Source organism: Kitasatospora sp. NPDC004669 (assembly GCF_040609455.1).
GTDB lineage: Bacteria > Actinomycetota > Actinomycetes > Streptomycetales > Streptomycetaceae > Kitasatospora.
On record NZ_JBEXKB010000001.1, the window covers coordinates 136,766 to 193,720 of the forward strand.

Genomic DNA, 56,955 nt, shown 5'->3' on the forward strand with positions numbered 1-56,955 from the left:
GCCGCGACCCAGGCCGCGAGCTGCGCGTTGACGGCCTGGGTGAGGGCGGGCAGGGAGTCGGCGAGGGCGGGGAGCTCCTCGGTGGCGTCCACCGTGAAGCCCTTCTTCTTCAGCGACTTGCCGAGCCGGTAGGTGTCCGTGCTGGCCTGGGTGTCCATCACCGAGCTGTCCATCGCCAGGCTGTCGAAGTCGGGGTTTCCGAAGGCGTCCGAGCGGCCCGGGTCCTTGCGCCAGCGCGGGGCGAGTGCGGCGTTCAGGGCGAGGGCGAGCAGGTGGCAGCCGCTGTGCGAGGCGCTCAGGGCGGCCCGGCGCTCGGCGTCGACGGCGAGGACGGCGGTGCGGCCCGTGATGTCCCCGGGGTCGGTGTCCAGGACGTGCAGGACCAGCCAGGACCACTCCTCGTCCCCGCGCTTGACCGGGATCTCGGCGCCGACCAGTGGCGCGCCGCCGTCCGGGCCGACCGCGCCGGTGAGGCAGTCCACCACGGCCAGCTCGGCGCCGTCGACGGTCAGGGTTCCGTGGTCGGCCGGCTGGTCGGGCCAGGTGTGGTCGAGCGGGTGGAACGGGGTCGCCCCGGTCACCACGGCGTACCGGCCGTCGGCGAGCGGGTGCACCGCGAGCACCGGGGACTCTCCGGTCACCGCCCCGGCCGGGAAGCTGACGTGGGTGGTGGGGAGGGTCATGGCTGGCTCCGGTGGTGGTGGACGAACGAGGGCGGGCGGGCCCGAACCTTCCGGCCGGACCCGCCCACCATTCTGCCTGTCGCCCCTCAGCCCAGGGTCGGCAGCTTGATCAGCACCAGCAGCGCGATCAGCTGCACCGCGGCGGCGGCCGCCGCCTTGCCCCACGGCAGGTCGTGCACCCGCCGGACCATGGTGGTCAGCAGGTACGCGCAGAACATCCAGGTGGCCCAGCCGACGACCTGGACCACCGCGCTGCCGGAGGGCAGCACCAGGTCGAGCAGCAGCCGGGGCCCGTCGGTCAGCCAGCCGATCAGCGCGGCCAGGCCGACCGTCGACTTCCACGGGCCGTCGCCGCCGAGCTGGCGGGCCAGCGCGTAGGTGACCGCACCGAAGATCCCGCCGACCAGGGTGAAGCCGACGGCGGCGGCGAGCAGGCCGGTCAGCGCCACGGAGAAGGTCGAGTTGACGATGTCGTCGTGGGTCAGCCCGATGCCGAGCACCGCGAGCGCGCCGTACAGCATCGAGACGGTGAGGGCGGGCAGCCAGACCTGGTGGTCGCGGGTGCGGTCGAAGATCGCGGTCGGGCTGCTGAAGATGCCGGTGATCAGCTCGCGCCACTGCGGCCGGGGGCCTGAGACGTGCGGCCCGGACTGGCCGCCGGCCCGGTAGACGGCGACGTTGTCCTGGCCGTACGGGGGCTGCGGCTCCTGGCCGTACGGCGGCTGCTGCCCGTAGCCGTCGTCGTAGTGGCCCGGCCCCTGGCCGTACCAGCCCTGGTCCTGGCCCTGGTAGGGCTCCTGGCCGTACGGCGGCTGCCGCCCGTACGGGTCGCCGACCGGGAAGGCGCGGGTGCTGCCCGGCCGGTCCGCCGCGTACGGGTCGTAGCCGTCGCCGGCCGTGCTCCCGGGGCTGCCGGGGCCGCCGGCCGGACCGCCGGGGCCACCGGCCGCCGTCGGGTGCGGGGCCGTGAAGTACTCCGGCCCGTCCGGCGGCCCGTACCCCCCGGGCGCCGTCGGCGGCGGCGGGGGCGACCATCCGCCGTGCGGGCGGTCGGCGCCCTGACCGCTGTCGTATCGATTACCAGCCACGCTCTGAAGGTACCCGTCCGGCCCAACGCGCGTCGGCCCCGGACGGAGCCGGGGCCGGTTTGCAGCGAGCCTGAGACGAACGGGTCCGAAACGCCCCCCAGATGTCGCTACCGCTGGGCGGTGACCGACGGCCCGTGCACCGCGGCGGCCGCGCTGGTGCCGGCCGGGCAGCCGCCCGGGCCGGCCGTGGTGCGCACGGCGCCGACCGGCAGCAGGGTGCCGCAGGCGATCCGGATGCCACTGGGCAGCTCGTTGTCGGACTCCACGATCGCGCCGTCGCCGATCACCGCGCCGTCCAGCGCCGAGCGGTCGCCGACGGTGGCGAAGGCGCCCACGATCGAGTCCTTGACCAGGGTGTCCGGGCCGATCACGGCGCCGGGCAGGATCACGCTGCCCTCCACGATCGCACCGGCCTCGATCACCGCGTCCTCGGAGACCACGGTGCCGCCGCTGAGCACCGCGCCCGGGTGGACGGTGGCGCCGGGCAGCAGCAGGGCGTCGCCGGTCGGGCCGGGGACGGCCGGGGAGTCGACCTTGCCGAGCACCAGGTCGGCCGAGCCGCGGACGAAGGCCGCCGGGGTGCCGAGATCCAGCCAGTACGAGGTGTCGACGACACCGCGCAGCAGCGCGCCGCCGGCCAGCAGCTCGGGGAAGGTCTCGCGCTCGACGGACACTTCCCGGCCGGCCGGGATGCGGTCGATGACGGACCGGGTGAAGACGTAGCAGCCGGCGTTGATCTGGTCGGTGACGATCTGCTCCGGCGTCTCCGGCTTCTCCAGGAACTCCAGCACCCGCCCGTTCCCGTCGGTCGGGACGAGGCCGAAGGCCCGCGGGTCCTCGACCCGGGTGAGGTGCAGGGTGACGTCGGCCCCCGCGGCCACGTGGCCGTCGCGCAGGGCCGCGATGTCGAGCCCGGAGAGGATGTCGCCGTTGAAGACCAGGACCGGCTCGTCCGGACCGCAGGTCAGCCCGGAGGCGGCGTTGCGGATGGCCCCGCCGGTGCCCAGCGGCTCGCGCTCGGTCAGGTAGACCAGCTCGATGCCGTACGGGGTCCCGTCCTGGAAGTGGTCCTCGAACACCTCGGCCAGGTACGAGGTGGCCAGCACCACGCGGGTGACCCCGGCGGCGGCCGCGCGGGCGAGCTGGTGCGCGATGAACGGGACGCCCGCGACGGGCAGCATCGGCTTGGGGGTGTGGGTGGTCAGCGGACGCAGTCGCGTGCCCTTACCACCGACGAGCATGATCGCCTCGGTCATGGTCTGCGCTGTTCCCCTTGTGGTCTCTGCGGCCCGGCCCGGCGGGCCGGTACCTCCGTCGGTGTTCTGTCCCCGTCCGGAACGGGTCGACCGGCCGCGCGGCCGGTCCGGCGCCTACTGTATTTCCTTCCGACCGAATGCCCGTCCGGCGGCCGTGCGATTGACGTCACCCTCCGTCCGCCCGCCGTATCCCCGGCCGTCGGCCCGGGCGCCAAAAGCCCGGCCCGGCGGGCGCGTTGACTGCGTCCACCGGGCCGGGCAGTTGTAGCAGAACTGTCGAACAGCGGTCGCTACGCGTCCACCGTCGCAGGCGCCTCGGTCTCGGTCGGCGGGGTCGCCTTCACCGAGTCGAGCAGCAGCTGGGCCACGTCGACCACCTTCAGGTGCTCCTTGGCCGCGCCCTCGTTCTTCTTGCCGTTGACCGAGTCGGAGAGCATCACCAGGCAGAACGGGCAGGCGGTGGAGACGATGTCCGGGTTGAGCGACAGCGCCTCGTCCACGCGCTCGGTGTTGATCCGCTTGCCGATGCGCTCCTCCATCCACATCCGGGCGCCGCCGGCGCCGCAGCAGAAGCCGCGCTCCTTGTGGCGGTGCATCTCCTGCTGGCGCAGACCGGGGACCTTGTCCATGATCTCGCGCGGCGGGCTGTAGACCTTGTTGTGGCGGCCCAGGTAGCAGGGGTCGTGGTAGGTGATCAGGCCCTCGACCGGGTTGACCGGGACGAGCTTGCCCTCATCGATCAGGTGCTGCAGCAGCTGGGTGTGGTGGATCACCTCGAAGTGTCCGCCGAGCTGCGGGTACTCGTTGGCGATGGTGTTGAAGCAGTGCGGGCAGGTGGCCACGATCCGCTTGGTCGGGGCGTCCTCCAGCGCGGCGTTCAGCGTCTCCACGTTCTGCGCGCCGAGCATCTGGAACAGGAACTCGTTGCCCAGGCGGCGCGGGGAGTCACCGGTGCAGGTCTCCTCCTTGCCGAGGATCGCGAACTTCACGCCCGCGGTGTGCAGCAGCTCGGCGAAGGCCTTGGTGGTCTTCTTCGCGCGGTCCTCCAGGGCACCGGCGCAGCCGACCCAGTAGAGGTACTCGACCTCGGCGGGGTCGATGTCCTCGCCGATCACCGGCACCTCGATGCCGGTCTCCTTCTTGAGCTCCTTGACCCAGTCCAGGCGGGCCTTGGTGGCCATGCCCCACGGGTTGCCCTTGTTCTCCAGGTTCTTGAGCATCGTCCCGGCCTCGGTCGGGAAGTTGCTCTCGATCATCACCTGGTAGCGGCGCATGTCGACGATGTGGTCGATGTGCTCGATGTCCACCGGGCACTGCTCGACGCAGGCGCCGCAGGTGGTGCAGGACCACAGCACGTCCGGGTCGATGACGCCGTTCTCCTCGGCGGTGCCGATCAGCGGGCGCTCGCCCTCGGCGAGGGCCGCCGCCGGGACGTCCTTCAGCTGCTCGGCGGTGGCCTTCTCGGTGCCCTCCATGTCCTTGCCGCCACCGGCCAGCAGGTACGGCGCCTTGCCGAAGGCGTGGTCCCGCAGGCTCATGATCAGCAGCTTCGGGGAGAGCGGCTTGCCGGTGTTCCAGGCCGGGCACTGCGACTGGCAGCGACCGCACTCGGTGCAGGTGGAGAAGTCGAGGATGCCCTTCCAGGAGAAGTGCTCGACCTGGGAGACGCCGAAGACGGCGTCGTCGGCCGGGTCCTCGAAGTCGATCGGCTGGCCGCCCGAGGTCATCGGCTGCAGCGCGCCCAGCGCGACGGCACCGTCGGCGTTGCGCTTGAACCAGATGTTCGGGAAGCCCAGGAAGCGGTGCCAGGCCACACCCATGTCGGTGTTCAGCGAGACCGTGATCATCCAGATGAAGGAGACGGAGATCTTGATCGTCGCGACCAGCCAGAGCAGGTTGTGCAGGGTGCCGACGCTCAGTCCGGAGAACAGCTTCACCAGCGGGTACGAGACCACGTAGTCGACCGAGTAGTGGTCGGCCCCCAGCTGGGCGCCCTCCAGGCCGCGCAGGGTCAGGATGGCCGCGCCGATGACCAGGATGACCGCCTCGACGAAGTACGCGAAGCCCATGTTGGAACCCGCGAAGCGGGACTTGCGGCCCGCCTTGTTCGGCAGGCTCAGCTGGCGGATCACGGTCAGCACCGCGATGCCGAGGAAGGTCACGAAGCCGAGCAGTTCCTGGAACACCAGGTACGGCGTCCAGTCGCCGACGACCGGGACCTCGAAGTCCGGGTCGAAGAGCTGACCGAACGCGCCGACCAGGGTGAGGATCAACGCGTAGAAGCCGACCGCGACAGCCCAGTGGGCGATGCCGACGACGCCCCACTTGTTCATCCGGGTGTGCCCGAGGAACTCACGGATCAGGGTCACCGTGCGGGCCACCGGGTCGTTGATCCGCGCGCCCTTCGGTACGGGCTGGCCGAGCCGGACGAACCGGTAGATCTGCGCGATGGCACGAGCGAACAGCGCCACGCCGACCACGGTCGTGCCCAGTGAGATGACGATCGCTGCTAGCTGCATCCGGCTTCTCCGTACTCCAGGGCGGTGAAGGTATACGTCGGTCAAGTGTACTCGTGGGTAACTTAACCACCCACCGGCCGGACCTTACCGCCCGTTAGCGCCGATTCAGAAGGTGCTCAAGGTATGGCGGCAGTCACGTAAGGCCATACTCATCCATTCGGAGCAAAACAGCAGAGGGGAATCGCCGCCGCAGCAAAGTTGAGCCAGGACGGCTCAAGGCTGTTGACTCGTTCGTGAGCCTCATGCATGCTTGAGCCCGTAAAGCTCAACTCTTCCGTGGAGGTATCTACGATGGCACGCGCGGTCGGCATCGACCTCGGCACGACGAACTCGGTCGTCAGCGTTCTCGAGGGTGGCGAGCCCACCGTCATCACGAACGCCGAGGGCGCCCGGACCACGCCGTCCGTCGTCGCCTTCGCCAAGAACGGCGAGGTCCTGGTCGGCGAGGTGGCCAAGCGCCAGGCGGTCACCAACGTCGACCGCACCATCCGCTCGGTCAAGCGCCACATGGGCACCGGGTGGAAGACCAACCTGGACGGCAAGGACTTCAACCCGCAGCAGATCAGCGCCTTCATCCTGCAGAAGCTGAAGCGGGACGCCGAGGCGTACCTGGGCGAGACCGTCACCGACGCCGTCATCACCGTCCCGGCGTACTTCTCGGACTCCGAGCGCCAGGCCACCAAGGAGGCCGGTGAGATCGCGGGCCTGAACGTCCTGCGCATCGTCAACGAGCCGACCGCGGCCGCCCTCGCGTACGGCCTCGACAAGGACGACCAGACCATCCTGGTCTTCGACCTCGGCGGCGGCACCTTCGACGTCTCCCTGCTGGAGATCGGCGACGGGGTCGTCGAGGTGAAGGCCACCAACGGTGACAACCACCTCGGTGGTGACGACTGGGACCAGAAGGTCGTCGACCACCTGGTCAAGACCTTCCAGAGCGGCCACGGCGTCGACCTGTCCAAGGACAAGATGGCCCTGCAGCGTCTGCGCGAGGCCGCCGAGAAGGCCAAGATCGAGCTGTCCTCGTCCTCCGAGACCTCGATCAACCTGCCCTACATCACGGCCTCCGCCGAGGGCCCGCTGCACCTGGACGAGAAGCTCACCCGCGCCCAGTTCCAGCAGCTGACCTCCGACCTGCTGGAGCGCTGCAAGATCCCGTTCCACAACGTGATCAAGGACGCCGGCATCTCGCTCTCCGAGATCGACCACGTCGTCCTGGTCGGTGGCTCGACCCGTATGCCGGCCGTCGCCGAGCTGGTCCGCGAGCTGACCGGCGGCAAGGACGCCAACAAGGGCGTCAACCCGGACGAGGTCGTCGCCATCGGTGCCTCGCTCCAGGCCGGTGTCCTCAAGGGCGAGGTCAAGGACGTCCTGCTGCTGGACGTCACCCCGCTGTCCCTCGGCATCGAGACCAAGGGCGGCATCATGACCAAGCTGATCGAGCGCAACACCACGATCCCGACCAAGCGCTCCGAGATCTTCACCACGGCCGAGGACAACCAGCCGTCCGTGCAGATCCAGGTCTACCAGGGCGAGCGCGAGATCGCCGCGTACAACAAGAAGCTCGGCATGTTCGAGCTGACCGGCCTGCCGCCGGCGCCGCGCGGCCTGCCGCAGATCGAGGTCACCTTCGACATCGACGCCAACGGCATCATGCACGTCGCCGCCAAGGACCTCGGCACCGGCAAGGAGCAGAAGATGACCGTCACCGGCGGCTCCTCGCTGCCGAAGGACGAGGTCGACCGCATGCGCCGCGAGGCCGAGCAGTACGCCGAGGACGACCACAAGCGCCGCGAGGCCGTCGAGACCCGCAACTCCGCCGAGCAGCTCGTCTACTCGACCGAGAAGTTCATCGCCGACAACGCCGACAAGCTGCCGGCCGACGTCAAGACCGAGGTCGAGACCGCCATCGGCGAGCTCAAGGAGGCCCTGAAGGGCGAGGACATCGCGAAGATCCGCGAGGCCTCGGAGAAGGTCTCCACCACCGCCCAGAAGCTCGGCCAGGCGCTGTACGCCAACGCCGACGCCGCCGGTGCCGGTGCCGCCGCGGCCGGCGAGTCCGCCCAGGCCAAGGAAGACGACGTCGTCGACGCCGAGATCGTGGACGACGAGAAGCCCAAGGGCGGTGCGTCGGCATGACGGACAAGCCGCAGGGCGGCAAGCCCGGCGACGACTCCGCCGCCGAGGAGGCCGTGATCAAGGCTGCCGAGGAAGCCGCGGCGGCCGGCGCCGGCGAGGGCTCCGAGGAGCTCGCCACGGCCAAGCGCGAGCTGGCCGAGCGCACCGCGGACCTGCAGCGCCTGCAGGCCGAGTACCAGAACTACCGCAAGCGGGTCGAGCGCGACCGGCTGACCGTCCGCGAGATCGCGGTCTCCAACATCCTGGAGTCCCTGATCCCGGTCCTGGACGACATCGGCCGCGCCCGCGAGCACGGCGAGGTGACGGGCGGCTTCAAGTCCGTCGCCGAGTCCCTGGAGACGGTCGTCGCCAAGCTGGGCCTGCAGCAGTTCGGCAAGGAGGGCGAGCCCTTCGACCCGACCCAGCACGAGGCGCTGATGCACAGCTACTCCTCGGACGTCACCGAGGACACCTGTGTGCAGATCCTCCAGCCCGGCTACCGCATCGGCGAGCGGATCATCCGCCCGGCGATGGTCGCCGTGGCGGAGCCCCAGCCGGGCAGCCAGACGGCGTCCGCCCCGGACGCCGACGCGAAGTCCGCCGACGCGGACAAGTCCGACGGTGGCTCGGACAGCTGACAACCTGTGACAGCTGACAACCAGTGCGCTGCGGAGTCGTACGCCGGCCAGTACGGCGGCCGGCTCCGCAGCGCGCTGTCAGCAGTGGGCTCTGCGGGCCTCGCTGTTGACAGCGCAGTGACGATGGACATCGGGAGGTGGCGGAGGCCGTGAGCGAGCGCAGCGAGCGAACCGTTAAGAGGTGCGCGTGCCGCGAATCGGCTGCCGAGCGAAGCGAGGTGGGCGCATGAGCGGCAAGGACTTCGTCGAGAAGGACTACTACAAGGTCCTCGGCGTGCCCAAGGACGCCACCGCCACCGAGATCAAGAAGACCTACCGCAAGCTGGCGCGCGAGTTCCACCCGGACGCGAACAAGGGCGACGCCAAGGCCGAGGAGCGCTTCAAGGACATCTCCGAGGCGTACGACGTCCTCTCCGACGAGAAGCGCCGCAAGGAGTACGACGAGGCCCGCACCCTCTTCGCCAACGGCGGCTTCCGCACCGGCGGCACCGGCACCGGCAGCTACAGCTTCGACTTCGGCGACCTCTTCAGCGGCAACCAGGGCAGCGGCGGCGGCGGGCTCGGCGACGTCTTCGGCGGCCTGTTCAACCGCACCGGCACCCGGCAGGCCCAGCCCCGGCGCGGCGCCGACGTCGAGACCGAGGTGACGCTCTCCTTCGAGGAGGCGGTCGACGGCGCGACCGTCCCGCTGCGGATGACCAGCCAGGCCCCCTGCCGCGTCTGCAACGGCACCGGCGCCAAGTCCGGCACCACCCCGCGGGTCTGCCCGACCTGCGTCGGCGCCGGCACGGTCAGCCGCGGCCAGGGCGCCTTCGCGCTCTCCGAGCCGTGCAAGGACTGCCGCGGCCGGGGCATGATCGTCGACGACCCCTGCACCGACTGCCACGGCAGCGGCCGGGCCAGCTCCGCCCGCACCATGCAGGTCCGCATCCCGGCCGGCGTCCAGGGCGACCAGCGGATCCGGCTCAAGGGCAAGGGCGCCCAGGGCGAGCGCGGCGGCCAGCCCGGCGACCTCTACGTCACCGTGCACGTCGACCCGCACCCGGTCTTCGGGCGCAAGGGCGACAACCTGACCGTCACCGTCCCGGTCACCTTCCCCGAGGCGGCCCTCGGCGCCACCATCGAGGTGCCCACCCTCGGCGGCCCCGCCGTCAAGCTCAAGCTGCCCCCGGGCAGCGCCAACGGTCTGACCATGCGCGCCCGCGGCAAGGGCGCCACCCGCAAGGACGGCACCCGCGGCGACCTCCTCGTCACCGTCGAGGTCGTGGTGCCTCAGCACGTCACCGGCGACGCGCTGAACGCTCTGGAGCAGTACCGCGAGGCCACCGTCTCCGACGACCCGCGAGCCGCCCTCTTCCGGGCGGCGGAGGGAGCGTGACGACCAGATGTCCCCGAACCCGATGACCCCCGACAGCCCGATCGGCCCCGGCATCGGCGAAGGCCTGCCGGGCGACGGCCGCCGCCGTACGACCCGTCGCACCGCCTCGGCCCCGCCGCAGTACGTGCTCACCGAGGAAACCCCGGTGTACGTCATCTCGGTCGCCGCCGAGCTGTCCGGCCTGCACCCGCAGACCCTGCGCCAGTACGACCGCCTCGGCCTGGTCTGCCCCGACCGCACCGCCGGCCGCGGCCGCCGCTACTCCGCCCGCGACATCCAGCAGCTGCGGGAGGTCCAGCGGCTCTCCCAGGACGAGGGCATCAACCTGGCCGGCATCAAGCGGATCATCGAGCTGGAGAACCAGGTCACCGCCCTCCAGGCCCGCATCACCGAGCTGGTCGACTCCCTGGAAGGCGCTGCCACCGCCCTCCAGCAGCGCGAGGCGGCCGTCCACGCCTCCTACCGCCGCGACCTCGTCCCGTACCAGCCCCCCACTCCCCAGTCCAGCGCCCTCGTCGTCTGGCGCCCCAAGCGCTGACCTGGGGCACTGCTCACCTCGCCAGCCGCCGGCTCCCTCCTGTTCGGGGGGTGCCGGCGGCTCGGTGTTGGTGAGAGAGTGCTGATTTCAGGGACCTGACGAGCACCTGGACGGACTTGATTTGAGCCGAGCATCGGATCGCGGTCTCCGATTAAGATCCCTGGGCAGCGGACTTCAGTCGCGTTGACTACTTGTCCGGTCGACGACAAGGAGCCGAAAGTGAGTGATCGAGAACACCTGGTGAACCACCAAGGTCGATCGCCAATCCTGTCTCCCGGCGCCCGCACGCTGTACCTCAAAGCCTTGGCAGGAGACGGCCGACTCGTCAGGAGTACCTGCACTCAGGACGAGAACGAGGCACTCCAGGAGTTGCTGGATCTCGGGCTTCTGATTTCGGACAATGACGAGCCCGGGTCATTGTTCGCGACCGACCCTGAAAAACTTGCCGCCAGCCTGAGCTCGACCTGGCAACGCCAGGCTCTCGACCTCCTGGCGCGCGCGGTTTCAATTCCAGCTGAATTGACAGATCTGGCCGAGGCGTTCCACATGCCCGACCAGACCGGCGGACCCATTGAATACGTCCAGGGCAGGGCACTGATTAATCAGCGGCTGCAACAGGCCGCAGCAAGTGACATAACCGAGGCTCTCGCCATGCAGCCCGGGGGGCCACGACCCTCCGAAATGCTGACTTCGTTCCTGAAGCGGGATCTCGACATCATTCGCACCGGCGCGTCGATGCGGACGATCTACAACGCAAGCACCCGCTATCACCAGCCCACCAGGGACTATGTGGCCACGCTCGCCAAGGAAGGGTGGCAGTTCCGAACCCTGGACGAGCCGTACAACCGGCTGCTGATCTTCGACCGGCGACTCGCGGTGATCCCGGTCGCCGGAGACAACCTGGCCGCCTTCATCCATGATTCGGCGGTGATCGACTATCTCGCCCAAGAAGTCTTCGAACGAAACTGGAGCAGAGCCCTGGATTTCGAAGGCGACCGCACCATTCCACATCAGGTCGTCTCACAGCTCCGGCAGACCATCGTCGACCTGTTGCTCTCCGGAACGAATCACCGCGTCATCGCGCGACGGCTCGGGATCAGCGAACGGACCCTGGCCAGGCATATCGCGGAAATGCGCGAGGAGTACAACGTCGACTCGCTCTTCCAGCTCGGCTACGTCCTCGGGCATGCGGCGAGAGGGGGCAGCGGGGGGCACTGACATCGCACCCCGGGGCCCCTCGGCGACCGGGAGACCCCGATGGCCGAAGGCGGGTGCAGGACGCCCATCGGCCACGTCGGCATTACGGGCATGGACGACAACCGGGATGCGCGAGATGGCATGTCAATGCCAATGGCCCCCTCGCCCCGCCCGGAAGGTTCGATGCCCAGGCCTCCCGCCGGCCGGGCAATCCGGCATACCGGGCGCGCGGCTTACCAGTGGAGGTCGTCAGCCACTGCCTGAGCTCCGACAACGACGGTCGCACGGTCGTGCGCGTTCTCGGTCGGTCCATAACCCCCGACAGCGGCCGCGACAGCCACGAGAGAAACGCCCACCACTGCGGACAGCACAGCCTTACGGACAAGTCGGCGCATACGGGACATGGACCTACCCTCTTCCTCTGAAGTCCGCAAGCTGGACCAATAGCACGAGCGTTCACATGATGCCGCATAGCGCGTTCCAGTGTCACCTGCCGACCAACAGACCGGGCGTCATCTCTCTGCCAGGCATCCAGATGCCAGGGCGGATCGCTGGACGAGGCCATCGCCACTGATAGACGATCAGTTCGCTCCCGATGGTCCAACCGCAGCCAGAAGACTTGCCGCTGTACCGTCAATTCCTGCTCTGCTTAACCGTCGGATTCCTTGAAGCAGCAACTAAACGCGCCTACCGGCACCGCTTCCCTACCCGGTCGGCCTTCCCCCGGAGTCGACATGACCGAGCCCTACCTGCGTCACCACGACAGCCAGGCCCCTGAGGGTCGGCGTGCACGTGTGTTCCTGGCCGCGCCGCTGATGCGGCTGACCGGCCCGGCGGACAGCGTGGTGACCCTCGCCAGCCGGACGCGGCTGACGACGCTCCGCACCACCCTGCTCCGCAGCGGTGCCGCCGTGTACAGCGCGCACCACAGCGACGCCTGGACCGTCGCCGGCCGCGCCCCCGAGCCCCGGGTGCCGTCCGACTTCCGCGCCCTGCAGTCCGCGGACCTGGTCTTCGCCTACGTCGGTGCCCCGCTCTCGGCCGGAGTGAGCCTGGAGCTGGGCTGGGCGTCGGCCCTGCGGAAGCCGATCGTCCTGCTCGTCGACGAGGCCATCACCCACAACCCGCTGATCGCCACCATCGAGCAGGTCGCCCCCGTCCTGCCGCTGGTCTTCGACGACACCTGGTCGCAGGAGGCGCTCAACCACACGGTGGAGACCGCCCTGGACTGGGCCGGCATGGCGCTCTCCCTCCGCGAGGGCTTCTGGACCGCGCCCGGCGAGCAGTTCAACGTCCCCCGACAGCAGTCCTCCGTCCCGGGCTACTGGCCGACCGGCGCCGCCACCGGCTGAGCAGAGCGCACCCCCCGGACTCCCCTCCGGGCTCTTGCTTCCGCCGATCCAGTTGGAACGGCGTCTCCGTGTCGTGCAACTCACGCAGCGGGTGATGTGACCGGCCACGGTCCACTCGCTCGGCCCCATGTGGCCGGTGATCACCCGCTGCGTGAGCCCCCGGGCGGGCAGATCGAGGTCAGGCATCGCAGGCTCCCCTCATCTGCCAGCCGAGTTGGAAGAGCGTCTCGGCGTCGTACCGCTCGCGCAGGCGGGCGATGTGACCGGCCACCGTGCGCTCGCTCAGGCCCAGGCGGGTGGCGATCGCTCGCTGGGTGAGGCCCTGGGCGAGCAGGCGGCCCACTTGCTCGTACGGAGCGGAGTCGGTGGAACCGGCGGCCAGAGCGGCCCAGTTGACTCCCTCGGCGAGTTGCCAGAAGCGGTCGAAGACTTCGGCCAGGAAGGCGACCGTGGCCGGGTCCTCCACGAACGCCGCGGCGGCGAGGTCCGCCGAGGCCGGGATGACGGCCACCGTGCGGCCGAAGATCATCATCTTGGTGAGCGCGAACGGTGCGACCCGGATGTGGCAGCCCATGTCCGTCAGGCGGGCCGCCAGCCTCACGGTCGGACCGTCGAGACGGGCCGCGGCCTCGTAGATGGTGCGGAGAGAACCGCCTGCCTCCAGGATTCGGCGGTCGTAGTCCACGATGTCGTCAGCGGCGTCCATGGGACGCGCTCCGCCCGGCTGGAGGGACAGCACCTCGTGGCACAACTCTTCGGAGATTTGGGAGATGTGGTGCCGAATGTTCTCGGCGCCCTCGACGATCCGAGTGGTTCCGGTGCGATCGTGGCGCCGGGGGGCGGTGTCGTAGGCGTCGATGAGGTCACCGAACAGATCGGGAAGTTGCTCGGCCTGCATCAGCAGGCGGGTACCGGCCGCACGGAGGTCGGCGCCGACCCGGGCGGTCACCGAGCGCGGGTTGATCGCGCTGAGTGAGCCGTCCGAGATGTAGGGCTTCAGCAGACCCAGGTCCAGCAGCCTCTGCACGGTCGCCGCGCCCTGCTCCGGGATGTCGGCGATCCGGATCCGGCCGCCTTCCCGGAGGATCGTGCGGTAGAGCTCGCGGGCGGCTTCGTCCGGTAGGACGAGGCTGTGGTCCGTCATGGCTGTTCTCCCCTCATCTGCCAGCCGAGCTGGAAGAGCGTCTCGACGCCGTGGACTTCACGCAGGCGGGCGAGGTGGGCGGCGACGGTGCGTTCGCTGAGGCCGAGGCGGGTGGCGACGGCGCGCTGGGTGAGGCCACGGGCGAGGAGCCGGCCGATGCGGACGGTGGTGGGGTGCGGGGAGTCGAGGTGGCGGTCGGCGGGGGTGGCGCGGGCCCAGTCGCGTTCGAAGGCGCCGATCAGGAAGGTGAGGGCGGCCGGGTCGCTGATGACGGCGGCGCGGCTGCGGTCCTCGGCGGCGGGGACGACGGCGACGGCGCGGTCGAAGACCAGCACCTGCTCGTACGGTTCGGCGAGCACCCGGACCTGGGCGCCGTACCGGGCGCGGAGGTCGATCTGATGGCGTATCGCGCGGTCGGTGAGGGTGACGGGCTGGTAGAGGATGCGCATCGAGCAGCCGCGGCGGAGCAGGGAGAGGTCCTGGGCGAGGGCCGTTTCGAGGCCTTCGAGGGGGCGCGGGCCGGGTTGGGCGACGAGGACCTCCTTCGTGCACTCGGAGATGAGTTCGAAGACGCGGTGGCGGATGTCGATCTCGGTGTCGAACTGCACGGGCTGCGGTCCGAATCGGCCCGGGCCGTCCGGCCGTCGGACCGCCTCGTAGGCGTGGGTGAGCGGCCCGAGGGTGTGCGGGAGCCGTTCGGCGTTCAGGAGCAGGCGGGTGGCGCGGGTGCGGAGTTCGACGCCGAGGCGGTCGCCGAGGGCGCGCGGGTTGGTGGCGGTGTATCCGGTGGCGGTGGGGGTGAGGAGACCTCGGGCGACGAGGGCGGCGACGGTGGGGCGGTCCGCGGGGGCGAGCTCCTCGGGACGCAGGCGCCCGCCACCGCGGACGGCGGCCAGGTAGAGGGCGCGCTCGGCCGGTCCGGGCTCGTCAGTCATCGCGGGAGCCTCTCATCAGCCACCCGAGCTGGAAGAGGGTCTGGGCGCCGTAGCGGTCGCGCAGCCGGGAGATGTGGGCGGCGACGGTGCGTTCGCTGAGGCCGAGGCGGGTGGCGACGGCGCGCTGGGTGAGGCCGCGGGCGAGGAGCCGGCCGACCCGGTCGGGAATGGTGCGGGTGGGGCCCTGGCCGAGGCAGGCGGCGGCCTCGGTGGTGTCGGCGCGGGCCCAGTCGCGTTCGAAGGCGCCGATCAGGAAGGTGAGGGCGGCCGGGTCGCTGATGAAGGCGGCGGTGCTGTTGTCGTCGTTGGCGGCGATGACGGCGACGCTGCGGTCGAAGACGATCAGCCGCTGGAAGGGCTCGTCGAGGACCCGGATCTGCGAGCCGTACCGGGTGACCTCCTCGGCGTAGGCGAGCGCGGGCGGGTCGGCGAGGGCGACCGGCTGGTAGATGGTGCGCAGCGAGCAGCCGCGCTGGAGGAGTTGGACGTCCTGGGCGAGGGCGACCTGAAGGGTGTCGGCGGGCCGGTGGCCGGGCTGGGCGGTGAGCACCTCGGAGCGGCAGTCGGAGACCAGCTGGGAGATCCGCTGGCGGATGTGGACGTGGCCCTCGACGTAGACCGCGCCGCCGGAGCGGCCTGAGGGGCGGGGCATCGCGTCGTAGGCGCGGGTGAGGGTGTCCAGGGCGCCCGGGAGGCTCTCCGCGCGGACCAGCAGGCGGGTCGCCTCGCTGCGCAGTTCGGCGCCGACGCGGTCGCTGACCGAGCGGGGGCTGACGGCGGTGTAGCAGCGGTCCATCCGGTTGGCCATCACCAGGCCGATGTCGAGGAGCTGCCGGAGCGCGTTGCGGTCGGTGTCGCCGATGTCGGCGCAGGGGATGCGGCCGCCCTCGGCGATGATCGCCAGGTACAGCTGTCGGGCCGCCTCGTCGGGCTGCTCGCCCACGGGTACCGCGTGGTGCGGCGTGACCGCCGGTTCCGCCGTCACGTCGCACTCTCCCTGCCGGACGCGTCTCCCCTGGTGTCGCCCCCGCCCGTACGCGCGAGCCGTGGGGTGTGCGGTACCGGTTGCCGGGCGTGCTCACGGTACCGGTCGGACGGCGGGCCCCCGGGCCCGGGTGCCGTCGCACACCGGGTGTCCGGGGGCCGCCATCGGCACGCCAATGCCAAGGCGCTTCCGTCGAGGCGGAGCAGCAACGCCTCGACGGATCCGGATCCGGAGTCCATCACCACACATGGACCCCGACCGGCGCTCTTCCCCCCCCGTTCCACAGGTGCGGGACGCGCACCCGTGGTCAGTACTGAAGAGCAAGTCGCCACCATCGGGCTGCGGTTGCCCGGACGACTTGGCGTGCCTCCACCCTCACAGCGTGACGCCCCGTCGACAAGTGCCGTCGGAGTTCAGGTTCACGCAATTGCAGCTACCTGCATCCCGGCACGGGTCCGGCCCCCCGGGCGGCGGGCGGGATTCCGGTAAAGGCCGAGGCCAGCGGGGGGTGCGGGCGGCGGGCGCCGATGCAGGGCGTTGGCTGTCCACGGTCACTCCGCAGGTGCGCGTTCCTGCAACGGCGGCGTGCTCCTGAGCCGAGGGACGTCCGAGCCGGGGCTCCGGCCGGGGGGGGCTTACCCCGACCGGAGCCCCGGCCAGGTCAGCGCGCCAGCAGGCGACCGCGCGCCAGCCCCGCGGCGGTGCCCCCGGCCGCCAGCACCCAGGCGACGGCCAGCAGCAGGTAGAGCCCGGCGGCCAGCGCGGTGAACCCGCCGAAGCCGGTGTGCCGGGCGAGCGCGGAGGCGCCGGTGACGCAGGTGCCGATCGGGAAGGTGTAGGCCCACCAGGTCATCGCGAACGGCATCCCGGCCCGGCGGGCGCGCAGGTTGGCGGTGAGGGCGACGGCCAGCCAGAGCATCGCGACGCCGATCACCGCGACACCGTACAGCTCGGCGAGCGGCAGCATCACGGGGGCCAGCGCGGGCAGCACCGGGCGGGCGGCGTCGGCGAGCTGGTGGATCGCGGTGACGGACTGGCCGAGCGGCCCGAGCACCAGGAACAGCGAGGGGGTGAGCGCCAGGGCGGGCAGCTTGCTGTGGAACAGCCCGGTGAACACCACCGGCAGCAGCACCAGGGTGGCCAGCAGGCCGACCCCGAACAGCGCCCAGCAGCCGTACAGCAGGGTCTGCTGCGGCAGTCCGGCCGGCAGGTGCGGGACGAGGGCCGGGCCGCAGGCGGAGGCGACCACCGGGGCGACCACCGGCAGCAGCCAGGTCGGGTTGGCCTCCAGGGCGGACACCCGGTGCCTGGTGATCATCAGGTACGGGATGCCGCCCGCGACGGCCAGCGCGTACAGGGTGCCGACGCCCCACAGCACGGCGTCCAGGGCGACCGCCGGGCCGGTGCCGATGACCCTGGAGCCGAGCAGCAGGGTGCCGAGTCCGACCGCCAGCAGCGCCATCGGCGGGCAGCCGTAGAAGACGGCGGTGGCCGGGTTGTCCAGCAGCTGGGCGCGGGCCGCCTCGCGGTGCCGGGCGAGGTGGACCAGCCGGGCCGCGGCCAGCACCAGCAGGGCGGCCAGTCCGAATGCCCACATCACCTCGCCGAAGCCGATCAGCCCGGGCACCGGTACGGGCAGGGCGGCGGCGCCGTTGGCGATGATCGCCGTCCCCATCACGGCGGCGTACCAGTTGGGGCCGAGCTGGGCGAGGTCGAACCGGGAGAGCCGGGAACGGGAGGCGGGGCGGGAGAGCGGGCGGACATCGGCCAAGGTGGACATGGTTCCACCCTGGCCCGGCGGCCCGACCGCCGGTAGCGCCACGGGCTCTATGAGGGCATAGCCTGAACCTATGGCCCTCTCCCCGCACGTCCCCGAACTGGGCGCCCTGGAACTGCTGCTCGCGGTGGCCCGCCTGGGCAGTGTCGGCCGGGCGGCGGCCGAGCTGGGCGTCAGCCAGCCGACCGCCAGCGCCCGGATCAAGGGCATGGAGCGGCAGATCGGCGTCCCGCTGCTGGAGCGCTCGCCCCGGGGCAGCCGGCCGACCGAGGCGGGCCGGCTGGTGGTCGAGTGGGCCCGGCAGGTGGTGGAGGCGGCGCAGGCACTGGACGCCGGGATCGACGCGCTGCGCGAGCGGCGGGACGCCAAGCTGCGGGTGGTGGCCAGCTTGACCGTCGCCGAGTACCTGATGCCGGGCTGGCTGCTGGGACTGGCCGAGGCCAGTCCGGGGACGGCGGTGACACTGCGGACGGCGAACTCCGCGGAGGTGGCCGGGCACGTGCTGGCCGGGGATGCCGACCTGGGCTTCGTCGAGGGCCCGTCCACCCCGCCCGGGCTGGCCGGCGTGGTGGTGGCGGCGGACCGGCTGGTGGTCGTGGTGGCGCCCGGCCACCCCTGGGCGCGCCGCCGCACCCCGCTGACCGCGACCGAGTTGGCGGGCACCCCGCTGGTGCTGCGCGAGCCCGGCTCGGGCACCCGGGAGGTGCTGGAGATGGCGCTGGCGCCGTACGGGGGCGCCGCGCAGCCCCGACTGGAGCTGGCCTCCTCCACCGCGCTGAAGGCGGCGGCGATGACCGGGGCGGGGCCGGTCTGCCTGAGCGAGCTGGCGGTGGTGGAGGAACTGGCCACCCGGCGGCTGGTCGAGGTGCCACTGGCGGAGGAGCTGGACCTGCGGCGGCCGCTGCGCGCGGTGTGGCCGGCCGGGCAGCGGCCGAGCGGGCCGGCCCGGGAGCTGCTGGGGCTGACCCGGCAGGCGGTCGGTCAGACCCCGAGGAGGAACCAGGCCGCGAGGAGGAACCAGGCCGCCGGGAGAAGAAGTTCAGCGACGTAAAGTTGAGCGGAATAGACTCAAGTTAGTGCATGCTGTACGTAGCAGCAGTGAAGGACGACGAGGGAGGATCCCCCAGCAGTGGACGCGAGCAAGTTCACCACCAAGACGCAGGACGCCCTGTCCGCCGCGATCCGGCAGGCAGGCACGGCCGGCAACCCGGACGTCAGGCCGGTGCACATCCTGATCGCCCTGCTGGAGCAGCCCGAGGGCATCGCCCGGCCCCTGCTGGAGGCGGTCGGGGCGAACGCCGCCCGGGTCGATGCCGAGGCGCGCCGCCAGCTGACCGCGCTGCCCAGCGCGATGGGCTCGACGGTCGCCGCCCCGCAGCTCGCCCGGGACACCCTCGCCGTGCTGACCGAGGCCGGCAAGCGCGCGGACGACCTGGACGACCAGTACGTCTCCACCGAGCACCTGATGGTCGGTCTGGCGGCCGAGGGCGGGCCGGTGGCCGAGCTGCTGGTGCAGCAGGGCGCGACGCCCAAGGCGCTGCTCGCCGCCTTCAAGGACGTCCGGGGCAGCGGCCGGGTCACCTCGCCGGACCCGGAGGGCACCTACAAGGCACTGGAGAAGTACGGCACCGACCTCACCCAGGCCGCCCGGGACGGCAAGCTCGACCCGGTGATCGGCCGTGACCACGAGATCCGCCGGGTGGTCCAGGTGCTCTCCCGCCGGACCAAGAACAACCCGGTGCTGATCGGCGAGCCCGGCGTCGGCAAGACCGCCGTGGTCGAGGGCCTGGCCCAGCGCATCGTGGCCGGCGACGTGCCGGAGTCGCTGCGCGGCAAGCGGCTGGTCGCGCTGGACCTCAGCGCGATGGTGGCCGGCGCCAAGTTCCGCGGCGAGTTCGAGGAGCGGCTGAAGGCCGTCCTGAACGACATCAAGGCCTCCGACGGCCAGGTCGTCACCTTCATCGACGAGCTGCACACCATGGTCGGCGCGGGCGCCGGCGGCGACTCCGCGATGGACGCGGGCAACATGCTCAAGCCGATGCTGGCCCGCGGCGAGCTGCGGATGGTCGGCGCCACCACGCTGGACGAGTACCGCGAGCGGATCGAGAAGGATCCGGCCCTGGAGCGCCGCTTCCAGCAGGTGCTGGTCGGCGAGCCCAGCGTGGAGGACTCGATCGCCATCCTGCGCGGCCTCAAGGGTCGGTACGAGGCGCACCACAAGGTGCAGATCTCGGACGCCGCGCTGGTCGCCGCCGCCACCCTGTCCAACCGCTACATCACCTCCCGCTTCCTGCCCGACAAGGCGATCGACCTGGTCGACGAGGCGGCCTCCCGGCTGCGGATGGAGATCGACTCATCCCCGGTCGAGATCGACGAACTCCAGCGCGCCGTCGACCGGTTGCGGATGGAGGAGCTGGCCCTGGAGAAGGAGTCGGACCCGGCCTCGGTCGATCGGCTGGCCCGGCTTCGGCGCGATCTCGCCGACAAGAACGAGCAGTTGAGCGTACTGACGGCGCGATGGGAGCAGGAGAAGAAGAGCCTCAACCGGGTCGGCGAGCTCAAGGAGCGACTGGACGACCTGCACGGCGCGCTCGAACGGGCCCAGCGCGACGGGGACTTCGAGCGGGCGTCCAAGCTGATGTACGCCGAGATCCCGGCCGCCGAGAAGGAGCTCACCGACGCCCAGGAGCGCGCCGCGACCGCGAACGACGAGACCGGGCCCGCCTCGGCCTCGATGGTCAAGGAGGAGGTCGGCCCGGACGACGTGGCCGATGTGGTCGCCTCCTGGACGGGCATCCCGGCCGGCCGCCTGATGGAGGGCGAGAGCGCCAAACTCCTGCGCATGGAGGAGGAGTTGGGTCGTCGCCTGATCGGCCAGGCGGAGGCCGTGCAGGCGGTCTCGGACGCGGTGCGCCGCACCCGCTCGGGCATCGCCGACCCGGACCGCCCGACCGGCTCCTTCCTGTTCCTCGGCCCGACCGGTGTCGGCAAGACCGAACTCGCCAAGGCCCTGGCCGACTTCCTGTTCGACGACGATCGGGCGATGGTCCGCATCGACATGAGCGAGTACGGCGAGAAGCACTCGGTCTCCCGCCTGGTCGGCGCCCCGCCCGGGTACGTCGGCTACGAGGAGGGCGGCCAGCTCACCGAGGCGGTCCGCCGCCGCCCGTACAGCGTGGTGCTGCTGGACGAGGTGGAGAAGGCCCACCCGGAGGTCTTCGACGTACTGCTCCAGGTGCTGGACGACGGCCGGCTCACCGACGGCCAGGGCCGCACGGTGGACTTCCGCAACGCGATCCTGATCCTCACCTCCAACCTGGGCTCGCAGTACCTGGTCGACCCGGCCACCCCCGAGGACAAGAAGAAGGCCCTGGTGCAGGACTGCGTCCGGGCCGCGTTCAAGCCGGAGTTCCTCAACCGGCTGGACGACATCGTGGTCTTCGACCCGCTGGGCACCGACGAGCTCAGCCGGATCGTCGACCTCCAGGTGGCCCGCCTCGGCGAGCGACTGCGCGAGCGGCGGCTCACCCTGGACGTCTCCGAGGCCGCCCGCGACTGGCTGGCGCTCACCGGGTACGACCCGGCGTACGGCGCCCGCCCGCTGCGCCGGCTGGTGCAGTCCGCGATCGGCGACCAGCTTGCCCGGGCGATCCTGTCCGGCCAGGTGCACGACGGGGACACCGTCCTGGTCGAGCGGGACGAGGAAAGCGACCGGCTCACCGTCCGCGGTCGGGGCCCGCTGGAGAAGTAGGCCCGAAGGCCGGTTCGGGCCGCTCCCCGTGCTCAGGCGCGGGGAGCGGCCCGAACCGCTACCGCCGCTCCTCGGCCGCGCCCCGCCGCTGGCGCCGCGCGCGGTCCCGCCAGGTGCGCGCCAGCCGGTGCAGCTCGGCGCCCCGCGACTCCGGCAGGTTCCACGTCTGGGTGAGCAGCCGCAGCGTGGAGACCCGCGGACAGGACACCCCCCGCTCCAGGTCGCGGATCGACCGCACGCTCAGCCCCGACGCCTCCCCCAACTGCTCCTGTGTCATCCCCCGCTCCAGCCGGATGCTCCGCAGCAGCGTCCCCAGCGAGGCACCCTCCCCGGTCACCGTACGCTCCATCCCCGCTTCCCCCCTTCAGCTCAAATCACCTCAACTCGCCCACCTCATAGGGCCGTTGCCAAGGGCGAGTTCCGTCGCACGCTAACCGCATCCGACCGGCACGGCAGGCGAACCCGGGCGCCGGGCGCGTGACTTGGCTCACGCGCGCGCCCGGCGCGCCGCCCCGCCGCCGACCGCCGGGCACCCTGCGTGACCGGTGCCCCGGCACGCGCCGAAATGAAGATCGACGCGCGCCCGGGTGCCCCTGTGAGCGAGGCCCCGAATGAGGCAGGATGGGAGGAGCAAAGGGCGGCCTCTCATTGCCGGCCACCACGTGCACTGAGGAAGAGGACCCCATGAGCATCGACCCGTCGTCCATCCCGTCCTTCGGCGTACCCGGAGGCGGCCAGCCTGGTGGCCAGCCCGGCGGCCAGGGCGGGCGGCCGGCCGGCCCGCCGCCGATCATCGTCCCGGACCAGGGCCTGGTCACCCAGTTGCTGGACCAGATGCAGCTCAAGCACGTCGTGGACGAGGAGGGCGACCTCACCGCCCCCTGGGAGGGTTTCCGCGTCTACTACATGTTCCGCGGCGAGCAGAAGGAGCTCTTCGCGGTGCGCGCCTTCTACGACCGCGCGTACCCGCTGGAGAAGAAGGGCGAGATCCTCGACCTGATCGACGAGTGGAACCGCGAGACCCTGTGGCCCAAGGTCTACACCCACACCCACGAGGACGGCGTCGTCCGTCTGATCGGTGAGGCCCAGATGATCGTCGGCACCGGCGTCAACCTGGACTACTTCGTCACCACCACCGCGAACTGGACCCAGGCCGCGGTCGGCTTCGAGCAGTGGATCGTCGAGCGCCTGGGCCTGCAGAACGAGATCGAGGGCGAAGAGGGCGAGGAGGGCGAGGGCGAGGGCTCCGACGAGGCCTGATCCCCGCACCCCCACCCACGGCCCGCCACCGCGATCGAGCGCGGTGGCGGGCCGTCCTTGTCCCCGGGCCCCGGCTGTCCCAGGATGGGCGCGACGACGACGCGTGAGGAGCCTTTCGCATGGGAACCAGGCCGCTGCTGAACCGCCGACTGGCCGGGATGGGCACGACGATCTTCGCCGAAATGTCCGCCCTCGCGGTCGCCACCGGCTCGATCAACCTCGGCCAGGGGTTCCCCGACACCGACGGGCCCGCCTCCGTCGCCCGGGCCGCCGCCGATGCCGTGCTCAGCGGCCGCGGCAACCAGTACCCGCCCGGCCCCGGCATCCCCGAGCTGCGTACCGCGATCGCCGAGCACCAGCAGCGCTTCCACGGCCTCGCCTACGACCCGGACACCGAGGTGCTCGTCACCGCCGGCGCCACCGAGGCCATCGCCGCCGCCCTGCTCGCCCTGCTGGAGCCCGGCGACGAGGTAATCGCCCTCGAACCCTTCTACGACTCCTACGCCGCGTGCATCGCCATGGCCGGCGCCACCCGCGTCCCGCTCACCCTCCGAGCCCCGCACTTCCGCCCCGACCTGGACGAGCTGCGCGCCCTGATCACCCCGCGCACCCGGCTGCTGCTGATCAACACCCCGCACAACCCCACCGGCACCGTCCTCACCGCCGAGGAGCTGCGCGGCATCGCCGAACTCGCCGTCGAGCACGACCTGCTGGTGGTCACCGACGAGGTCTACGAGCACCTGGTCTTCGGCGCCGTCCACCACCCCATCGCCGCCCTGCCCGGCATGCGTGAGCGCACCGTCTCCATCTCCTCCGCCGGAAAGACCTTCTCCTTCACCGGCTGGAAGGTCGGCTGGGTCAAGCCCTGTTCGCCTACCTATTTGCTGGTGAGCTGAGGGCGAATGGGGTGGCCCCTGCCGAGATGCCGGGTCAGCCTGCGAGCGCTCCCATGCCTTGGTTGAAGGCCGAGGGCAGCATCTGCTGACCCACAGGGTTCGAGGATGCCGCCGAGAGAGTCCCCCGGATCCGCTGGCCCACGCTCCTCAGTCGGCCCTCTTGGACCGGCGCTGGTGCGGTCTCCTCCAGGATGTCCGCGTCCTGAACAAGGTCCTCCCGTTCGGTCTCGGAAAGTGCATGTCAGCGCCCGGGTCCGCCGATCGCAGCCAGAAGCAACCAATTACTATCCGACAGTAATCATTTCTGGGGGAACGCGGGCTACGGGCGACGTCCCGGGGCCGACTGCAGGGGGGAACACATGGCGGATCCTGATCTGTCCTTGGAGTTCAAGGTCAATCCGGCCGAGCTGGACGGCTGCGGACAGAGCGCCCAGCACATAGGCGGTCTCATACCGGGCGAGACCTCGAAGCTCACCGAGCCGTGCAGCCAGGCCGCCGGTGGCCTGAAGGGCTGGCTCACGGCCGGCGCGATCACCAACTGCAGCACCAACTGGAAGACCCTGCTGGACAAGCTCGGCACCGACATGAGCGACGTCGGCACCAAGCTCGGCACGACGGCCACCTACTACCGAACGGCCGAACAGAACGCCCACAACAGCATGCGGAACCCGAACGCGCCCGTCTCGAACGGGTCGGAGCCGGACCCCTTCAACACCGCTGTCGTCCCCGGGCCCGTGACGCCCCGCAGCGCGAAGGCGGCCGAATAAGCGATGGACATCAAGACCCTTCACGACGCCGACATCATCGGCATCACCACCGCGAAGAACGCCTTCGACACCCTGGCCACCGCCTTCGGTCAGCACGTCGAGAACTGGCAGACCCAGGTCGTCAACCGCCTGCACAACTCGCAGTGGACCGGGACCGCCGCAGACCACGCCAACACCCGGATGCAGAACCTGGAGAACGAACTCAAGGCCGCCCAGCAGGAGATCGGACTCGTCAGCCGCGCCCTGCAGGACGCCTACGCCGGCTTCGCCGCCGCCCAGTCGCACCTGATCAGCGCCCTCGACGACGCCAAGACCCACAAGCTGACCGTCGCCGACGACGGCGGGATCACCTGGGACAAGGACCCCAACTCCCCGAACTTCGCCGGCAACGACGCCGATTCACAGGTCCAGCAGATCCAGGCCCGGATCACCGCCGCGCTCAACGAGGCCGACCACGCCGACCAGACCATCAACGCCCGACTCGCCCACCTGGCCACCAACGCGAGCAACGGCACCGGCCTCGACTCCGCCACCGCGAAGACCGACACCGACGCCGCGAACGCGCTCCTGCAGGCCCCCGCCGCCGGCACCGACCCGAACAGCGTCAAGGCCTGGTGGAACAGCCTGACCGACGACCAGCAGCACCGGATGATCCTCAACCACCCCGACCAGATCGGCAACCTCGACGGCATCCCCGCCGCCGCCCGCAACGACGCCAACCGGACCAACCTGAAGAACCTGATCCAGGACCGCCAGCGCCAGCTCGCCGACCTCGGGCCCGAGCCGAAGCAGTACCTGGGGTACGTCAAGGGCGAGCCCGTCATTAACCCCGAGTACGAGAAGTGGAAGGCCAAGCACGACGCCCTGAAGGAGAAGCTCGACGGCTTCCAGTCCATTCAGGACCGGCTCGACGGCAAGAAGGACGAGGGTGCGGGCGGGCCGAACTCCGACCCGCCGCTGCTGTTGCTGGGGATCGGTGATCAGGGGCAGGGCCGTGCGATCGTGTCCTGGGGTGACCCGGACAAGGCGCGCAACGTCTCGTCCCTGGTACCCGGGCTGAACAGCACCATGGCGGGCGTCGGAGGCGGCGACGCCATGACCGCGAAGCGCATCTACGATTCCGCGGTGAGCAGCGCGGGGAAGAATGAGACGCCGAGCGTCGCGTCCGTGTTCTGGTTGGGGTACGACGCCCCGCAGCTGGACGGTGATTCCGTTGCCGCCAAGGACCGGGCGGTCGCGGGCGGGGCTGACTACAACAAGTTCCTCGCCGGGCTCCGAGCCACCCACGAGGGGGCGCCGGCGCACATGACCGCTCAGGGGCACAGTTACGGATCCTTGGTGGTTGGACAGGCGACCCAGCACCCAGGAGGCTTGGCCGCTGACGACATCATCCTGGTCGGCAGCCCAGGTGTCGGGGTGGACAAGGCGTCGCAACTCGGGGTCGGCGCTGATCACGTGTACGTCGGCGCTGCCAAGAACGACCCTGTGGCCAATGCGCCGAGTCCCGGGATGATCGGTGGTTGGGGCGCGTTCATCTACGAGGAGATGAATCACACGGGCAAGCAGTCGTGGTTCGGCGCGGACCCGGCCAGCGGGGACTTCGGCGGGCAGCGCTTCTCGGTGGCGGACGGGACCATCACCGACTCGCACGACAACTACTTCGGGAAGCACGGCGCGGGCGGCGACTCGCTCCCCAACATCGGGAAGATCGTGAGCGGCCACGGGAACGCGATCACCCGGCAGGACCCGCGGTGAGGGCCCCGACATGGCGCGTGACCGTGCCGGGGGTCGTGCTGGCCCTCCTCATCGGCTGGCTCGCCTGGCCGGAGCAGAAGGAACCCACCATGCCGGTCGAGCAGGCACAGCACCGGGTCGAGGGCGAACTCGCCGATGTCGCTGGGGCCTTCCACCCGGGGCTCCAGTGGGCCGAGACGAAGTTCGAGAGCAACCCCGACCTGACCGGGTTCTGCGGAACGTCCGGGTGCAGGAAGACGGGTCGCACGGAGATGATCGCCGAACAGGCGGCCCGGGTCCGGATCGCCTCCAGGCGGGGTCAGGAGCCGCTCGACCTCGTCCAGGCGCTCTGGACGGGCAAGGGCTACCCGGTCGAGCGCAACGAGGGCGCGGTGGAAGTGAGGGGCTCGGGGTTCACCCTCTGGTTCGCCGTGGGTGTGAACGGCTGCGCCAAGGTCCGAGCCACCCTGACCGATGTCACCGACACCACCGATAACAACGGCAACGGCGGGTTCCTCCGTGGACCGTTGAACTACGCCGACCAGTGCGCGACGGTCGAAGACCCGTACTGGTCGAGCTGAGGCACGAGTTGGGCCGGGGCGGCGGGCGCGCATGCTTGTCCGCCGCCCACCGGCCGTCAGAAGATGGCCCCCACGACGAGCTGTGAGGAGCCTTTCGCATGGGAACCAGGCCGCTGCTGAACCGCCGACTGGCCGGGATGGGCACGACGATCTTCGCCGAAATGTCCGCCCTCGCGGTCGCCACCGGCTCGATCAACCTCGGCCAGGGGTTCCCCGACACCGACGGGCCCGCCTCCGTCGCCCGGGCCGCCGCCGATGCCGTGCTCAGCGGCCACGGCAACCAGTACCCGCCCGGCCCCGGCATCCCCGAGCTGCGCACCGCGATCGCCGAACACCAGCAGCGCTTCCACGGCCTCGCCTACGACCCGGACACCGAGGTGCTCGTCACCGCCGGCGCCACCGAGGCCATCGCCGCCGCGCTGCTCGCCCTGCTGGAGCCCGGCGACGAGGTGATCGCCCTCGAACCCTTCTACGACTCCTACGCCGCCTGCATCGCCATGGCCGGCGCCACCCGCGTCCCGCTCACCCTCCGGGCCCCGCACTTCCGCCCCGACCTGGACGAGCTGCGCGCCCTGATCACCCCGCGCACCCGGCTGCTGCTGATCAACACCCCGCACAACCCCACCGGCACCGTCCTCACCGCCGAGGAGCTGCGCGGCATCGCCGAACTCGCCGTCGAGCACGACCTGCTGGTGGTCACCGACGAGGTCTACGAGCACCTGGTCTTCGGCGCCACCCACCACCCCATCGCCGCCCTGCCTGGCATGCGCGTGCGCACCGTCACCATCTCCTCCGCCGGCAAGACCTTCTCGTACACGGGCTGGAAGGTCGGCTGGGTGACCGCGAGCCCCGCGCTGATCTCCGCCGTCCGCACCGCCAAGCAGTACCTGACCTACGTCAGCGCCGGCCCCTTCCAGTACGCCGTCGCCGAGGCTCTCCGGCTCCCCGACGACTACTTCGACACTTTCCGGGCCGACCTGCTGCGCAAGCGCGACCTGCTCGCCGACGGACTCTCCGCCGCCGGCTTCCGGGTCTTCAACCCCGAGGGCACCTACTTCATCACCACCGACATCACCCCGCTGGGCGAGAAGGACGGCATCGAATTCTGCCGCGCCCTGCCCGAGCGCTGCGGCGTCGTCGCGATCCCCAACGCCGTCTTCTACGACGACACCGACGCCGGCCGTAGCCTGGTCCGCTTCACTTTCTGCAAAAGGGACGAGGTCCTCCAGGAGGCCGTCGCTCGCCTGCAGCGCCTCTGAGCGTCCGCGCGCCCCCTCGAACGAGAGCGATCCCAGCCCGACAAGAGTTCTGATCCGCCATCAACTCCCCTGATCGGCATGCTCGTTTGCTGCCCAGGAGGCAATTCGACCGACCTCCCCGGCACGCCCGGCCGCCCTCCACGCCCGACGCGTGGAGGGCGGCGGCATGTGAAGCGCGCGGACGGCACGCACCCGGCGCGCACGGCGTGCATGCCGGTTGCAGGGGCGCGCGCTGTGCAGAGTCGCACACTGGGTCGATCAGAGCTGGGAAGCAGGTGTGCTCGAAACAGTGAATGCTTGACAAAGTTGGGTAAATCACCGACGGGCCCGGCGTATTCATGCTTCTCTGCTGCTGAATCTCCAGCCGGAATCCTTCCTTCCACGGTCGGCCGCGCCCAGGGCCGCACAGCCACGAACAGCCTCGCCATCGCCTAGGCCTAGTCGCTGCTGCTCGGCGGGCGCGCACGGAGCTGAAACGCGGAGCCGAGCATGCTCACCACACTGCAGACCTCCTACACGGACACCCGCGCCGGTGACCTGGCCTGGTGCCTCGGCGGCGACCCACTGCCCGCGCTCGCGGTCCACGACCTCAGACTCGACGGCGGCCGGCCCGGTACCTCCGGCACCCTCCAACTGCGGCTGCTGGGCGCCTCGCACCAGGTGGTGATCGACGCCGGCCCCGGCAGCTGCCTGGAGACCGTCGCCTGCCTGCCCGGCCGCCGCACCCCGCTGCCGGCCCGGGTCGCCAAGCAGGTCGGCGGCTGGGAGTACGAGTTCGCCGCCCGGATCGAGGCCCTGCCCCCGCACGACTTCGCGGCCCGCGCCCAGGAGCTGCTGGCCCTGGTCGAGGGGCACCCGCGCGGCCTCGCCGGGGTCTTCCCCGGTGACCCGAGCGCCTTCACCGCGCTGGTCACCCAGGGCGGCACGGACCGGCTGCTCTGGCGGACCTGGCACGCCTACCCGCAGGAGGGGCAGCTGGTCTGCACCCGCTCCTCGCTGGTGGTGTCGGGGACATGACCGCCCAAGGCCTGAGTGGGAACGCCGATTCGGTCATGCGCTCCTTAGCGCGAGCCGATGAATCGTACGCAGGAACGGTTCGTCAATCCGAAGGCCCGCACTGTCCGTCGGATGGGCGCAGCTATCCGTCCCGCACGTCCCCTAGCGTTTGTTCGTGATCAACCATCCGGTCGGTCCGCCCGCACGCCCGCGAGTGGACCTCGACGACGGCCCCCCACCCCGGCCCGGGCGAAGCCTCACCCCCCTGCCCGCCCGCCGTCGATCCCGGCTGCGCTCCCGCCCCCGGCTCGCCCGCCTGACCGTCCTGCTGGCCGCGTTCGTCTGCGCGGCCTGCGGACTCGTCTACGAGCTCGAACTCGTGGCGCTCGGCGACTACCTGATCGGAGACACGGTCACCCAGACCTCCGTCGTGCTCTCCGTGATGGTGTTCGCGATGGGCCTCGGCTCCCTGCTCGCCAAGCGGCTCACCAGCCGGCCCGCGACCGCGTTCGCCCTGGTCGAATGCGCCCTCGCGCTCACCGGCGGACTCTCCGTCCTCGCCCTGTACTCCTGCTGGGCCTGGATCGGCCGCTACCAGGCCGCGATGGTCGGCCTCACCTGCCTGATCGGCATCCTGATCGGCGCCGAGATCCCGCTGCTGATGACCCTCATCCAGCGGATCCGACGCGAGGACGCCGGACGCGCCGCCGCCGACCTGTTCGCCGCCGACTACGTGGGCGCGCTGATCGGCGGCCTCGCCTTCCCCTTCCTCGTCCTCCCCGGCCTCGGCCCCGGCGACGGCGCGCTGCTCACCGGGGCGGTCAACGCGGTGGCCGGGGCCGCCGTGGTGCTCTGGCTCTTCCGCGAGGAGCCCGCCCCCCGGATACGACGGCTGCTCTGGCTCGGCTGCGCCCTCGTCCTCGCCCTGCTCGCGGCCGCCGCCGCCGGCTCCGACGCGATCGAACGCGCCGCCCGGCACACCCTCTACGGCGACCGGATCCGCTACGCCACCCGCAGCCAGTACCAGGAGATCGTGCTCACCGGCCCCGCCGAGGGCCCGCTCCGGCTCTACCTCGACGGCCGGCTCACGGCCTGCGGGCCCGACGAGTACCGGGGCAGCGAAGCACTCGTCCACCCGGCCATGGCCGCCGGGCCGGATCACCGGGTCCTGCTGCTCGGCGGCGGCGACGGCCTCGCCCTGCGGGAGGTGCTGCGGCACCGCGGGGTCCGCGCCGTCCGACTGGTCGACGCCGACCCGGCCCTCCCCCGGCTCGCCCGCACCGACCCCGGGCTCGCCGCCCTCACCGGGCATTCCCTGGACGACCCCCGGGTCAGCACCACGGCGGCCGACCCGATGGCCTGGCTGCACGGCGCCCCCGAGGAGGAGTATGACGTGGTCCTCGCCGACCTGCCCGCCCCCTCGGACGGCGGGCCGGTCAAGTTCCACTCCCAGGAGTTCTACGGCCTCGCCGCCCGGCTGCTGGCCCCCGGCGGCCGGATCGCCGTCCGGGCCGGCGGGGACAGGGACAGGGACGGGGACGGGGACGGCCTCTGGCGGATCGAGTCCGGCCTCCGCGCGGCGGGCCTGCGAACCACCCCGTACGCCGTTCAGGGCAGTCCCACCGCCACCTGCCGCCCCGGCGCTCCGGACACCGCCCAGGACTTCCTGCTCGCCGCCGCCACCCCGCCCCCGCTCGCCCTCGCCCCCGACGCCCCACCACCCCGTGCCCTCACCCCCGACGCCCTCCACGCCTCCACCACCCGCCTCGCCGCCCTCCGGCCCGCCCGGCCCCCGGCGCCGCTGACCTTGCTGGGACCGCGCTGAGGGTGGTGGGGGCCTGCGCAGGGGCGCACGGGAAGAGAGAAACGGGCCGGGCTGACGGCTGGAGGGCGTGACGCACGGGGTGGGGCGAAAGTCGGGTGGTGGTAGGTGGGGACCGGGCCGGTTCGGGTCGGTAGGCTCCGTGACATGGAGCATGAGGTTGTCGTCCCGATGTCCGCAGAGCTGGTGCGGGAGGCCTTGCAGGATCCGGCGCTGCTGGCGCGGAGTGTGCCGGGGCTGAGCACCGAGCCGGCGGCGGTCGGGGGTGGGCCGGCGGAGGAGATCGGCGGGCGGCTGAAGCTGCGGATCGGCGGCTCCACGATCACGTACAAGGGCGTGCTGTCGCTGATCGAGGGCCGGGAGGGTGTGCTCACGGTGCTGGCCGAAGGGCAGGAGGCCCGGGGCAGCGGTGAGGCGACCGCCACCGTGCGGGTCAGCGTCGTGGACGGCGCCGAGGAGGGCACTGCGGCGATCCGCTTCACCGGCGACCTGAGTGCCACCGGCCGGCTGACCGAGTTCGACGCCGAGACCCTCGACGCCGTCGGCCGCCGTCTGCTGGACCGCTTCGCCACCGCGCTCACCTCCCCGGAGGGCGAACCCGTGGACGACGACGCGGCCGAGGACGCGGCCGAGGACGGGCCCGAGGCCGAAGTCGAGGCCGAGAACGGGACCCCGGCCGAGGTCGTCTCCATCGAGGACCGCCAGGACCAGCCCGGCGACGATCTGGACGACGACCTCTCCGACCTGATCGCCTTCTCGGACGCCGACGCCGAGCGCTTCGGCCTCCCCACCGGCTCCGCCGACGACCACGAGGACGACGCGGCCGACGAGGACGACGAGGACGAGATCGGCGGCCGCACGGACGAGGTCGCCGAGGAGGTCCCGGTCGAACCGCTGTTCGCCTACGAGGAGGGGCCGGAACTCAGCGGCCCGGTCCGCCGCAGCATCGTCGGCCGTTCGGCCGAGGAGGTGGACCACGCCCCGCCGCGCGGCCGGTACGCCCCGGCGCTGCCCGCCCGCAGCGCGCGGGCCCGGGCGGCGTCCCGCTGGGGCGGCGAGGCCGGCGGCATCGTGGTGCCGGGCAGTGGCGGCCGCAGCGCGGTGCCGTGGGTGATCGGCGGCTCGGTGGCGCTGCTGGGCGGCGCCGTGGTGCTGGTCAGGGTGCTGCGCCGGCGCTAGCCGAGAAGCGCCGCGCACGGCTGCAGGCCAGGGCCTGAGGACAGGCCCTAGACTGAACGCTCATGAGCAACGACCGCGACGCCCTGCTGGCACAGATCAAGGACAAGGCCGTCGTGCACGGCAAGGTCACCCTTTCCTCCGGCAAGGAGGCCGACTACTACGTCGACCTGCGCCGGATCACGCTGGACGGCGAGGCCGCCCCGCTGGTCGGCCGGGTGATGCTGGACGCGACCTCGCACCTGGAGTACGACGCCGTCGGCGGTCTGACCCTGGGTGCCGACCCGGTGGCCACCTCGATGCTGCACGCCGCCGCCGCGCGCGGGCGGAAGCTGGACGCCTTCGTGGTCCGCAAGACCGGCAAGGCGCACGGCCTGCAGCGTCGGATCGAGGGCCCGGAGGTGAAGGGCCGCCGGGTGCTGGCGGTCGAGGACACCTCCACCACCGGCGGCTCGGTGCTGACCGCCGTCGAGGCGCTGCGCGAGGCGGGCGCCGAGGTGGTCGGCGTCGCGGTGATCGTCGAGCGCGGTGGCGCGGGTGCCGTCGAGGAGCAGGGCCTGGAGTACGTGACCGCGTACACCCTGGACGACCTGGGCCTCTGACCCCGCGAAGACCCGGTGAGTCCTCCCCGGGAGTCCTCCCGGACAACGCGAAGGGCCGGGCTGTTCCACGTGGAACAGCCCGGCCCTTCGCGTTGAACCCAGCCGGTCGGGCTCAGCCGCGCCGGTGCCGCCCGCCGCCGCTCTGCACGGCCTCGGCCGCGCTGTCGGTGACGCCCGCCTTCTTCTTGCGGCGCTCCCGCATGACCTCGATCAGGATCGGCGAGATCGACAGCAGCACGATCAGCAGCACCGCCGGGATCAGGTACTTGTCGATCACCGGGGCGAGCGCGTCACCGAAGAAGTAGCCGATCAGCAGCATGGACTCGGTCCAGAGCACACCGCCGATGACGTTCCACAGGAAGAACGTCCTGGCGGGCATCTCCAGGGTGCCCGCCACCGGGTTCAGGAAAGTCCGGATGATCGGCATGAAGCGGGCCAGCACCACGGCCTTCCCGGAGCCGAACTTGTTGAAGTACTCCTCCGCCTTCACCACGTACTCGCGGCGGAAGATCTTCGAATCGGGCTTGTCGAACATCCTCGGCCCGACCTTGGCCCCGATCAGGTGCCCCAGCTGGGCACCGGCGACCGCCGCGATCGGGCAGCCGACGAGCAGCACGGCGATCGGCAGCTTGGCGCCGTCGCCGAGCACCGAGGACGCGGCGTTCGAGGCGGCGACGCCCGCGAGGATCAGCAACGAGTCGCCCGGGAAGAAGAAGCCGACCAGCAGGCCGGTCTCCGCGAAGATGATCGCGATGAGCCCGATGGCGCCGAGGGACGAGATCAGGGATTTGGCGTCGAGTAGATTGACGGCCAGCTGGGTGTAGGTCACGGGCGCAGGATAGCGGGCGTACCTTGCCGACGACTTCCGGCCGAGCCCTGCGACGGCTTCCGGCCGCACGCCCCAGCACGACGTTCCGACAGGCGGGCTCCTGCTGACCTGCGGGCACGAGTCTGGGAAGATGGCCCAGGCGTCCGGTCCGCGGCGGCCCACCACCCTCATGGCCGTACCGCGGAGGCCGCCTCGAACCTTGGTGCCGGAGAGCCACACCGCAGCGCCGCGCGTCGGCGGGCCGGCACGGAGTCGTCACGAAGGCGTACACAGCGTCGGACAGCACCGTCCGTACGCCGCAACCCGACAGGAGCGGATCGCATGCCCATCGCAACTCCCGAGGTCTACAACGAGATGCTGGACCGGGCCAAGGCGGGCAAGTTCGCCTACCCGGCCATCAACGTCACCTCCTCGCAGACCCTGCACGCCGCGCTGCGTGGTTTCGCCGAGGCCGAGAGCGACGGCATCATCCAGATCTCGACCGGTGGCGCGGAGTTCCTGGGCGGCCAGCACAACAAGGACATGGTGACCGGCGCGGTCGCGCTCGCCGAGTTCGCGCACATCGTCGCCGCCAAGTACGACGTCACCGTCGCGCTGCACACCGACCACTGCCCGAAGGACAAGCTGGACGGCTACGTCCGCCCGCTGCTGGCGATCTCCGCCGAGCGCGTGGCCAAGGGCCAGAACCCGCTGTTCCAGTCGCACATGTGGGACGGCTCCGCCGAGACCCTGGCCGACAACCTGTCCATCGCCCAGGAGCTGCTGGCCCAGGCCGCCGCCGCCAAGATCATCCTTGAGGTCGAGATCACCCCGACCGGCGGCGAGGAGGACGGCGTCTCCCACGAGATCAACGACGAGCTGTACACCACCGTCAACGACGCCGTCCGCACCGCCGAGGCGCTGGGCCTGGGCGAGAAGGGCCGCTACCTGCTGGCCGCCTCCTTCGGCAACGTGCACGGCGTGTACAAGCCGGGCAACGTCGTGCTGAAGCCGGAGCTGCTGCGCGAGCTGCAGGACGCGATCGGCAAGCAGTACGGCAAGACCGACCCGTTCGACTTCGTCTTCCACGGCGGTTCGGGCTCCACCGCGGAGGAGATCGCCACCGCGCTGGAGAACGGCGTCGTGAAGATGAACCTGGACACCGACACCCAGTACGCCTTCACCCGCCCGGTCGCCGGCCACATGTTCGCCAACTACGACGGCGTGCTGAAGGTCGACGGCGAGGTCGGCAAGAAGAACACCTACGACCCCCGCACCTGGGGCAAGCTGGCCGAGGCCGGCATGGCCGCCCGCGTGGTCGAGGCCGCCGAGCAGCTGCGCTCGGCCGGCAAGCGCCTGAAGTGAGCCCGCTGACACGAGCGCGGTGAACACGTGTGCCCCCGGCGGTCCTCCGCCGGGGGCACAGTCGTGTGGTCCTACCGGTCGAGCTGCACAGCCCTACCGCTTGTGCCGCGCAGCCCCTACTGCTTGAGCTCCGCGTACGCCTCGGCGCTGCTGTCCTTCAGGAACTGCCAGCAACGGGCCTCCTCCTCGGTGTCCTTGATCGCGCCGGCCGCCCGGGCGAGCGCCGCCAGGCAGCGCAGGAAGCCGCGGTTGCCGCGGTGCTCCCACGGCACCGGCCCATGGCCCTTCCAGCCGTTGCGGCGCAGCGCGTCCAGGCCGCGGTGGTAGCCGGTGCGGGCATAGGCGTACGACTCGACGTAGCGACCGGCCGCGTAGGCGTCGTCGGCGAGCATGGCCCAGGCGAGGCAGAAGGCCGGGAAGTCGGCGGCCACCTGGGTCGGTGAGGCCGACTCCTCCGCCAGCATCCGGTAGGGCTGCTCGTCCTCCGGCAGGAGGGTCGGTTCGGGGCCGTCGAGAAGATTCTTGTGAATCGCCATGGAGTGCAGTCTGCCACCCGAGGCCCAGGGGTCAACCGCCGTCACGGGATCGGCCCCGGCTCAGTGCCGTACGGTCACCACGAGCTTGCCCACCTTTGCGTCGGCCTCCATGCGCCAGTGCGCCTCGACGGTCTCCGCCAGGTCGAAGACCCGGTCGATCAGCGGACGGCTCATCGGCACCGGGGCGGGCCCAACGCTGAGGGCGCCCCCAAGGTTGCATACCTGGTATGTGGACATTCACCCGTTCTCCATGCCAGGGTTTCGCTCGTGCCCGCAGCCCGATCCGCCCGCAGGCGAGCCGTCCCGCCCAAGAACGCCGGCGGAAGCCGCCGACGCCGCAAGGCACGTCGCCGGATCGGACCTGGCATGCTCACGGCATTAGTCGCCGCGGTGCTGGTGCTGGGCGCCGCGGCCTTCGTGCTGAACCGCCCCTCGGGTCAGACCTCGCCCGCGCCGACCGCCCAGGCCCGGATCGCCCCGCCGGCCGAGCAGTCGCCCACCGCGGCCGCGCCGCCGACCCCGACGCCCGCCACCACGCCGACCCCGACGCCCACGCCCACCGCGCCGGACCCCGGCCCGACCAAGGGCGCCGGCACCTTCACCATCGCCTCCGCCAACGCCAAGCCGGTCGGCCGCGGCAACGTGCGCCGCTACCGGGTGGAGGTCGAGGACGGCATCGGCATCGACGCGGCGGCCGCCGCCGCGCAGATCCACGGCATCCTCGGCGACCCGCGCGGCTGGACCAACAACCACAAGGACGGCTTCCAGCTGGTCGCGAGCGGCTCGTACGACTTCACCGTGAAGATCGCCTCCCCGACCACCGTGGACAAGATCTGCGGAGCCTCCGGCCTGGACACCCACGGCGAGGTCAACTGCGACGTCGGCAGCCAGGTGGTGGTCAACTCCAAGCGCTGGAACACCGGTTCACCGCAGTTCAACGGCCCGCTGGACGAGTACCGGGCACTGATCATCAACCACGAGGTCGGCCACCGGATCGGCCACGGCCACGAGACCTGCCCCGGCCCGGGCAAGCCGGCGCCCGCGATGATGCAGCAGATATACGGCCTCAAGGGCTGCGCCCCGAACGCCTGGCCGTACTCGGCGGACGGCACCTACCTGAGCGGCCCATCCGTCCCGTAGTGGAACGGAGTTGAGACCCGAACGGCAACCGGACGGCACAACGGCGCCCTACCCTGCGATCATGACCGCTGCCCAACGCCGAAGGCTCGCCGCCGTGTTCGCCGCCGCCGGGATCACGCTCGGTGCCGCCGCCTGCTCGTCCTCGACCGGCACCGCCACGAGTGGTGGCGCGCTCTCCTACGACCGCGTCCGGTCGACCGCCCTGGACCTGTTCAAGACGAAGTCCAGCACCTGCCCGTTCGGCCTCGACCTCGGGAAGGCCCTGACCGGCGCCGGGATCACCGGCGCCGTCGCCCCCGCCGTGACGGACGGTCGTTCCGTCCGGGGCAACGCCGGCGACGGCCTCCCGGCCCAGCCCTGGCCGTCGGGGGCCACCCATCCGCCGTCCATGCCCGAGCAGCCTGCCACTCCCCCGCACGCCGAGATCACCTGCTCGTACACGGTCGGCCCGTCCACCGTCGGCATCGACCTGTTGGCCGTCCCGAAGAACGACTACGCCGTCAGCCTGATGCTTCCCTCGGTCCAAGCCGCCGGACTGCTCGACGTGGACCAGCTGAGCCGGTTCTCCACCGACCGGCCCGCCGTCGGCCAGACCAGGATCACCCCGGGCAAGGGCACGGTCGCCGTCGCGCGCATCGCGGTCGAGGGGGAGGGCGACCTGGCCCTGACGCTCGCCCAGGACACCCACGACGCCGACCCGGACCCGGCCCTCGCCGGCGAGCCGCTGCGCAAGGCCGCCGAGTCCCTGGCGGCCCAGCTGCACTAACCGAGGATCGGCAGGTACTCCCCCAGGTCACTGCGCTCCCCGGAGGCGGACACCCCGGCGTCCGCCACCGCCGTCGCCCAGTCCGCCCGGCCGGTGGCCAGCCGGATCCAGGTCAGCGGGTCGGTCTCGACCACGTTCGGCGGGGTGCCGCGGGTGTGCTTGGGCCCCGGCACCGCCTGGACCACCGCGTACGGCGGGATCCGCAGCTCGACCGCGCCGCCGGGGACGCGGTCGGCGAAGGCGTCCGCCAACATCCGGGTGACGGCGGCGACGGCCTGGCGATCGTGCGGGAAGGCGTCCAGGCCGAGCGCGGCCGCCAGGTCGTCGGCGTGCACCACGGCCTCGACCAGCCGGGTCACCAGGTAGTCGATCAGGAGCATCGACCGGCCGGCCAGCAGGGCGACCCGCCGCTCCGGCTCCAGCGCGGCCGGGCGGTCGAGCACGACCCGCACGGCGTCGAGCGGCCGGTCGAACGCGGCGGCCACCTCCTCGGGCGGGCCCGCGAATCCGGTCGCCGCGTACTCGGTCACCGCGGTGTCGACCGCCTCGGCCATCGTCCTGCTCAGCTCCGCGTAGCCGGCCAGCGAGAGCACCGGCCCGTCCGGTGCCGGCTTGTCCAGCGCGGCCGGCAGGTGGCCCAGCGCCAGGCCCAGGTGGGCCAGCAGCTCCCGTACCCGCCAGGAGCCGAGCCGGGTCGGCCGGTCCAGGTCCGGCTCCGTCAGCCGGTGCACGACGGCGCGCAGCGCCTCGTTCTGCGTCGCCAGCGCGGCGCGGACCTTCTGCGGTTGGTACGTACGGGACTTGGGAGGCATGGAACCCAACATACGCCGAGGGACGGACGGTTCCGGAGAACCGTCCGCCCCTCGGAGCACCCGCGTCAGGCCAGCAGGGCCTCGATGACGCCGGTGTGGGCGTCCTTCAGCTCGGCCAGCGAGACGGTGAACTGCCCCTGGACGTCCAGGCTGTCGCCGTCCACGACACCGATCCGGGCGGCCGGCAGGCCACGCGCGGTGCACATGTCGTTGAACCGGAGCTCCTCGCTGCGCGGCACCGCCACGACGGCGCGGCCGGCCGACTCCGAGAACAGGAGGACGAACGGGTCCATGCCCTCGGGCACGACGATCCGCGCGCCGTGACCGCCCTTGAGGCAGCTCTCCACCAGCGCCTGGCCGAGACCGCCGTCGGACAGGTCGTGAGCGGCGTCGATCATGCCGTCGCGCGAGGCGGAGATCAGGATCTCGCCGAGCAGGCGCTCGCGCTCCAGGTCCACCTTGGGCGGCAGGCCGCCGAGGTGGTCGTGGACGACCTGCGACCAGGCCGAGCCGCCGAGCTCGTCCGCCGTGTCGCCGAGCAGGTAGAGCAGCTGCCCCTCCTCGGCGAAGGCGACCGGGGTGCGACGGGTGACGTCGTCGATGACGCCGAGCACCGCGACCACGGGGGTCGGGTGGATGGCGACCTCACCGGTCTGGTTGTACAGCGAGACGTTGCCGCCGGTGACCGGGGTGCCGAGGGTCAGGCAGGCGTCGGCCAGACCGCGGGTGGCCTCGGCGAACTGCCACATCACGTCCGGGTCCTCGGGGGAGCCGAAGTTGAGGCAGTCGGAGACGGCGAGCGGCTTGGCGCCGCCGGCCGCGACGTTGCGGTACGCCTCGGCCAGGGCCAGCTGGGCGCCGGTGTACGGGTCCAGCTTGGCGTAGCGGCCGTTGCCGTCGGTGGCGACCGAGACCCCGAGGTTGGTCTCCTCGTCGATCCGGATCATGCCCGAGTCCTCGCCGACCGAGAGCACGGTGTTGCCGAGCACGTAGCGGTCGTACTGGTCGGTGATCCAGGACTTGGAGGCCTGGTTCGGGTGGCTCGCGACCTTCAGCAGGTCGGCCTTGAGGCCCTCGCCGGTGGTCGGGCGGGCCAGCCGCTCGGCGGTGGGGGCGTCGGCCTGCAGCGCGTCCTGCCAGCTCGGGCGGGCGTACGGACGCTCGTAGGTCGGGCCCTCGTGGGCGACGGTGCGCGGCGGGACGTCCACCACGAGCTCGCCGTGCCAGAAGATCTCCAGGCGCTCGCCGTCGGTCACCTCACCGATGACGTTGGCGATGACGTCCCACTTCTCGCAGATCTCCAGGAAGCGGGCCACCTTGTCGGGCTCCACGATCGCGCACATGCGCTCCTGCGACTCGCTCATGAGGATCTCCTCCGGCGAGAGCGTGTGGTCGCGCAGGTGCACGGTGTCGAGGTCGATCCGCATGCCGCCGGAGCCGGCCGAGGCCAGCTCGCTGGTGGCGCAGGACAAGCCGGCGCCGCCGAGGTCCTGGATGCCCTTGACGAGCTTCTCGCGGAAGATCTCCAGGGTGCACTCGATGAGGAGCTTCTCCTGGAACGGGTCGCCGACCTGGACCGCCGGGCGCTTGGCCGGCTTGGTGTCGTCGAAGGTCTCGGAGGCCAGCACCGAGACGCCGCCGATGCCGTCGCCGCCGGTGCGGGCGCCGTACAGGACGACCTTGTTGCCGGCACCCGAGGCCTGCGCGAGGTGGATGTCCTCGTGCTTCATGACGCCCACGCACAGCGCGTTGACCAGCGGGTTGCCCTGGTAGCAGGAGTCGAAGACGACCTCGCCGCCGATGTTCGGCAGGCCCAGGCAGTTGCCGTAGCCGCCGATGCCCGCGACGATCCCGGGCAGCACGCGGCGGGTGTCCGGGTGGTCGGCCGCACCGAAGCGCAGCGGGTCCATCACGGCGACCGGGCGGGCGCCCATCGCCAGGATGTCGCGCACGATGCCGCCGATGCCGGTGGCCGCGCCCTGGTAGGGCTCGATGTACGACGGGTGGTTGTGCGACTCGACCTTGAAGGTGACCGCGTAGCCCTGGCCCACGTCGACCACACCGGCGTTCTCGCCGATGCCGACGAGCATCGCGTCGGCCCCGGGAGTCCCGGCGGCAGGCTTCTTCTGGCCGAACTGCTTCAGGTGGACCTTGCTGCTCTTGTACGAACAGTGCTCCGACCACATGACCGAGTACATCGCGAGTTCGGCGCCGGTCGGGCGGCGGCCGAGAATCTCCCGGATGCGCGCGTACTCGTCCTCCTTGAGGCCGAGCTCGGCCCAGGGCTGGGCGGCGTCCGGGGTCTGCTCGGCGTTCTTGACGGTGTCGAGGCTCATCAGGCGTTCACCAGCTGCTTCAGGACGGAAGTGAAGAAGCCCAGGCCCTCGGTGGTCGGACCGGTGAGCGGCTCCACGGCGTGCTCCGGGTGCGGCATCAGGCCGACGACATTGCCGGCGGCGTTGGTGATGCCGGCGATGTCGCGGTACGAACCGTTCGGGTTGACGTCCAGGTAACGGGCGACCACCCGGCCCTCCGCCTCCAGCTCGTCGAGGACGCGCTCGTCGGCGACGAAGCGGCCCTCGCCGTTCTTCAGCGGGACGACGATTTCCTGGCCCGCCGAGTAATCCCGGGTCCAGGCCGTCCCCGCGTTCTCGATGCGCAGCTTCTGGTCGCGGCAGATGAAGTGCAGCGAGTCGTTCCGGGTCAGCGCGCCGGGCAGCAGGTGCGATTCGCAGAGCACCTGGAAGCCGTTGCAGATACCGAGCACCGGCATTCCGAGCTTCGCCTGCTCGATGACGGTGTCCATCACCGGCGAGAAGCGGGAGATCGCACCGCAGCGCAGATAGTCGCCGTAACTGAATCCGCCGGGCAGGACGACGGCGTCGACCTGGTGGAGATCCTTGTCACGGTGCCAGAGCGCGACCGGCTCGGCGCCGGCCAGGCGGACCGCGCGCTGGGCGTCGCGGTCGTCGAGAGACCCGGGGAAAGTGACGACGCCGACGCGGGTGGTCACTTGCCCTCCTCCTCGACCCGAACGACGAAGTCCTCGATCACGGTGTTGGCGAGAAAGGTCTCGGCGGCTTCGCGGATACGGGCGAGCGCGGCGTCGTCGACCGGGCCCTCCAGCTCCAGCTCGAAACGCTTGCCCTGGCGGACGTCGGCGATCCCGGTGAATCCGAGACGGGGCAGTGCACGCTGCACCGCCTGTCCCTGGGGGTCGAGGATCTCCGGCTTGAGCATGACGTCGACTACGACGCGTGCCACTGGCACTCCCGGTGGTGTCTTCGGTGAGGCGGGGGAACTCCAGACTACCGGCCGTTTCGGGCAGGATTGCTGGCCGGGGAGGGTGACGCGCGTAGACCCAGGACCCTTACGCCGCAAGGGATCCGGGCCTGTGACCCCCCGTCCGGGCCGCTCCGTTTCCGGGGATTCGAAGCCCCGAACGGGAAGGCCCGAAGAACACCCGAATACGGCACTTGGGGACAGATCCGCCCGTCCCGCGCACCGGTATCCGGGAGTCCCGCGAAGACTCGTGAATATCCGGAAAAGAATGCCGGACTCTTCGATTTCGACCCCCTTCGGGTGCAGAATAGGGCCACCTGTCGCGGCAAGTGCTGCGTATCCGGCGGGCCACCAGGCCTGCCCGTGTGCGCTTGCGCGAGTTGGTGCACATCAGGCCCCGGACGTACCCCGCGAACCGGCGGCCGAATTGCCCGAGAGGATTGACACCCATGGCTCAGCGTGTAGTTGTCACGCTCTCCGACGACCTGGACGGCGGCGCCGCCGCGGAAACCGTCCACTTCGGCGTCGACGGGAAGTCGTACGAGATCGACCTGTCCGTGGACAACGCGGAAAAGCTGCGGGAGGCCCTCGCCCCGTTCGTCGCGGCCGGCCGCCGCCAGAGCCGCACCGGAAAGTCCTTCCGCCGCACCGCGCTCACCCCGGACCCGGCCGCGGTGCGCGCCTGGGCGCTGTCGCGCGGCATGGAACTGCCGGCCCGCGGCCGCATCCCCAAGCACGTGTACGAGGCGTTCGCCGAGGCGAACTGAGCCTCCCCGGGGCACTGCCCCTGGTCGCCCTGCCCTGCCTGGACCGAAAGGGTGGGGCGGCCACCCCGAACGATGCTGTAGAGTATTCCTCGTCGCCGCAACGGAGAGATCCGAAGAGGCGGCGGGTGCCCCACCAGGCACCCTGCGGACGTGGCTCAGTTGGTAGAGCATCACCTTGCCAAGGTGAGGGTCGCGAGTTCGAATCTCGTCGTCCGCTCGCAGTGCGCGAGCACAGTACAACTCAATAGTTTGTCCCTGCGGACGTGGCTCAGTTGGTAGAGCATCACCTTGCCAAGGTGAGGGTCGCGAGTTCGAATCTCGTCGTCCGCTCCAGAACGAAGGCCCCCTCGATCGAGGGGGCCTTCGGCATTTCCCGCCCCGGGCGATTCCCGGCCCATGACATTTGTCATCGCCGACCCGTGGATCCGCACCGCCGACTCATGACGGCGCGCACTGCCCGCGCGACCGGGGCGGCGGAAGGCTGGAGGCATGGAAACGAGCCAGCCCTCCCGCCCCGGCGACAGCGTGATCGAGGTCACCGACCTGCACCGCCACTACGGCACCGGCGCCACCGAGTACCACGCCGTCCGCGGCGTCGACCTGACCATCGGCCGCGGCGAGCTGTTCGCCCTGCTGGGCACCAACGGGGCCGGCAAGACCTCCACCATGGAGCTCATCGAGGGCATGGCCGCGCCCACCCGCGGCACCGTCCGGGTGCTCGGCCGCGACCCCTTCACCGAACGCACCGCCGTCCGCCCGCGGATCGGCATCATGCTCCAGGAGGGCGGCTTCCCCGGCGAGCTCACCGCCGCCGAGACCGGCCGCGCCTGGGCCGGGATGACCAGCGGCGCCCGCCCGGTCGCGGAGGCGCTGGAGCTGGTCGGCCTCGGCCACCGCGCCGACGTCCGGGTCAAGCAGCTGTCCGGCGGCGAACGGCGCCGACTGGACCTCGCGATGGCCCTGCTCGGCCGCCCCGAGGTGCTGTTCCTGGACGAGCCCAGCACCGGCCTCGACCCGGAGGCGCGCGCCGCCGTCTGGCGGCTGGTCCGCGAACTGCGCGCCCAGGGCACCACGGTGCTGCTCACCACGCACTACCTGGAGGAGGCCGAGGAGCTCGCCGACCGGCTGGCCATCATGCGCGGCGGCCAGGTCGTCACCACCGGCACCGTCGCCGAGGTGATCGCCGGCCGGCCATCCCGGATCGGCTTCGAGCTCCCCGTGTCCACCGGGGCCGCGCTGCCCTTCCTGCCCGGGGCCGAGGTCACCGTCGACGGCCGCAAGGTCACCGTGCAGACCGTCGGCCTCCAGGACACCCTCACCGACCTGCTCGGCTGGGCCCGGCACCACGGGATCGCGCTCGGCGCCCTGGACGCCCGCAGCGCCTCGCTGGAGGAGGCCTTCCTCGCCATCGCCTCCGAGGCCGCCGACCAGGCCCCGCCGCAGGCCCCCGCCGCCCCCGTCCGTCCCACCCGCCGCCGCCTGATCGGATCCGCCCGATGACCACCGCCGCTCCCACCACCACCGGCGCCACCACCGGCGCCACCACCACCGGCCCGCAGAGCACCACCGCCCTCCGCCTGCTCGCCCTCGGCCGCGCCGAGGCCACCCTGCTGGTGCGCAACCGGACCGCCCTGTTCACCGCCCTGGTGCTGCCGCTGGTGCTGATCAGCTCCCTCCGCGGACTGCTCAAGAAGCAGGCCGAGAGCAACCCCGGGCTGGACGTCGACTCGCTGCTGATCTACGGCTCGGTCGGGATGATCCTGGCCTTCGTCGTGTACTACAACCTGACCGCCGCGTACGTCGGGCGGCGCGGCGAGCTGGTGCTCAAGCGGCTGCGCACCGGCGAGGCCGGGGACCTGGAGATCCTGCTCGGCACGGCCGTCCCCTCGCTCGCCCTCGGCCTGCTGATGTCCGCCCTGATCGGGATCGGCGGCAGCGTCGGCCTGCACCTGCGCGTGCCGGTCAACCCGGTGCTTATGCTGGTCGGCCTGGTGCTGACCCTGGGCACCATGATCGCCCTGGCCGCGTTGTCCAGCGCCTTCACCAAGACCGTGGAGAGCGCGGGCATCACCACCCTGCCGGTCATGCTGATCATGCAGTTCGGCTCCGGCCTGTTCGTCCCGCTGGAGATCATGCCGTCGCAGCTGGCCGACATCTGCCGCCTGCTGCCGACCACCCCGGCCTTCCAGCTGATCCGGGTCGGCTGGTTCGGCACCGACGGCTCCGCCCCGGCGACCGACTTCATGGGCAGCTGGGGCGCAGCCGCCCCGCACATGGTCACCGGTCTCGTCTGGCTGGGCCTGGCGGTCTGGGGCGCGGTCCGGTACTTCCGCTGGGAGCCGCGCCGCTGAGCCCGCAGCTGACCGACAGTCGGCAATCCGAAGGACCGTCCCCGGTTCGACCTCTGATATGAAGGCGGAAAGCACGATCGCGGTCGAACTGGGGGCGGAAGAATTGAGAATGCGGTCACCGCTTCACACGTGGAAGCGTCTGAACAAAGCGAGGCGCAGTGAGCTCTACCTCCGCTGGTCGCTCTGCCTGATGGCGCTGTTCCTGCCGTTCTGCGTGCTGGCCGCCGCCGGCACCGCGATCCACCAGCCCGGGGCCGGCCCCGCGATCCGGGTCGCCCTGGTCATCGGCCTCGCCGCCGGCCTGGTGCTGCTGAAGACCTACCGGGTGGCACTCGACCACTACCTCCACCGCCCCGTCGACCACCTCCGCTGGATCGTCGTCTCCACCGGCCTGGCCGTGGGCGGTTCCTGGGCGGTCCTGCTGCTCGGTCCGAGCGGCAACCTGACGAGGGACCCGGCCGGATCGACCTTCACCCTGCTCGTCGCCGGCTACCTGGTGCTCTTCACCTTCGGCGCGGTCGGCGTGGGGCTCACCCCGCGGTGGACCGCCCTGGTCGGGCTCGGCATGCTGCTGGCGGTCGGCCCCGCTGGGGTGCTGGCCGGGTACGGCATCGCCCAGACCGCGGGGTTCCTGCTCTCGCTGAGCTTCGGCCTGGCCCTCTACGCCGGCAGCTGCCGCAGCTTCGCCTGGCTGACCGCAGTGGTCTGGGAGCTGGACGCCGCCCGCGAGGCGCAGTCCCGGCTGGCCGTCGCCGAGGAGCGGCTGCGCTTCTCCCGCGACCTGCACGACGTGATGGGCCGCAACCTCACCACCATCGCGCTGAAGAGCGAGCTCGCCGTCCAGCTCGCCCGGCGCGGGCGCCCGGAGGCCGCCGACCAGATGGCCGAGGTGCAGAAGATCGCCCAGGACTCGCAGCGCGAGGTCCGGGACGTCATCCGCGGCTACCGCACCGCCGACCTGCACGCCGAGGCGATCGGCGCCCGCGCGGTGCTGCGCTCCGCCGACATCGCCTGCGAGATCGACCTCGGCGAGGACGCCGACGGGCTGCCGACGCCGGTGCAGTCGGTGCTCGGCTGGGTGATCCGCGAGGCCACCACCAACGTACTGCGGCACAGCGAGGCCGCCCACTGCCTGATCCGGCTGCGGCAGGAGCGCGGGCGAGCGGTGCTGGAGCTGGAGAATGACGGGGTGCCCGCCGTGCCGGTCCCGTCCCAGGGCAGCGGCACCGGTCTGCGCGGCCTGCGCGAGCGGCTCGCCGCCCACGACGGCGAGCTGACCGTCCCGACCGCCGAGGCGGGTACCTTCCGGATGCTCGCCACCGTCCCGCTGCCGAGCTGAGAACGCCCGAGGAAGGCCCTCCGATGACCGACACCGCGCCCACCGCGCCCATCCGCGTCCTGCTCGCCGACGACGAGCACCTGATCCGGGGCGCGCTGGCCGCGCTGCTCTCGCTGGAGGACGACATCGAGGTGGTCGCCCAGGCCGGCTCCGGCCCGGAGGCACTGGCGATGGCCCAGGCGCACCGGCCGGACATCGCGGTGCTGGACCTCCAGATGCCCGGCAAGGACGGCATCGAGACGGCCACCGAGCTGCGCCGGCTGCTGCCGGACTGCCGCTGCATGATCGTCACCGGCCACGGCCGCCCCGGTTACCTCAAGCGGGCGCTGGAGGTCGGAGTGCGCGGCTTCCTGCCGAAGACCGTCTCGGCGGCCGACCTGGCCGGCATCATCCGCACCGTGCGGTCCGGCGGCCGGTACGTGGACCCGGAGCTGGCGGCGGACGCGATCAGCGCCGGGGAGACCCCGCTGACCCCGCGCGAGACGGACGTCCTGGAGCTGGCCGCGGACGGCACCCCGATCGCGGAGATCGCCGCGCGGGCCGCGCTGTCCCAGGGCACCGTGCGCAACTACCTGTCCTCGGCGGCCACCAAGCTGGGCGCGGAGAACCGCCACGCGGCGGTGCGGATCGCCCGCGAGCACGGCTGGATCTGAGGCCGTACCCGCGGGCGGTTCGAAAGGCTCAGACCCAGCTGGTGCCGGTCAGCCGCTCGTACACCTCGATGTACTTGGCCCGGGTCCGCTCGACCACCTCGGCCGGCAGCTCCGGCGGCGGCTGCTCGCTGTAGCGGTCCCAGCCGGAGGCCGGGGAGACCAGCCAGTCGCGGATCAGCTGCTTGTCGAAGGACGACTGCGAGCGGCCCGGCTGGTACTCGTCGGCCGGCCAGTAACGGGAGGAGTCCGGCGTGAGCACCTCGTCGCCGATCACCAGCTCGCCGTCCAGCAGACCGAACTCGAACTTGGTGTCGGCCAGGATGATGCCGCGGTCGCGGGCGATGTCCCGGGCCCGGGCGTAGACGTCCAGGGTGGTGCGGCGCACCTGGTCGGCCAGCTCGGCGCCGATCCGGCGGGCGGTCTCCTCGTAGGGGACGTTCTCGTCGTGCTCGCCGACCTCGGCCTTGAGCGCCGGGGTGTAGATCGGGGCGGGCAGCTCGGAGCTGTTCTCCAGGCCCTCCGGCAGGGCGATGCCGCAGACCGTACGGCTCTCGTCGTACTCGGTCAGGCCGGAGCCGGCCAGGTAGCCGCGGGCGACCGCCTCGACCGGGATCATGTCCAGGTTCTTGCAGATCAGCGTGCGGCCCTTCCAGTCGGCGGGGGCGCCGGCCGGGACCTCGGTGGAGATCACGTGGTTGGGCACGATGTCGGCGATCCGCTCGAACCACCAGAGCGAGAGCTGGGTGAGGACGCGCCCCTTGTCCGGGATCTCGTTCGGCAGCACCCAGTCGTGGGCGGACATCCGGTCGCTGGCGACCATCACCAGCTCGCCCGACCCGGTGCGGTAGAGGTCGCGCACCTTGCCGGTGTGCAGGTGGACCAGGCCGGGCACCTGGACCGGCTCGGGCTTGGTGACAAATCCGCTCAAGGTGTCTCAGTCCTCAGGGGTCGTTCACGGGCATGGGGCACCGCGAAAGGGGAGGTCACTGCCCCCGCAGTCTTTCATGCCTCCCGGAGCTCAGTTCTTGCAGAGCCGGTCCAGCAGGTTGGCGGTGGCCCGCTGGATCCGTTCGTCGGTCAGGCCGGGGCGGCCCAGCGCGGGCGACCAGGCGAAGGTGCCGGCCGCGAAGACGTACGCGCCGCTGGGTGCCCGGTACAGCGAGGTCTCCTGGTAGCGGGTGCGGCCGGACGGGTCCTGGTACGGCGAGTGCGCCAGCAGCACCCGCTCGGTGTGCTCGGGCAGCGCCACCTTGGGGTAGTACCGGTCGGCCTCCCCCGCGACCAGACCGGGCAGCTCGTCGCCCTCCTGCAGCCCGGTGCCGTCCCAGAGCCAGTGCGCGGTGTGTCGGGCGACCAGCGGGACGGGCGCGGCGACCCGGCCCGAGTACTGCACCCCCAGCAGGTGCTGCTCGGGCTCCCCGGCGTCCCGCCACAGCGCGCTGGTCGCGCCCGGCACCCCGGCGGCCGGGCTGCCGGGCGCGACCTTCTGGCGCTTGCGGCAGTTGAGCAGCCGGTTGGGCTCGCCGGAGGCGGCGGCGGTCAGCTCGACCCGCCAGTACATGGTGTTGGCGGACAGGAAGACCAGCGAGGTGCCGCCGTCCCGGGCCCGCTCGGCGGCCCGGCGCATCGGCTCGGACCAGTACTCGTCGTGGCCGGGGAAGACCAGCGCCCGGTGCTCGGCCGGGTCCACCAGGCCGGCGTGCAGGTCGGTGGCGGTGGCGTAGGAGAGGTCGTAGCCGTAGCGCTCGGCCCAGCGGATGAAGTCGTACGCGTGGCCGACGTGCAGCGGCAGCCCGGCGGTGGCGTGCGGGCGGTCGAAGGAGACGGTGACGGCCGCCTCGGCCTCGCCGACCAGGCCGCCCCGGCCGTCCCAGGCGTGGTACAGGCTGGCGCCGGTGCGGCCGTCCTCGGGGAACAGGTTGTATGCCTGCCAGGTCACGTCCGGGACCACCAGGAGCAGTTCGGCCGTACGCCCCTGCTCCTGCTCCGCGAAGTCCCGTACGGTGAACGGGATGTGGCTGCGGTGCAGCATGTCCGCGGTGGTCAGCACGGCGACGTACGCGCCGGGCTTCCAGTGCGCCGGGATCTGCAGGCGCCAGGAGTGCCACCAGTGGTGGCAGGAGACCGTCCGCTCGACCACCAGCGGGGCGGGCTGGGCCAGCCCGGCGATCAGCGGACTGGACGTCATGTGCCGGGCGCCGTCGCCGCCGTAGTGGCCGATCCGGTAGACGTCCACGGTGAACTCGCGGGGCGGGTTGACGGTGACCCGGAAGTCCACCGAGCCGCCGGGGCGGATCACCCCGGCCGAGGCGAAGCCCTTGATCTGCTGGTCCACGTCGTTGGAGCTCTGCGGGGTGCCGACCGGCGGCTTGGGCCGCGCGCCGGCCGTCAGCGGCTGCTGGCCGGGGGCGTCCACCGAGACGTACCAGGGCACGGCGCCCTCCGCCCCCGCCAGGTACTGGTCGGGGCTGCGCAGCCAGGGCAGCGGGCCCTGGCCGAAGGGGTCGGAGACGCTGTACGCATGCGTTCCCGACTCCCAGCGGCGGTTGAGTTCGGTCCCCACGCGCCCCTCCCAGGTGCACCTCCGCCCGGTTGGCACGTGCCCCCCGGATGTGCGTGCGGTCTAATACACCACACCGCGCTGGCGCTGCGTCACCCCACGGTAGCAATTGGTGTCGGGAATCTTGCGGGCCGTCCGGACCGGGCCTCCGGCCTGCGGAGACGGCCGACGACCGGACGCGACGGGGGCGCGTGTCGGGGCGCCGAGCGCCCTCTGTGGCCGATGTGACGTCAGGGGTGTTCCGAGGCGATCCGGGGCGATCCGGGGCGTTCAGAGGCGCACGGGCTTCTCCAGGCGGACCTCGGCCGCGTCCAGCCAGGCGCGCAGCGGACCGTCCTGGCCCTGCTCCACGGCCTGGGCGACCGGCCCGGCCAGGTCGGTGCGGCGGACCCCGCCGAGCAGCAGCACCGGGCCGTCCAGCCAGTCCAGGCCCGGGGCGCCGCCCGCGGTGTCCACAGCGGCGCAGGAGACCATCGCGGTGACGTGGTCGACCAGCAGGTCGCGGCCGGTGCGGTCGGGTTCGAGCAGCGGGGCCGGGGTGGTGGTGCGGGCGAGCTGGGCGGCGAGGGCGGCGGCCAGCTGCTCTCCGTCGCCCTCGGCGAGCCGGACCAGCAGCCGGGTGAGGGTCGGGGCGCCGGGGCGGGACTGCGGGGCGAGCCGGTCCAGCGCGGACTGCAGGGTGGCCGCTCGGGCCCGCCAGCCGGCGTCCACCACCTCGGCCGGGTAGTCGGCCCACTCCAGCTCGTGCCAGGCGCCGGCCGCCGGGCGACCGAAGAACAGCTCGGCGGCGAGCCGGGAGACCGCCCGGTCCACCGCGCCGGGCTCCTCCAGCAGGTCGCAGGCGGGGCGGTGGCCGAGCCGGTTGCCGTAGCCGTCGGCCAGCCGGTCGCGGCGGGACAGCTCGGTGAGCGCGGCGACCACACCGGCATTGAGGTGCGCGGGGTGGCGGCCGAGCCGCCAGGCGGGCAGCGCGACCCGGGTGAGCAGCCGGTCCCAGCCGGCGTAGGCCAGGCCCACCTGTTCCTGGGCGGCGATCCGCAGACCGTAGTCGACCGTTCGGGCATGCTCGGAGGCCCAGCTCGCGACGGACCGCTCCAGCTCGGCGGAGTGGCCCCGGCAGGCGCCCAGCAGGCGGCGGGTGATCCGCCGGGTGACCCGCTCGGCGAGCGCGGCCGGGGCGCGGCGGGGCGGAGGGGGCGGGACGGCCAGGGTGCCGCCGCCGAGGCCGGGGGCCGCGCCCGCGCCGGAGTCCAGGCAGGCGTCCAGGCTGCGCAGGAAGCGGCGGGCGGCGGCGATCTCCGGGTCGGCGGAGGCGGCGGCGCCGGCCACCACGGGGGCGAGCAGGGCGCGCAGCTCGCCGGACCGCATCCACCACAGGAACGGCGAGCCGATCACCAGCACCGGCGCGGGCGGCGCGGGGTGCGGCCGCAGCGGGCCGGGCCGCTTCACCGGCGGGAGGTCCTCCAGCCAGCTGTCGCAGTCCGGGGTGAGCGCGATCGCGGAGGGCGCGGGCACGTCCAGCCGGTCGGCGAGTTCGTCGATCAGCCGGTACAGCTCGGGGGCCTCGGCACGGGCGACCGGGACGGCCGGGGTCCGCGGCGGGACGGCCCGACGGTAGGCGCGGGCGGTCAGCCCGGCCACCAGCAGGGTCAGGGCGGCGACCGCGCAGACCGCCCAGCGGGCGGCGTCCCAGCCGGCGGCGTCGGACGAGCCGGGCGCGCCGATCCGTCCGGTGAACCGGCCCGCGAGCAGGACCACGGCGACGGCGGCGGGCAGGACGGCGGCGGCCAGGGCCAGGCCTCGGACCCGCAGGACCGCCTGGGCGTGAGCGCGCGCGGTGTCGACTGCGGCCATACGGTGCGGCACCCCCTTCGGAGCCCTCGGGCGCCCGGCTACGGGCCCTGAGCCGACTCGAAATGATCAGTTCCGACCGGGGAGCGGAGGCGTCCGATCCCCGGCAGTGCATGCTGTGTGGCGCTACTGACATTTTCGACGCCCCGGTCCGGGCGGGTGTTCCGGATCGACCCGGTTCCACTCGTCCCGGTGACGTCGCCCGGATTCCGGACGCCTGCGACCGGTCCGGTGCGAAGCACCCGGGCGACCGCCGGGCCGAACGCCGTCCAGCATCCCCCCGCGGGCGCGCCGCTACCCGGCGGCGACCCCGGCGCACGGCCTCGTCGCACTGCGATCCAGCGCACCATAAGGCCGGGCGGCCGGTTACGTCAGCCGGATGCGGTTGCTGTCACCCGATGGGCTGGAATCCGGCCGCCGAACGGTGCGCCGCCCCCGGATTCACCCCCACCTCGGAAACGCCGGGGGCACTGCGCCCATGGGGGTTGAATCGCCCCCTCCGGGGCTCGCCCGCCTCCGGGGCGCTCGCACACGGCGCGGCCCCCGTGCGGGCGATTCGCACGGGGGCCGCGGGGCTGCGGGTGCGCTACGCGGTGGCCGCCTTGAGCGCGATGTCGGTGCGGTGCTGGCCGCCCTTGAGGGAGATCCGGTCCACGGCGGCGTACGCGCGGCCGCGCGCCTCGGCCAGGTCGGCGCCGGTCGCGGTGACCGACAGGACGCGGCCGCCGGCGCTCAGCACCCGGCCGTCCTCGTCCGCCCTCGTGCCGGCGTGCAGGACGAACGCGGTACCGTCCGCCTCGGCCTCGGCCAGGCCCTCGATCGGGTCGCCGGTGCGCGGGGCGGCCGGGTAGCCCTCGGAGGCGATGACCACGGTGACGGCCGCGTCCTCGTCCCAGCGCAGCGGCTCCAGCTGGTCCAGGGTGCCGGTGGCGGAGGCCATCAGCACACCGGCCAGCGGGGTGCGCAGCCGGGCCAGCACGACCTGGGTCTCCGGGTCGCCGAAGCGGGCGTTGAACTCGATCACCCGGGTGCCGCGCGAGGTGAGCGCCAGGCCCGCGTAGAGCAGGCCGGAGAACTCGGTGCCGCGCCGGCGCAGCTCGTCCACGGTCGGCTGCAGGACGGTCTCCAGGACCTCCTCGACCAGCCCGGCCGGCGCCCAGGGCAGCGGCGAGTAGGCGCCCATGCCACCGGTGTTGGGGCCCTCGTCGCCGTCCAGCGCGCGCTTGAAGTCCTGCGCGGGCTGCAGCGGCAGCACGGTGGTGCCGTCGGTGATCGCGAACAGCGAGACCTCGGGGCCGTCCAGGTACTCCTCGATGACCACGCGCTCGCAGGCGGCGGCGTGCGCCAGCGCGGCCTCGCGGTCGGAGGTGACCACGACGCCCTTGCCGGCGGCCAGGCCGTCGTCCTTGACCACGTACGGCGCGCCGAAGGCGTCCAGCGCCGCGGCGGCCTCCTCGGGGGTGGTGCAGACGTAGGAGCGGGCGGTGGGCACACCGGCCTCGGCCATCACATCCTTGGCGAAGGCCTTGGAGCCCTCCAGCTGCGCGGCGCCGGCGGAGGGACCGAACACCGGGATGCCGGCCGCGCGCAGCGGGTCGGCGACGCCGGCCACCAGCGGGGCCTCCGGGCCGACCACGACCAGGTCGGAGCCGAGGCGCCGGGCCAGCTCGGTGACCTGGGCACCGTCCAGCTGGTCGACCGGGTGCACCGTCGCCACCTGGGCGATCCCGGCGTTGCCCGGGGCACAGTGCAACTCGGTCACGGAGGGATCTTGGGACAGGGAGCGGCACAGGGCGTGTTCGCGGGCGCCGCCGCCGATGACGAGGACCTTCACGCCTGGCAGCGTAGTCGGTGGCCTGTTCAGGCCGCTCTCCGGTCCCGTCGGATCCTCCAGGAGAAGAGGTCCGTACGCCGACGACGTAGGAGGAACCTCCAAACCAGGAGGAGTCGGATAGGCGGCGGGTGTCCGGGTCAGGACGGCGGGTCACCGGGGCCTCGCTCGGACGGGTGAAATCTCGCCGCCCCCCGCAACCCGCTCACCTCGGGTTCCGGTGGCCGAAACCGATAACGATCACCTTGGAAGCGCCCCCACGGTCAGCCATTTGGCGGTAAGAAGTGCTGTTGGACAACCACCGGCGGACGCCACATCGGCCGGTGCGCCGCCAGACCCAGCCGCCCGCCCGCCACAGGGAGCCTCACAGGTGAGCCAGCCGGAAATGCAGCCCGAGGAGAGTGCCTGGGGCAAGGAGATCGGCGAGGAGGACCAGCCCACCGTCGCCGCCGTCGCCCGGCGGGCCTCCACCCGCCGCCGGACCGATCTGAGCACCCGGCAGTTCCCGCTCGGGGACTGGGGCGAGCCCGCCGAGCGGCTGGAGGAGCTCTACCGCTGGTCCGAGGAGCGGGCGGTCGAGGCGATCGAGTGGTACCGCCGGGACCGGATCTGGAAGCGCCGCTGGGCGCGACTGCTGCGCTTCGGCACGGCCGGTTTCGGGGTGGGCGGGGTGACCGCCCCGCTGGTGGACCTGACCGGCGCGGTCTCGCACGGCACCAGCTGGGGCTACGTGGGCCTGGCGCTCGCCGCCGCCTGTTACGGCACCGACCGGGTCTTCGGCCTCACCTCCGGCTGGATGCGGGACGTCTCCACCGCGCAGGCGCTGCAACGACGCCTGGAGGCCTTCCAGTTCGACTGGGCGTCGGAGTGCGTGCGCGAGGTGCTCGGCCCGACCGAGGGCACCGCCGGCGAGGCCGCCGAGCGCTGCCTGGGCGTGCTGCGGCGGTTCTGCGAGGACGTCTCGGACATGGTCCGTACCGAAACCTCGGAGTGGATGCTGGAGTTCCGTGCCTCGATGACCCAGCTGCCCACCCAGGCCCCCGGGGCCTGGGGCGGGCGCACCGAGTCCGGGATGGGCGCCCAGGTGCGGGTGCTGCCGCCGCCGGGGGCCAGGCCCACCATGCCGCGCCAGCGGCCGCCGGAGGGCCCGCTGCGGTAGTCGGCGGGCGGTGGTCGGGCGGGCGATCGCCGGCCCGGGGTGGCTGCCGGACGGCGACGCTATGCGAAGACGATCATCGAGCCCTGGGCGAGGCTCCGGGTCGCCGCCGCGTACAGGCCCGACCAGGCGTGCCGCTCGCGGGCGAAGGGGTGCACATCGTCGATCGGCGGCCCGAACGGTTGCTCCAGGCCGGTCGGGCCGAGCGGCCGGGTCGGGTCCGGCGGGTTGAGCGGGTCGATGCCCAGCGCCGGTGCCACGGCCTGCAGTTCGCGCAGCAGCCCGTGGCTGGAGCCGAGCGGGCCGCCGGAGGCGAGCAGCGCGTCGTCCACCAGCGGGGTCGGGAACTCGATCGGCACGTACGCGCCGGCGTGGTCGAAGTGCCAGACCAGGTGCGACTGTTCGGCGCTGCTCTCGAACATCTCCAGCAGCTGCTCGTAGTCGCCGCCGAGCGCGTCGACCGGGGTGATGTCCAGGCCGGTGAGGCCCAGCAGGTAGGCGCGGCGCAGGAAGTGCAGCGAGTCGTAGTCGAAGGCGGCTATCGGCTCGACCGCTCCGCTCAGCCCGGGGACGTACTGGTAGACCGGCACCTGGGGCAGCCCTCGGGAGGTCAGCACCGCGTTGTAGAGCGCGAGGTCGTCCCGGAAGGGGTTGTCGGGGCTGTGGCTCAGCACGTCCACCAGCGGGACGAGCCAGAGGTCGCAGGCCATGGCCGGCAGTTCCTCTCCGGACGGCGGGGATCGCCCGCGGGGCGGGGCGACGACGGGGGGCGGAGTCGGTACCCGGACGGCCCTTGCACGGGCAGCGGGTTCGACGCCCGCCCACCCTACCGGCCCGGCGCGGTGTGTGGACCGGGCCGTCCCTGCTGAGCCTCGGGCGTCGGTTCGGACAGCCGCCGGCCGAACCATCCGTTCGGCACCCAGCGCGGTTGCGGAACCAGCCCGAGGCCGAGGCCGAGCTCGCGGCCCAGCTCCCGACCGACGTCCTCGCCCCGTCGGGGCGGCCCCGGCCGGGCCGTTCCGGGCTCCACCGGGGGGTACGGTGCGGGCGACTCGACCGGCGCCGGCTCCGCCCCGGCGACCTCGGTGAGCAGCCCCAACACCGTCACCGACTCCAGCGGCCGCCCGGCCAGCTCGGCCAGCAGCCGGACGGTGAACAGGTTGTACTCACAGATGATCCGGTGCGCGCCTTCGAGGTCGTGGGCCCCGATCGCCTCGACCAGGTCCAGGTGGCGGTCCCAGCAGACCCCGGCCAGGGTGGGCGTCTCCCGCAGGTAGGGCGCGGCGAACATCCAGGACTGCACCCGCAGCCAGTCCAGGTAGTCCCCGATCCGGCGGTTGCCGAGCAGGGCGGAGACCTCCTGCCAGAACCGGCGGTCACAGCCCACCATCACGTCCAGGTTCCCGGCCCGGGCGGCCCGCACCGCCGCGTCGGCCCGGCGGCGCAGCGAGGGCAGCCGGGTGAGGTCGGGCAGCGCCCGGCGGGTGGAGAACTGGCGGTAGAAGCTGTCGGTGAGCAGCACCCTGGACTCGAAGATCTCCAGGAAGTCCTCCCAGCACAGCTCCGGCACCGTGAAGCCGCGGTGGTGCTCGGCCCGCAGCAGCCCCTGGGCGCCGAGGTCGACCAGCGCCTCGCGGGCCGGGGTCGCGGAGACGCCGTACTGCTCGGCGATCTCCTTGACGGTGAAGTTGCGACCGGCCGCCAGCCGGCCGGCCATCATCTCCTCGCGCAGGGCGCCGGCGATCTGCTCGCGCAGGCTGTTGCGGTGGATGACGGGACGGGGGGTGTCGCTTGCGCCGTTGCCGGACATGCGCGCGACCTCCTCGGGCAGGCCGCCGTGCCGACCCGCGACGGACCGGCCGACGAGCGGCAGGGAACACGACGAGTGCTCATCTTCTCAAACCGGCCCGGGGCAGGTACGAACCAACCCTCCCCAACCCTCCGGGGCTGCGGCTCCGGGGCGGGCCGGCGCTACCTCTGGACGGGCGCCGGGATGCCGAGCAGGCGGTCCCGCAGCACCGGGAAGTCCTCGCGCGCCTTGCCCACCTCGGCCGGGTCGAGCTCGACGGTCAGCACCTGCTCGCCGTCCCCCGCCTCGGCCAGCACCCGGCCCCACGGGTCCACCACGATGCTGTGCCCGGCCTGCTCGACCCCGGCGTGCGTCCCGGCGGTGTTGCAGGCCAGCACGAAGGCCTGCTCCTCCACCGCCCGGGCCCGGGCCAGCAGCGTCCAGTGCTCGCGCCGCCTGGCCGGCCAGGCAGCCGGGACCACCAGCAGCTGCGCGCCGGCGTCCAGCAGCGCCCGGAACAGCTCGGGGAAGCGCAGGTCGTAGCAGGTGGCCAGGCCCAGGGTGCCGAAGTCGGTGGGCGCGGTGACGATCTCCTGCCCGGCGCCCATCACCACCGCCTCGCCGCTGTCGAAGCCGAAGCGGTGGATCTTCCGGTAGGTGTGCACCAGCTCGCCGTCCGGGGCGAACAGCAGCGAGGTGTTGTAGATCGGCCCGTCCGGGTCCCGTTCGACGATCGAACCGGCGTGCAGCCAGACCCCGGCGGCCCGGGCGGCGGCCGCCATCGCGTCCGAGGTGGGCCCGTCCAGGGTCTCGGCGCCCTCCGACCAGAGGTCGTAGGCGAAGCCGCCGAGCGGCCACAACTCCGGCAGCACCACCAGGTCGGCGCCCTGCTGCGCCCGTACCAGCGACACGGCCCGGGCCCGCCGTTCGGCGGGCGGCTCGGCGTCGGAGACCGCGAGTTGGATCAATGAAGCGCGCACAGTACCACCGTCCACGGCAAGAGACCTACGATCGTCACCCGAAAGCGCTGCCCAGTTGTCTCCCGGCAGCGTAACGTGCGGTTAGCGTGTGCGCCCGGAAGCCGGACCATCCCGGCCGACCGCGACGGCCGGGCGCGGAGCGTAGGAAAGCTGACAGAGGGCCGGAGATTCCCGTGACGGACAACCAGACCGTGCAGGCTTACACCGAGGCGTGGACGCAGAGCATCGAGTCCATATCGGAGCTGGTCGCCCCCCTCCCCGAAGGATCCTGGAACCGGGCCACCGAGTGCCCGGGCTGGTCGGTCCGGGACATCGTGTCGCACGTGATCGCGGTCGAGTCCGAGCTGCTGGGCGACCCGCGCCCGATCCACTCGCTGCCGCGTGATCTTCGCCACGTGACCACCGAGTTCGCCCGCTACATCGAACTGCCGGTCGACAAGCGCCGCTGCCACACCGCGCTGGAGATGACCAGCGAGCTGGAGTACACGATCATCCGCCGCTCCCGCGCGCTGCGGAA

Annotated in this window: 49 protein-coding genes, 2 tRNA genes and 2 pseudogenes (2 of these 53 only partly in view); 30 read left to right on the top strand and 23 right to left on the bottom strand. The window is 72.0% G+C overall.

Annotation, left to right across the window (positions count from 1 at the left end):
- From ABZW30_RS00660 to ABZW30_RS00675, 4 genes and pseudogenes are all read right to left on the bottom strand, one after another.
- Positions 1-683: the 5' portion of a metal-dependent hydrolase gene (locus ABZW30_RS00660; RefSeq protein WP_355668831.1), read on the bottom strand. 208 nt of this gene lie to the left of the window's left edge; the window shows 683 of its 891 coding nt (coding positions 1-683); the start codon lies at positions 681-683; the stop codon falls past the left edge of the window.
- 86 nt (positions 684-769) lie between these two features.
- Positions 770-1,771 carry a Yip1 family protein gene (locus ABZW30_RS00665; RefSeq protein ID WP_355668832.1) on the bottom strand — a complete coding sequence of 334 codons (1,002 nt, stop codon included), beginning with the start codon at positions 1,769-1,771 and terminating at the stop codon, positions 770-772.
- 182 nt (positions 1,772-1,953) lie between these two features.
- Positions 1,954-3,027, bottom strand: a pseudogene (locus ABZW30_RS00670) (NDP-sugar synthase); the annotation flags it as partial.
- Between the two features lie 290 nt (positions 3,028-3,317).
- Positions 3,318-5,546 (bottom strand): (Fe-S)-binding protein, encoded by a 2,229-nt coding sequence (locus ABZW30_RS00675; protein ID WP_355668833.1) that lies wholly within the window; start codon positions 5,544-5,546, stop codon positions 3,318-3,320.
- 291 nt (positions 5,547-5,837) lie between these two features.
- Here ABZW30_RS00675 and dnaK point away from each other — a divergent pair, with 291 nt between their 5' ends.
- From dnaK to ABZW30_RS00705, 6 genes are all read left to right on the top strand, one after another.
- Positions 5,838-7,685 carry a molecular chaperone DnaK gene (gene dnaK / locus ABZW30_RS00680; protein WP_355668834.1) on the top strand — a complete coding sequence of 616 codons (1,848 nt, stop codon included), beginning with the start codon at positions 5,838-5,840 and terminating at the stop codon, positions 7,683-7,685.
- The gene (grpE, locus tag ABZW30_RS00685) at positions 7,682-8,302 is read left to right on the top strand and encodes a nucleotide exchange factor GrpE (protein WP_355668835.1); all 621 of its coding nucleotides are present in this window, start codon (positions 7,682-7,684) and stop codon (positions 8,300-8,302) included. Before dnaK ends, grpE begins: the two co-directional genes overlap by 4 nt.
- Positions 8,303-8,528: 226 nt before the next feature.
- Positions 8,529-9,680, top strand: a complete 1,152-nt coding sequence (dnaJ, locus tag ABZW30_RS00690) for a molecular chaperone DnaJ (RefSeq protein WP_355668836.1) — start codon at positions 8,529-8,531, stop codon at positions 9,678-9,680.
- A gap of 7 nt (positions 9,681-9,687) precedes the next feature.
- On the top strand, positions 9,688-10,218 hold the full coding sequence (locus ABZW30_RS00695) for a helix-turn-helix domain-containing protein (RefSeq protein ID WP_355668837.1): 531 nt from the start codon (positions 9,688-9,690) through the stop codon (positions 10,216-10,218).
- Between the two features lie 219 nt (positions 10,219-10,437).
- On the top strand, positions 10,438-11,436 hold the full coding sequence (locus tag ABZW30_RS00700) for a helix-turn-helix domain-containing protein (protein WP_355668838.1): 999 nt from the start codon (positions 10,438-10,440) through the stop codon (positions 11,434-11,436).
- A 713-nt stretch (positions 11,437-12,149) separates the two neighbouring features.
- Positions 12,150-12,767, top strand: a complete 618-nt coding sequence (locus tag ABZW30_RS00705) for a hypothetical protein (RefSeq protein WP_355668839.1) — start codon at positions 12,150-12,152, stop codon at positions 12,765-12,767.
- Positions 12,768-12,945: 178 nt separating this feature from the next.
- Here the strand turns inward: ABZW30_RS00705 and ABZW30_RS00710 are convergent, their stop codons facing one another.
- The 4 genes from ABZW30_RS00710 to ABZW30_RS00725 all read right to left on the bottom strand — a co-directional run bounded on the left by ABZW30_RS00710 (position 12,946) and on the right by ABZW30_RS00725 (position 17,611).
- Positions 12,946-13,911, bottom strand: coding sequence for a helix-turn-helix transcriptional regulator (locus ABZW30_RS00710; RefSeq protein ID WP_355668840.1), 966 nt, complete (start codon positions 13,909-13,911; stop codon positions 12,946-12,948).
- Complete coding sequence (locus tag ABZW30_RS00715) at positions 13,908-14,846, bottom strand: helix-turn-helix domain-containing protein (protein ID WP_355668841.1); 939 nt, start codon at positions 14,844-14,846, stop codon at positions 13,908-13,910. Before ABZW30_RS00715 ends, ABZW30_RS00710 begins: the two co-directional genes overlap by 4 nt.
- Positions 14,839-15,831: a LuxR C-terminal-related transcriptional regulator gene (locus ABZW30_RS00720; protein ID WP_355668842.1), complete on the bottom strand. Its 993-nt coding sequence runs from the start codon at positions 15,829-15,831 to the stop codon at positions 14,839-14,841. The genes ABZW30_RS00715 and ABZW30_RS00720 overlap by 8 nt, the downstream gene beginning before the upstream one ends.
- 661 nt (positions 15,832-16,492) lie before the next feature.
- Positions 16,493-17,611, bottom strand: a complete 1,119-nt coding sequence (locus tag ABZW30_RS00725; protein WP_355668843.1) for a TDT family transporter — start codon at positions 17,609-17,611, stop codon at positions 16,493-16,495.
- A gap of 70 nt (positions 17,612-17,681) precedes the next feature.
- On the opposite strand from ABZW30_RS00725, the gene ABZW30_RS00730 reads away from it, so the two are divergent.
- The gene (locus tag ABZW30_RS00730; protein ID WP_355668844.1) at positions 17,682-18,659 is read left to right on the top strand and encodes a LysR family transcriptional regulator; all 978 of its coding nucleotides are present in this window, start codon (positions 17,682-17,684) and stop codon (positions 18,657-18,659) included.
- A 78-nt stretch (positions 18,660-18,737) separates the two neighbouring features.
- The gene (clpB, locus tag ABZW30_RS00735; protein ID WP_355668845.1) at positions 18,738-21,359 is read left to right on the top strand and encodes an ATP-dependent chaperone ClpB; all 2,622 of its coding nucleotides are present in this window, start codon (positions 18,738-18,740) and stop codon (positions 21,357-21,359) included.
- Between the two features lie 58 nt (positions 21,360-21,417).
- On the opposite strand, the gene ABZW30_RS00740 is transcribed toward clpB, so the two are convergent.
- The gene (locus tag ABZW30_RS00740) at positions 21,418-21,708 is read right to left on the bottom strand and encodes a helix-turn-helix transcriptional regulator (RefSeq protein ID WP_355668846.1); all 291 of its coding nucleotides are present in this window, start codon (positions 21,706-21,708) and stop codon (positions 21,418-21,420) included.
- Positions 21,709-22,043: 335 nt separating this feature from the next.
- Here ABZW30_RS00740 and ABZW30_RS00745 point away from each other — a divergent pair, with 335 nt between their 5' ends.
- From ABZW30_RS00745 to pyrE, 10 genes and pseudogenes are all read left to right on the top strand, one after another.
- Complete coding sequence (locus tag ABZW30_RS00745; protein ID WP_355668847.1) at positions 22,044-22,619, top strand: YbjN domain-containing protein; 576 nt, start codon at positions 22,044-22,046, stop codon at positions 22,617-22,619.
- A 119-nt stretch (positions 22,620-22,738) separates the two neighbouring features.
- Positions 22,739-23,479: pseudogene (locus ABZW30_RS00750) on the top strand (aminotransferase class I/II-fold pyridoxal phosphate-dependent enzyme); the annotation flags it as partial.
- A 395-nt stretch (positions 23,480-23,874) separates the two neighbouring features.
- On the top strand, positions 23,875-24,282 hold the full coding sequence (locus ABZW30_RS00755) for a hypothetical protein (RefSeq protein ID WP_355668848.1): 408 nt from the start codon (positions 23,875-23,877) through the stop codon (positions 24,280-24,282).
- A 3-nt stretch (positions 24,283-24,285) separates the two neighbouring features.
- The gene (locus ABZW30_RS00760) at positions 24,286-26,037 is read left to right on the top strand and encodes an alpha/beta hydrolase (RefSeq protein WP_355668849.1); all 1,752 of its coding nucleotides are present in this window, start codon (positions 24,286-24,288) and stop codon (positions 26,035-26,037) included.
- On the top strand, positions 26,034-26,597 hold the full coding sequence (locus ABZW30_RS00765) for a hypothetical protein (protein ID WP_355668850.1): 564 nt from the start codon (positions 26,034-26,036) through the stop codon (positions 26,595-26,597). Before ABZW30_RS00760 ends, ABZW30_RS00765 begins: the two co-directional genes overlap by 4 nt.
- Positions 26,598-26,695: 98 nt before the next feature.
- Positions 26,696-27,856 (top strand): pyridoxal phosphate-dependent aminotransferase, encoded by a 1,161-nt coding sequence (locus tag ABZW30_RS00770; RefSeq protein ID WP_355668851.1) that lies wholly within the window; start codon positions 26,696-26,698, stop codon positions 27,854-27,856.
- A gap of 489 nt (positions 27,857-28,345) precedes the next feature.
- On the top strand, positions 28,346-28,873 hold the full coding sequence (locus ABZW30_RS00775) for a DUF2617 family protein (RefSeq protein ID WP_355668852.1): 528 nt from the start codon (positions 28,346-28,348) through the stop codon (positions 28,871-28,873).
- A 154-nt stretch (positions 28,874-29,027) separates the two neighbouring features.
- Entirely contained in the window at positions 29,028-30,677 is a 1,650-nt protein-coding gene (locus tag ABZW30_RS00780; protein WP_355668853.1) for a polyamine aminopropyltransferase, read from the top strand.
- Between the two features lie 144 nt (positions 30,678-30,821).
- Entirely contained in the window at positions 30,822-31,853 is a 1,032-nt protein-coding gene (locus ABZW30_RS00785) for an SRPBCC family protein (protein ID WP_355668854.1), read from the top strand.
- 62 nt (positions 31,854-31,915) lie between these two features.
- The gene (gene pyrE / locus ABZW30_RS00790) at positions 31,916-32,452 is read left to right on the top strand and encodes an orotate phosphoribosyltransferase (RefSeq protein ID WP_270145783.1); all 537 of its coding nucleotides are present in this window, start codon (positions 31,916-31,918) and stop codon (positions 32,450-32,452) included.
- 112 nt (positions 32,453-32,564) lie between these two features.
- Here the strand turns inward: pyrE and ABZW30_RS00795 are convergent, their stop codons facing one another.
- Positions 32,565-33,281, bottom strand: a complete 717-nt coding sequence (locus tag ABZW30_RS00795; RefSeq protein WP_355668855.1) for a VTT domain-containing protein — start codon at positions 33,279-33,281, stop codon at positions 32,565-32,567.
- Positions 33,282-33,602: 321 nt separating this feature from the next.
- Here ABZW30_RS00795 and fbaA point away from each other — a divergent pair, with 321 nt between their 5' ends.
- Positions 33,603-34,625, top strand: coding sequence for a class II fructose-bisphosphate aldolase (fbaA, locus tag ABZW30_RS00800; RefSeq protein ID WP_355668856.1), 1,023 nt, complete (start codon positions 33,603-33,605; stop codon positions 34,623-34,625).
- A 116-nt stretch (positions 34,626-34,741) separates the two neighbouring features.
- Here the strand turns inward: fbaA and ABZW30_RS00805 are convergent, their stop codons facing one another.
- On the bottom strand, positions 34,742-35,161 hold the full coding sequence (locus ABZW30_RS00805) for a DUF3151 domain-containing protein (protein ID WP_355668857.1): 420 nt from the start codon (positions 35,159-35,161) through the stop codon (positions 34,742-34,744).
- Positions 35,162-35,221: 60 nt separating this feature from the next.
- Positions 35,222-35,398 carry a zinc-binding dehydrogenase gene (locus ABZW30_RS00810; protein ID WP_355668858.1) on the bottom strand — a complete coding sequence of 59 codons (177 nt, stop codon included), beginning with the start codon at positions 35,396-35,398 and terminating at the stop codon, positions 35,222-35,224.
- 129 nt (positions 35,399-35,527) lie between these two features.
- Between ABZW30_RS00810 and ABZW30_RS00815 the strand changes: the two genes are divergently transcribed.
- Positions 35,528-36,301, top strand: coding sequence for a DUF3152 domain-containing protein (locus tag ABZW30_RS00815; protein WP_355668859.1), 774 nt, complete (start codon positions 35,528-35,530; stop codon positions 36,299-36,301).
- Positions 36,302-36,362: 61 nt separating this feature from the next.
- Complete coding sequence (locus tag ABZW30_RS00820) at positions 36,363-37,067, top strand: hypothetical protein (protein WP_355668860.1); 705 nt, start codon at positions 36,363-36,365, stop codon at positions 37,065-37,067.
- On the opposite strand, the gene ABZW30_RS00825 is transcribed toward ABZW30_RS00820, so the two are convergent.
- The 4 genes from ABZW30_RS00825 to purS form a co-directional block, all read right to left on the bottom strand.
- Complete coding sequence (locus ABZW30_RS00825) at positions 37,064-37,879, bottom strand: sterol carrier family protein (RefSeq protein ID WP_355668861.1); 816 nt, start codon at positions 37,877-37,879, stop codon at positions 37,064-37,066. The two genes, ABZW30_RS00820 and ABZW30_RS00825, sit on opposite strands and share 4 nt — an antisense overlap.
- A 65-nt stretch (positions 37,880-37,944) precedes the next feature.
- On the bottom strand, positions 37,945-40,215 hold the full coding sequence (purL, locus tag ABZW30_RS00830; RefSeq protein WP_355668862.1) for a phosphoribosylformylglycinamidine synthase subunit PurL: 2,271 nt from the start codon (positions 40,213-40,215) through the stop codon (positions 37,945-37,947).
- On the bottom strand, positions 40,215-40,892 hold the full coding sequence (gene purQ, locus ABZW30_RS00835; protein WP_033250392.1) for a phosphoribosylformylglycinamidine synthase subunit PurQ: 678 nt from the start codon (positions 40,890-40,892) through the stop codon (positions 40,215-40,217). Before purQ ends, purL begins: the two co-directional genes overlap by 1 nt.
- A complete protein-coding gene (gene purS / locus ABZW30_RS00840; RefSeq protein WP_355668863.1) occupies positions 40,889-41,143 on the bottom strand; it encodes a phosphoribosylformylglycinamidine synthase subunit PurS in 255 nt (84 codons plus the stop codon). The genes purQ and purS overlap by 4 nt, the downstream gene beginning before the upstream one ends.
- Before the next feature lie 467 nt (positions 41,144-41,610).
- Between purS and ABZW30_RS00845 the strand changes: the two genes are divergently transcribed.
- From ABZW30_RS00845 to ABZW30_RS00875, 7 genes are all read left to right on the top strand, one after another.
- Positions 41,611-41,928, top strand: a complete 318-nt coding sequence (locus tag ABZW30_RS00845; RefSeq protein ID WP_030056585.1) for an Lsr2 family protein — start codon at positions 41,611-41,613, stop codon at positions 41,926-41,928.
- A gap of 144 nt (positions 41,929-42,072) precedes the next feature.
- Positions 42,073-42,145: transfer RNA gene (locus ABZW30_RS00850), tRNA-Gly, on the top strand.
- Between the two features lie 40 nt (positions 42,146-42,185).
- Positions 42,186-42,261 (top strand) — tRNA-Gly (locus tag ABZW30_RS00855).
- A 156-nt stretch (positions 42,262-42,417) separates the two neighbouring features.
- Positions 42,418-43,428, top strand: coding sequence for an ABC transporter ATP-binding protein (locus ABZW30_RS00860; protein WP_355668864.1), 1,011 nt, complete (start codon positions 42,418-42,420; stop codon positions 43,426-43,428).
- Positions 43,425-44,279, top strand: coding sequence for an ABC transporter permease (locus tag ABZW30_RS00865; protein ID WP_355668865.1), 855 nt, complete (start codon positions 43,425-43,427; stop codon positions 44,277-44,279). Before ABZW30_RS00860 ends, ABZW30_RS00865 begins: the two co-directional genes overlap by 4 nt.
- Positions 44,280-44,388: 109 nt before the next feature.
- Positions 44,389-45,618, top strand: coding sequence for a sensor histidine kinase (locus ABZW30_RS00870; RefSeq protein WP_355668866.1), 1,230 nt, complete (start codon positions 44,389-44,391; stop codon positions 45,616-45,618).
- Positions 45,619-45,641: 23 nt separating this feature from the next.
- Positions 45,642-46,271 (top strand): response regulator transcription factor, encoded by a 630-nt coding sequence (locus tag ABZW30_RS00875; RefSeq protein ID WP_355668867.1) that lies wholly within the window; start codon positions 45,642-45,644, stop codon positions 46,269-46,271.
- Between the two features lie 28 nt (positions 46,272-46,299).
- On the opposite strand, the gene ABZW30_RS00880 is transcribed toward ABZW30_RS00875, so the two are convergent.
- The 4 genes from ABZW30_RS00880 to purD all read right to left on the bottom strand — a co-directional run bounded on the left by ABZW30_RS00880 (position 46,300) and on the right by purD (position 52,516).
- On the bottom strand, positions 46,300-47,199 hold the full coding sequence (locus tag ABZW30_RS00880; RefSeq protein WP_355668868.1) for a phosphoribosylaminoimidazolesuccinocarboxamide synthase: 900 nt from the start codon (positions 47,197-47,199) through the stop codon (positions 46,300-46,302).
- Positions 47,200-47,289: 90 nt separating this feature from the next.
- On the bottom strand, positions 47,290-48,834 hold the full coding sequence (locus tag ABZW30_RS00885; protein WP_355668869.1) for a N,N-dimethylformamidase beta subunit family domain-containing protein: 1,545 nt from the start codon (positions 48,832-48,834) through the stop codon (positions 47,290-47,292).
- A gap of 267 nt (positions 48,835-49,101) precedes the next feature.
- A complete protein-coding gene (locus ABZW30_RS00890) occupies positions 49,102-50,685 on the bottom strand; it encodes a hypothetical protein (RefSeq protein WP_355668870.1) in 1,584 nt (527 codons plus the stop codon).
- Between the two features lie 583 nt (positions 50,686-51,268).
- Positions 51,269-52,516, bottom strand: a complete 1,248-nt coding sequence (gene purD, locus ABZW30_RS00895; protein WP_355668871.1) for a phosphoribosylamine--glycine ligase — start codon at positions 52,514-52,516, stop codon at positions 51,269-51,271.
- A gap of 367 nt (positions 52,517-52,883) precedes the next feature.
- Between purD and ABZW30_RS00900 the strand changes: the two genes are divergently transcribed.
- Entirely contained in the window at positions 52,884-53,672 is a 789-nt protein-coding gene (locus tag ABZW30_RS00900; protein WP_355668872.1) for an SLATT domain-containing protein, read from the top strand.
- 59 nt (positions 53,673-53,731) lie between these two features.
- Here ABZW30_RS00900 and ABZW30_RS00905 read toward each other — a convergent pair whose 3' ends face one another.
- The 3 genes from ABZW30_RS00905 to ABZW30_RS00915 all read right to left on the bottom strand — a co-directional run bounded on the left by ABZW30_RS00905 (position 53,732) and on the right by ABZW30_RS00915 (position 56,438).
- The gene (locus tag ABZW30_RS00905; RefSeq protein ID WP_355668873.1) at positions 53,732-54,379 is read right to left on the bottom strand and encodes a hypothetical protein; all 648 of its coding nucleotides are present in this window, start codon (positions 54,377-54,379) and stop codon (positions 53,732-53,734) included.
- A gap of 116 nt (positions 54,380-54,495) precedes the next feature.
- Entirely contained in the window at positions 54,496-55,479 is a 984-nt protein-coding gene (locus ABZW30_RS00910) for a GntR family transcriptional regulator (RefSeq protein ID WP_355668874.1), read from the bottom strand.
- 161 nt (positions 55,480-55,640) lie between these two features.
- Positions 55,641-56,438: a carbon-nitrogen family hydrolase gene (locus ABZW30_RS00915; protein WP_355668875.1), complete on the bottom strand. Its 798-nt coding sequence runs from the start codon at positions 56,436-56,438 to the stop codon at positions 55,641-55,643.
- Between the two features lie 173 nt (positions 56,439-56,611).
- Between ABZW30_RS00915 and ABZW30_RS00920 the strand changes: the two genes are divergently transcribed.
- Positions 56,612-56,955, top strand: the 5' portion of a protein-coding gene (locus ABZW30_RS00920; protein ID WP_355668876.1) for a maleylpyruvate isomerase family mycothiol-dependent enzyme. It continues 478 nt past the right edge of the window; the window shows 344 of its 822 coding nt (coding positions 1-344); it begins with the start codon at positions 56,612-56,614; the stop codon falls past the right edge of the window.

What these genes read in the sequence shown, in the direction of transcription:
- ABZW30_RS00775 (WP_355668852.1), top strand. Translation starts at nt 28,346, where the DNA reads ATGCTCACCACACTGCAGACCTCCTACACGGACACCCGCGCCGGTGAC.
- ABZW30_RS00710 (WP_355668840.1), bottom strand. Translation starts at nt 13,911, where the DNA reads ATGACGGACCACAGCCTCGTCCTACCGGACGAAGCCGCCCGCGAGCTC.
- ABZW30_RS00910 (WP_355668874.1), bottom strand. Translation starts at nt 55,479, where the DNA reads ATGTCCGGCAACGGCGCAAGCGACACCCCCCGTCCCGTCATCCACCGC.
- ABZW30_RS00810 (WP_355668858.1), bottom strand. Translation starts at nt 35,398, where the DNA reads ATGTCCACATACCAGGTATGCAACCTTGGGGGCGCCCTCAGCGTTGGG.
- ABZW30_RS00905 (WP_355668873.1), bottom strand. Translation starts at nt 54,379, where the DNA reads ATGGCCTGCGACCTCTGGCTCGTCCCGCTGGTGGACGTGCTGAGCCAC.
- ABZW30_RS00860 (WP_355668864.1), top strand. Translation starts at nt 42,418, where the DNA reads ATGGAAACGAGCCAGCCCTCCCGCCCCGGCGACAGCGTGATCGAGGTC.
- ABZW30_RS00675 (WP_355668833.1), bottom strand. Translation starts at nt 5,546, where the DNA reads ATGCAGCTAGCAGCGATCGTCATCTCACTGGGCACGACCGTGGTCGGC.
- ABZW30_RS00785 (WP_355668854.1), top strand. Translation starts at nt 30,822, where the DNA reads ATGGAGCATGAGGTTGTCGTCCCGATGTCCGCAGAGCTGGTGCGGGAG.
- ABZW30_RS00875 (WP_355668867.1), top strand. Translation starts at nt 45,642, where the DNA reads ATGACCGACACCGCGCCCACCGCGCCCATCCGCGTCCTGCTCGCCGAC.
- ABZW30_RS00760 (WP_355668849.1), top strand. Translation starts at nt 24,286, where the DNA reads ATGGACATCAAGACCCTTCACGACGCCGACATCATCGGCATCACCACC.
- ABZW30_RS00745 (WP_355668847.1), top strand. Translation starts at nt 22,044, where the DNA reads ATGAGCATCGACCCGTCGTCCATCCCGTCCTTCGGCGTACCCGGAGGC.
- dnaK (WP_355668834.1), top strand. Translation starts at nt 5,838, where the DNA reads ATGGCACGCGCGGTCGGCATCGACCTCGGCACGACGAACTCGGTCGTC.
- ABZW30_RS00805 (WP_355668857.1), bottom strand. Translation starts at nt 35,161, where the DNA reads ATGGCGATTCACAAGAATCTTCTCGACGGCCCCGAACCGACCCTCCTG.
- ABZW30_RS00740 (WP_355668846.1), bottom strand. Translation starts at nt 21,708, where the DNA reads ATGGAGCGTACGGTGACCGGGGAGGGTGCCTCGCTGGGGACGCTGCTG.
- ABZW30_RS00890 (WP_355668870.1), bottom strand. Translation starts at nt 50,685, where the DNA reads ATGGCCGCAGTCGACACCGCGCGCGCTCACGCCCAGGCGGTCCTGCGG.
- ABZW30_RS00725 (WP_355668843.1), bottom strand. Translation starts at nt 17,611, where the DNA reads ATGTCCACCTTGGCCGATGTCCGCCCGCTCTCCCGCCCCGCCTCCCGT.
- ABZW30_RS00870 (WP_355668866.1), top strand. Translation starts at nt 44,389, where the DNA reads ATGCGGTCACCGCTTCACACGTGGAAGCGTCTGAACAAAGCGAGGCGC.
- ABZW30_RS00770 (WP_355668851.1), top strand. Translation starts at nt 26,696, where the DNA reads ATGGGAACCAGGCCGCTGCTGAACCGCCGACTGGCCGGGATGGGCACG.
- ABZW30_RS00865 (WP_355668865.1), top strand. Translation starts at nt 43,425, where the DNA reads ATGACCACCGCCGCTCCCACCACCACCGGCGCCACCACCGGCGCCACC.
- purL (WP_355668862.1), bottom strand. Translation starts at nt 40,215, where the DNA reads ATGAGCCTCGACACCGTCAAGAACGCCGAGCAGACCCCGGACGCCGCC.
- grpE (WP_355668835.1), top strand. Translation starts at nt 7,682, where the DNA reads ATGACGGACAAGCCGCAGGGCGGCAAGCCCGGCGACGACTCCGCCGCC.
- ABZW30_RS00695 (WP_355668837.1), top strand. Translation starts at nt 9,688, where the DNA reads ATGTCCCCGAACCCGATGACCCCCGACAGCCCGATCGGCCCCGGCATC.
- ABZW30_RS00730 (WP_355668844.1), top strand. Translation starts at nt 17,682, where the DNA reads ATGGCCCTCTCCCCGCACGTCCCCGAACTGGGCGCCCTGGAACTGCTG.
- ABZW30_RS00715 (WP_355668841.1), bottom strand. Translation starts at nt 14,846, where the DNA reads ATGACTGACGAGCCCGGACCGGCCGAGCGCGCCCTCTACCTGGCCGCC.
- ABZW30_RS00845 (WP_030056585.1), top strand. Translation starts at nt 41,611, where the DNA reads ATGGCTCAGCGTGTAGTTGTCACGCTCTCCGACGACCTGGACGGCGGC.
- ABZW30_RS00815 (WP_355668859.1), top strand. Translation starts at nt 35,528, where the DNA reads ATGCTCACGGCATTAGTCGCCGCGGTGCTGGTGCTGGGCGCCGCGGCC.
- ABZW30_RS00705 (WP_355668839.1), top strand. Translation starts at nt 12,150, where the DNA reads ATGACCGAGCCCTACCTGCGTCACCACGACAGCCAGGCCCCTGAGGGT.
- ABZW30_RS00755 (WP_355668848.1), top strand. Translation starts at nt 23,875, where the DNA reads ATGGCGGATCCTGATCTGTCCTTGGAGTTCAAGGTCAATCCGGCCGAG.
- dnaJ (WP_355668836.1), top strand. Translation starts at nt 8,529, where the DNA reads ATGAGCGGCAAGGACTTCGTCGAGAAGGACTACTACAAGGTCCTCGGC.
- pyrE (WP_270145783.1), top strand. Translation starts at nt 31,916, where the DNA reads ATGAGCAACGACCGCGACGCCCTGCTGGCACAGATCAAGGACAAGGCC.
- ABZW30_RS00825 (WP_355668861.1), bottom strand. Translation starts at nt 37,879, where the DNA reads ATGCCTCCCAAGTCCCGTACGTACCAACCGCAGAAGGTCCGCGCCGCG.
- fbaA (WP_355668856.1), top strand. Translation starts at nt 33,603, where the DNA reads ATGCCCATCGCAACTCCCGAGGTCTACAACGAGATGCTGGACCGGGCC.
- ABZW30_RS00820 (WP_355668860.1), top strand. Translation starts at nt 36,363, where the DNA reads ATGACCGCTGCCCAACGCCGAAGGCTCGCCGCCGTGTTCGCCGCCGCC.